At 47.5% G+C, this 57,671-nt stretch carries 46 protein-coding genes (2 of these 46 running past the window's edge); 13 read left to right on the top strand and 33 right to left on the bottom strand.

Features of this window, described 5'->3' with window-relative positions; genetic code table 11:
• Together ACJJIZ_RS04915 and ACJJIZ_RS04920 are read left to right on the top strand one after the other, a co-directional pair.
• On the top strand, nt 1-236 hold the 3' portion of the coding sequence (locus tag ACJJIZ_RS04915) for a TonB-dependent receptor (protein ID WP_444915388.1). Its footprint begins 2,629 nt before the window's first position; 236 of the gene's 2,865 nt are visible here — the last part of the coding sequence; its start codon lies beyond the left edge, outside the window; the stop codon is at nt 234-236.
• A 134-nt stretch (nt 237-370) separates the two neighbouring features.
• The gene (locus ACJJIZ_RS04920; protein WP_444915389.1) at nt 371-1,882 is read left to right on the top strand and encodes a tryptophan halogenase family protein; all 1,512 of its coding nucleotides are present in this window, start codon (nt 371-373) and stop codon (nt 1,880-1,882) included.
• Between the two features lie 90 nt (nt 1,883-1,972).
• Here the strand turns inward: ACJJIZ_RS04920 and ACJJIZ_RS04925 are convergent, their stop codons facing one another.
• The 5 genes from ACJJIZ_RS04925 to ACJJIZ_RS04945 form a co-directional block, all read right to left on the bottom strand.
• Nucleotides 1,973-2,272 (bottom strand): hypothetical protein, encoded by a 300-nt coding sequence (locus ACJJIZ_RS04925; RefSeq protein ID WP_444895935.1) that lies wholly within the window; start codon nt 2,270-2,272, stop codon nt 1,973-1,975.
• A 31-nt stretch (nt 2,273-2,303) separates the two neighbouring features.
• Nucleotides 2,304-4,223 carry a VCBS domain-containing protein gene (locus tag ACJJIZ_RS04930; RefSeq protein WP_444915390.1) on the bottom strand — a complete coding sequence of 640 codons (1,920 nt, stop codon included), beginning with the start codon at nt 4,221-4,223 and terminating at the stop codon, nt 2,304-2,306.
• Between the two features lie 289 nt (nt 4,224-4,512).
• Nucleotides 4,513-6,684 carry a tetratricopeptide repeat protein gene (locus tag ACJJIZ_RS04935; protein ID WP_444915391.1) on the bottom strand — a complete coding sequence of 724 codons (2,172 nt, stop codon included), beginning with the start codon at nt 6,682-6,684 and terminating at the stop codon, nt 4,513-4,515.
• A 3-nt stretch (nt 6,685-6,687) separates the two neighbouring features.
• Complete coding sequence (locus ACJJIZ_RS04940; protein ID WP_444915392.1) at nt 6,688-8,685, bottom strand: DUF3857 domain-containing transglutaminase family protein; 1,998 nt, start codon at nt 8,683-8,685, stop codon at nt 6,688-6,690.
• 398 nt (nt 8,686-9,083) lie between these two features.
• Complete coding sequence (locus ACJJIZ_RS04945) at nt 9,084-9,932, bottom strand: DUF3014 domain-containing protein (RefSeq protein ID WP_444915393.1); 849 nt, start codon at nt 9,930-9,932, stop codon at nt 9,084-9,086.
• A gap of 270 nt (nt 9,933-10,202) precedes the next feature.
• On the opposite strand from ACJJIZ_RS04945, the gene ACJJIZ_RS04950 reads away from it, so the two are divergent.
• Complete coding sequence (locus ACJJIZ_RS04950; RefSeq protein WP_444915394.1) at nt 10,203-11,849, top strand: alpha-amylase family glycosyl hydrolase; 1,647 nt, start codon at nt 10,203-10,205, stop codon at nt 11,847-11,849.
• 67 nt (nt 11,850-11,916) lie between these two features.
• Here ACJJIZ_RS04950 and ACJJIZ_RS04955 read toward each other — a convergent pair whose 3' ends face one another.
• Both ACJJIZ_RS04955 and ACJJIZ_RS04960 read right to left on the bottom strand, forming a co-directional pair.
• Nucleotides 11,917-12,768 carry a universal stress protein gene (locus tag ACJJIZ_RS04955; protein WP_413663505.1) on the bottom strand — a complete coding sequence of 284 codons (852 nt, stop codon included), beginning with the start codon at nt 12,766-12,768 and terminating at the stop codon, nt 11,917-11,919.
• A 470-nt stretch (nt 12,769-13,238) separates the two neighbouring features.
• Nucleotides 13,239-13,778 (bottom strand): hypothetical protein, encoded by a 540-nt coding sequence (locus ACJJIZ_RS04960; protein WP_444892156.1) that lies wholly within the window; start codon nt 13,776-13,778, stop codon nt 13,239-13,241.
• Nucleotides 13,779-14,984: 1,206 nt separating this feature from the next.
• On the opposite strand from ACJJIZ_RS04960, the gene ACJJIZ_RS04965 reads away from it, so the two are divergent.
• Nucleotides 14,985-15,107 carry an ADP-ribosylglycohydrolase family protein gene (locus ACJJIZ_RS04965; RefSeq protein WP_444916192.1) on the top strand — a complete coding sequence of 41 codons (123 nt, stop codon included), beginning with the start codon at nt 14,985-14,987 and terminating at the stop codon, nt 15,105-15,107.
• Nucleotides 15,108-16,002: 895 nt separating this feature from the next.
• Nucleotides 16,003-18,555, top strand: a complete 2,553-nt coding sequence (locus ACJJIZ_RS04970) for an alpha amylase C-terminal domain-containing protein (RefSeq protein WP_444915395.1) — start codon at nt 16,003-16,005, stop codon at nt 18,553-18,555.
• 47 nt (nt 18,556-18,602) lie between these two features.
• Here the strand turns inward: ACJJIZ_RS04970 and ACJJIZ_RS04975 are convergent, their stop codons facing one another.
• The 3 genes from ACJJIZ_RS04975 to ACJJIZ_RS04985 all read right to left on the bottom strand — a co-directional run bounded on the left by ACJJIZ_RS04975 (nt 18,603) and on the right by ACJJIZ_RS04985 (nt 23,863).
• Complete coding sequence (locus ACJJIZ_RS04975) at nt 18,603-19,058, bottom strand: hypothetical protein (RefSeq protein WP_444915396.1); 456 nt, start codon at nt 19,056-19,058, stop codon at nt 18,603-18,605.
• Between the two features lie 398 nt (nt 19,059-19,456).
• Entirely contained in the window at nt 19,457-21,370 is a 1,914-nt protein-coding gene (locus ACJJIZ_RS04980; RefSeq protein ID WP_444915397.1) for an alpha-amylase family glycosyl hydrolase, read from the bottom strand.
• Nucleotides 21,371-21,421: 51 nt separating this feature from the next.
• Complete coding sequence (locus ACJJIZ_RS04985; RefSeq protein WP_444915398.1) at nt 21,422-23,863, bottom strand: glycoside hydrolase family 31 protein; 2,442 nt, start codon at nt 23,861-23,863, stop codon at nt 21,422-21,424.
• 186 nt (nt 23,864-24,049) lie between these two features.
• Here ACJJIZ_RS04985 and ACJJIZ_RS04990 point away from each other — a divergent pair, with 186 nt between their 5' ends.
• Both ACJJIZ_RS04990 and ACJJIZ_RS04995 read left to right on the top strand, forming a co-directional pair.
• Nucleotides 24,050-25,567, top strand: coding sequence for an MFS transporter (locus tag ACJJIZ_RS04990; RefSeq protein ID WP_444915399.1), 1,518 nt, complete (start codon nt 24,050-24,052; stop codon nt 25,565-25,567).
• Nucleotides 25,568-25,744: 177 nt separating this feature from the next.
• Nucleotides 25,745-27,148, top strand: coding sequence for an alanine/glycine:cation symporter family protein (locus tag ACJJIZ_RS04995; protein WP_444915400.1), 1,404 nt, complete (start codon nt 25,745-25,747; stop codon nt 27,146-27,148).
• A 67-nt stretch (nt 27,149-27,215) separates the two neighbouring features.
• Here the strand turns inward: ACJJIZ_RS04995 and ACJJIZ_RS05000 are convergent, their stop codons facing one another.
• Together ACJJIZ_RS05000 and ACJJIZ_RS05005 are read right to left on the bottom strand one after the other, a co-directional pair.
• Entirely contained in the window at nt 27,216-27,662 is a 447-nt protein-coding gene (locus ACJJIZ_RS05000) for a L,D-transpeptidase family protein (protein WP_238152069.1), read from the bottom strand.
• Nucleotides 27,620-27,892: a hypothetical protein gene (locus tag ACJJIZ_RS05005; protein WP_444915401.1), complete on the bottom strand. Its 273-nt coding sequence runs from the start codon at nt 27,890-27,892 to the stop codon at nt 27,620-27,622. The genes ACJJIZ_RS05000 and ACJJIZ_RS05005 overlap by 43 nt, the downstream gene beginning before the upstream one ends.
• 862 nt (nt 27,893-28,754) lie before the next feature.
• On the opposite strand from ACJJIZ_RS05005, the gene ACJJIZ_RS05010 reads away from it, so the two are divergent.
• Together ACJJIZ_RS05010 and ACJJIZ_RS05015 are read left to right on the top strand one after the other, a co-directional pair.
• Complete coding sequence (locus ACJJIZ_RS05010) at nt 28,755-30,224, top strand: aryl-sulfate sulfotransferase (protein ID WP_444915402.1); 1,470 nt, start codon at nt 28,755-28,757, stop codon at nt 30,222-30,224.
• Between the two features lie 121 nt (nt 30,225-30,345).
• A complete protein-coding gene (locus ACJJIZ_RS05015; protein ID WP_444913809.1) occupies nt 30,346-31,380 on the top strand; it encodes an IS481 family transposase in 1,035 nt (344 codons plus the stop codon).
• Between the two features lie 133 nt (nt 31,381-31,513).
• Here the strand turns inward: ACJJIZ_RS05015 and ACJJIZ_RS05020 are convergent, their stop codons facing one another.
• Nucleotides 31,514-32,572, bottom strand: coding sequence for a hypothetical protein (locus ACJJIZ_RS05020; protein ID WP_444915403.1), 1,059 nt, complete (start codon nt 32,570-32,572; stop codon nt 31,514-31,516).
• Between the two features lie 311 nt (nt 32,573-32,883).
• On the opposite strand from ACJJIZ_RS05020, the gene ACJJIZ_RS05025 reads away from it, so the two are divergent.
• Nucleotides 32,884-33,198: a cupin domain-containing protein gene (locus tag ACJJIZ_RS05025; RefSeq protein ID WP_444915404.1), complete on the top strand. Its 315-nt coding sequence runs from the start codon at nt 32,884-32,886 to the stop codon at nt 33,196-33,198.
• 805 nt (nt 33,199-34,003) lie between these two features.
• Here ACJJIZ_RS05025 and ACJJIZ_RS05030 read toward each other — a convergent pair.
• The 11 genes from ACJJIZ_RS05030 to ACJJIZ_RS05080 form a co-directional block, all read right to left on the bottom strand.
• On the bottom strand, nt 34,004-34,834 hold the full coding sequence (locus ACJJIZ_RS05030; RefSeq protein WP_444915405.1) for a polyphosphate kinase 2 family protein: 831 nt from the start codon (nt 34,832-34,834) through the stop codon (nt 34,004-34,006).
• A 39-nt stretch (nt 34,835-34,873) separates the two neighbouring features.
• Nucleotides 34,874-37,399, bottom strand: coding sequence for a plasma-membrane proton-efflux P-type ATPase (locus ACJJIZ_RS05035; RefSeq protein ID WP_444915406.1), 2,526 nt, complete (start codon nt 37,397-37,399; stop codon nt 34,874-34,876).
• A 1,325-nt stretch (nt 37,400-38,724) separates the two neighbouring features.
• Nucleotides 38,725-39,534, bottom strand: coding sequence for an outer membrane beta-barrel protein (locus ACJJIZ_RS05040; protein ID WP_444915407.1), 810 nt, complete (start codon nt 39,532-39,534; stop codon nt 38,725-38,727).
• Nucleotides 39,535-40,021: 487 nt separating this feature from the next.
• Entirely contained in the window at nt 40,022-40,498 is a 477-nt protein-coding gene (locus ACJJIZ_RS05045) for a hypothetical protein (protein WP_444915408.1), read from the bottom strand.
• Nucleotides 40,499-40,642: 144 nt separating this feature from the next.
• Nucleotides 40,643-40,861, bottom strand: coding sequence for a hypothetical protein (locus ACJJIZ_RS05050; protein WP_444915409.1), 219 nt, complete (start codon nt 40,859-40,861; stop codon nt 40,643-40,645).
• 81 nt (nt 40,862-40,942) lie between these two features.
• Complete coding sequence (locus ACJJIZ_RS05055) at nt 40,943-41,179, bottom strand: hypothetical protein (RefSeq protein ID WP_444915410.1); 237 nt, start codon at nt 41,177-41,179, stop codon at nt 40,943-40,945.
• Between the two features lie 86 nt (nt 41,180-41,265).
• Nucleotides 41,266-41,604, bottom strand: a complete 339-nt coding sequence (locus ACJJIZ_RS05060) for a hypothetical protein (RefSeq protein WP_444915411.1) — start codon at nt 41,602-41,604, stop codon at nt 41,266-41,268.
• Between the two features lie 93 nt (nt 41,605-41,697).
• Nucleotides 41,698-41,955 carry a hypothetical protein gene (locus ACJJIZ_RS05065; RefSeq protein WP_444915412.1) on the bottom strand — a complete coding sequence of 86 codons (258 nt, stop codon included), beginning with the start codon at nt 41,953-41,955 and terminating at the stop codon, nt 41,698-41,700.
• Between the two features lie 57 nt (nt 41,956-42,012).
• Nucleotides 42,013-42,321 (bottom strand): hypothetical protein, encoded by a 309-nt coding sequence (locus ACJJIZ_RS05070; RefSeq protein WP_444915413.1) that lies wholly within the window; start codon nt 42,319-42,321, stop codon nt 42,013-42,015.
• 474 nt (nt 42,322-42,795) lie between these two features.
• Nucleotides 42,796-43,934 (bottom strand): IS3 family transposase gene (locus ACJJIZ_RS05075; RefSeq protein WP_444914145.1). Its coding sequence is split into 2 segments (ribosomal slippage): nt 42,796-43,685 and nt 43,685-43,934, totalling 1,140 coding nucleotides; the frame shifts between segments, so codons are not numbered across the junction.
• Between the two features lie 166 nt (nt 43,935-44,100).
• Entirely contained in the window at nt 44,101-44,349 is a 249-nt protein-coding gene (locus ACJJIZ_RS05080) for a hypothetical protein (protein WP_444915414.1), read from the bottom strand.
• 680 nt (nt 44,350-45,029) lie between these two features.
• Here ACJJIZ_RS05080 and ltrA point away from each other — a divergent pair.
• Nucleotides 45,030-46,301, top strand: a complete 1,272-nt coding sequence (ltrA, locus tag ACJJIZ_RS05085; RefSeq protein ID WP_444915415.1) for a group II intron reverse transcriptase/maturase — start codon at nt 45,030-45,032, stop codon at nt 46,299-46,301.
• A gap of 72 nt (nt 46,302-46,373) precedes the next feature.
• Here the strand turns inward: ltrA and ACJJIZ_RS05090 are convergent, their stop codons facing one another.
• The 9 genes from ACJJIZ_RS05090 to malT form a co-directional block, all read right to left on the bottom strand.
• Entirely contained in the window at nt 46,374-46,748 is a 375-nt protein-coding gene (locus ACJJIZ_RS05090; protein WP_444915416.1) for a hypothetical protein, read from the bottom strand.
• 80 nt (nt 46,749-46,828) lie between these two features.
• Complete coding sequence (locus tag ACJJIZ_RS05095) at nt 46,829-47,089, bottom strand: hypothetical protein (protein WP_444915417.1); 261 nt, start codon at nt 47,087-47,089, stop codon at nt 46,829-46,831.
• A gap of 135 nt (nt 47,090-47,224) precedes the next feature.
• Complete coding sequence (locus ACJJIZ_RS05100; RefSeq protein ID WP_444915418.1) at nt 47,225-47,488, bottom strand: hypothetical protein; 264 nt, start codon at nt 47,486-47,488, stop codon at nt 47,225-47,227.
• A gap of 306 nt (nt 47,489-47,794) precedes the next feature.
• The gene (locus tag ACJJIZ_RS05105) at nt 47,795-48,121 is read right to left on the bottom strand and encodes a hypothetical protein (protein WP_444915419.1); all 327 of its coding nucleotides are present in this window, start codon (nt 48,119-48,121) and stop codon (nt 47,795-47,797) included.
• 95 nt (nt 48,122-48,216) lie between these two features.
• Entirely contained in the window at nt 48,217-48,588 is a 372-nt protein-coding gene (locus ACJJIZ_RS05110; protein WP_444915420.1) for a hypothetical protein, read from the bottom strand.
• Nucleotides 48,589-48,627: 39 nt separating this feature from the next.
• A complete protein-coding gene (locus ACJJIZ_RS05115; protein ID WP_282933833.1) occupies nt 48,628-49,473 on the bottom strand; it encodes an IS3 family transposase in 846 nt (281 codons plus the stop codon).
• Nucleotides 49,474-49,481: 8 nt separating this feature from the next.
• Nucleotides 49,482-49,790 (bottom strand): transposase, encoded by a 309-nt coding sequence (locus ACJJIZ_RS05120; protein ID WP_444895975.1) that lies wholly within the window; start codon nt 49,788-49,790, stop codon nt 49,482-49,484.
• 1,452 nt (nt 49,791-51,242) lie between these two features.
• On the bottom strand, nt 51,243-52,886 hold the full coding sequence (locus tag ACJJIZ_RS05125; protein WP_444915421.1) for an alpha-amylase family glycosyl hydrolase: 1,644 nt from the start codon (nt 52,884-52,886) through the stop codon (nt 51,243-51,245).
• Between the two features lie 210 nt (nt 52,887-53,096).
• Nucleotides 53,097-55,811 (bottom strand): HTH-type transcriptional regulator MalT, encoded by a 2,715-nt coding sequence (gene malT / locus ACJJIZ_RS05130; protein ID WP_444915422.1) that lies wholly within the window; start codon nt 55,809-55,811, stop codon nt 53,097-53,099.
• A gap of 434 nt (nt 55,812-56,245) precedes the next feature.
• On the opposite strand from malT, the gene ACJJIZ_RS05135 reads away from it, so the two are divergent.
• Nucleotides 56,246-57,139 carry a hypothetical protein gene (locus ACJJIZ_RS05135; RefSeq protein ID WP_444915423.1) on the top strand — a complete coding sequence of 298 codons (894 nt, stop codon included), beginning with the start codon at nt 56,246-56,248 and terminating at the stop codon, nt 57,137-57,139.
• 50 nt (nt 57,140-57,189) lie between these two features.
• Nucleotides 57,190-57,671: the 5' portion of an MBL fold metallo-hydrolase gene (locus ACJJIZ_RS05140; RefSeq protein WP_444915424.1), read on the top strand. Its footprint extends 169 nt past the window's final position; 482 of the gene's 651 nt are visible here — the first part of the coding sequence; it begins with the start codon at nt 57,190-57,192; its stop codon lies beyond the right edge, outside the window.

Raw genomic sequence — 57,671 nt, forward strand, 5'->3', positions numbered from 1 at the left:
ATGAATTTATCCTGAATATGCCGGTACCAGGTAGCTCCACACCAGTGGAAGCGCAAGCCTATACCACTGTCGATGCACAGATATCCTACGCATTTGATAATGGTATCGATGTGGTTTTCTCAGCGAACAATCTTACGGATGAGGCTGATGTGAAATCATACGGAGTAGATGGCGTCCTCGGTGAATACACTGAGTTTGGACGTCAGTTCTACCTCGGCTTGAACTATAGCTACTAAGTATCGCTGATTCTTTCGGTGTAAACTGAAGATGTGATAAGAGACCGCCCGCTGAGCTACGCTTGCCGGGCGGTTTTTTTTGAAATGTCAAATGGCCCGAAAATAAGTGCGGTGCCGAATTTTTGAGAGTCGCCATGAGCAATCAATGTAAAAAAATAATTATTCTTGGCGGGGGTACCGCTGGCTGGATAACCGCCAATCTGATGGCGACCCATTGGCAGAATAAAGGGTTTGAAATCACCCTGGTGGAATCACCGGATATTGGAATTATCGGTGTGGGGGAGGGATCAACTCCGCCACTAAAGGGTTTTATGGAGACTATAGGAGTTAGCGAATCGGAGTGGATGCCTGCTTGTAACGCTACTTACAAGGTCGGTATTACCTTTAGGGATTGGTCGGTCAAACCGGGCTTTACCGAGTATGTTCATCCCTTTGTCGGCCAGCCGGACCAATTTACTATCCCGGCATTTTTTCATAATAGTTACCTGCGCAGGAAAGGCGTTGACCTGGAGGGACACCCGGACCACTTCTTTCTGGCCACAGAGATGATCCGACAAAAATTATCTCCAGTCGCACCGGAAAACTTCCCTTTTGAAATTGCCTATGGTTACCATTTTGATTCTGGTTTATTGGGCCAGTTCCTGCGGGGTGTTGCCGAAAAAAAAGGCGTTCGCTATAAGGTGGCGACAGTGGCTGGCGCCATGCTCGATGCACAGGGAAATATTGATCACCTGAAAACTACTGATGGTGAGGTTCTCAAAGCGGATCTGTATGTGGACAGTTCCGGCTTCCGTGGAAGTCTTATACAACAATCCTTGAAGGTTCCTTTTATTAGTAGCGCTGAGAGTCTGTTTAACGATTCTGCGGTTGTATTTGCTACGGACCAAGCAAGGGAGTATGCACCGCACACTATTTCTACTGCAATGAAATATGGCTGGGCCTGGAAAATCCCACTGACTAATCGCAATGGCAACGGCTATGTTTATAGCTCTCGCTTTGTCGACGATGACAAGGCAGAAACGGAATTTCGCGCTCACTTGGGCTTGCTAGACAGTGATGTCGAGGCGCGTAGATTAAATTTCAAGGTGGGTCGGGTTGCCCAACACTGGGCCAAGAACTGCCTGGCGGTGGGGCTCTCCCAAGGCTTTATTGAGCCTTTGGAGGCAACGGCGCTGGATATGGTTCAGGAGACTGTTGTGCGCTTTATAGAGGCCTATAACAATGGTGATCATACAGATAAGTATAGGGATGACTTTAATAATCGTATCAGCGCTCGTTTTGATGCGGTGCGGGACTATATCGTCTGTCACTACCGTATTAGTTCGAGAACAGATACGGATTATTGGATTGCCAATGGCACTAATGAAAAGATATCTCCCTCCCTGCGTTCAATCTTGATGTCCTGGATGGCAGGCAAGAATATTACTGATGAACTACTGGATCAAAAACTGGATGTCTATTTCCCGAATGTATCCTGGAATTGCCTGTTGACTGGCAAGGGGATTTACCCGGGGCAGGAACAGTTGCGTCCAGGTAATGAGTTTGCACACAAATATAAATTGGAAGAAATCAAGGATTTTAACCGCCGCTGTGCTCTGAACTTTATGCCGCACATGGATCAGTTAAATCAATTAAGGGTGGGGTAGAAGAAAATCTGGAATAGTGCTCGGGTTATCTCTGAGCACTATTCCACTTTAATCAGATAGGGAGGTAAATCGTTTTAAATTAATAAATGACTATTCGCTATCCTTTACTTCTATTTTCTCTGATTCTTTTATACGTAGTATGTGCTTTTCCCCACGCTCACCACGAATTTTAACCCGATCTCCAGATTTCATACCTTTGAGCTTGGCCTCATCGGCATCCAGGAAAAAGTAGCGGCCAGTCTGCTCATCTTTCAGGGAAAACTTACGCTCGGATTTTCCCGTTTCAAAATCTTCAGAGATAATTTCTTCCAAGGTGCCAGTTACAATCTCCTCTGCTTGCACAAACAGGGAGAAGCTCAATGCAAACGCTATTAGAATGAACTTTTTCATAGTATTTATCCTGCGGTAATGGATTTATAGTCTAATCACTGTAACTGACTAAGATAGTGGCCGACTGTTTGTCTGAGGCCATAGATTGAAACTCAATGGTTAAGCCAATATTTGAGTCGCTAAAACTATCTCCTGGTTCCTTGAGTTCTGCTACATGGTTAAAGAGTCTATTATCGAGATAATGAACGGATACTGAATTTTCCATATGAGACGATGGGTTCAGTATGTCATGGCCTACATGGTAGTTCACGTAGTAGTAGTCTTCGCCATTCTGACTACCCGCACTCTCAACTTTCAGCTGCTGGGGCTGGTTTCCTGAGAGCTCTCCCGCAGTCAGCTCAATAGCCTCAATCTCCACCTCTTCGGTGCTGCCGGCGTTCTGGGTTACCGTTTGGGTATATTCGGGGAATAAATCATACCAGCCCATGTACTCTCGGTGACCACTGCCAAATAAGCGCGAAGTCCAGGCATTCCCCATAAAGCTCCCATCTGTTCCATACTCGCTTTCGCCACTATCGAAGGTATCGCCATCATTGTTGTCATCATTGCCGGCATGGCTGAGTCCAATATTGTGGCCAAGTTCATGGCCCATTATTATCTGGTCTGTATAAGCGGTAACGATGCTCCACTTACCACCAACAGAGGCGACACCAGCCCCAACCAGCCCAGCACTCTTGGCCTTTGGTGGGTAGATGTAAACACGGTGGCGCCAGTCGCTTAGGTTGATAGGGTTGTTATTGTTATCAACTAAATTGGTTTCCGCCCATTCTGTTGCATTGTCACGCCAAGTGTATCCTCCGTCTGTATATTCTCCTCCCTGGCTGGAGCGGGCTGCCGCATCGTCAACACTTAAAGTGCCACCGTCTTGGTTATCCGGAATGTTGTAAATGATACAGTCAATGGAGCTGTCTTCATTGCTACCTTCTCCATAGCAGTAATGCTCCAGGGAGCTGTCGCTGATGCGATGGCGCAGGAATTTTAGTTGTCCCAATGAATTCTTTAGGTAGGTATTGTCGAGAGAGTCTTCATCGTTAAAGACCATATCTGCAATATCAGAGATATTAGTGGTATCTGTAGGTACAGCATCAGAGAAGTTCATGAAAATGAATACGATACTGCTTTCATCAGGCTCTAAAGTGACGACAGAGAAGGTAATCGATTGAGTAGTGCCATCGCTAAGTTGGAATGAAATGGTATCTTCTGTCGTTTCACCATTTTTTAAACTGTCTGCAGAATCATTCAGGCTGTATTCCCAATCTCCGTTGCTGTATAACTTGAAATCGCCGTAGGATCCGTTAAGAGTTTCCTCGACAAACTCCGGAGTATTGCCATCGACATCCTCCAAAAGGAATGTTCCTGAAGAAAATTCCTTACCTTCAACAATCAAAGTGGCCAGTGGGCTGGCGGGATTGAACGAGTAGGCATCGTCGTAACCGGTTATGGAAATGGATATAGTGGCTTCTGAATCACTGGAGCCGATACCAATATTAAATGCGTCGGTCACTAATTCTGAGCCAGCAATTGGATCGGATAGTTCAGTGTCCAAGGTATAGGTCCAGCTGCCATCGCTGGATATTTCAAGCTCTCCGTAAGTCCCTTGAAAATTTCCGGATTCAAAGGTTTGATTGCTGTTTGAGTTATCGACCAGTTGCCCTGAAACCGTTGTCTCGACATCTTCACTGACGCTGCCGCTGTCACCGCTTATGCTAGGGGAGTCATCGCCGTCGTCGTCATCCGAATCTGAACTGTCATCATCATCAGAGCTGGAGCCGTCATCATCAGAGCCAGTATTGCCATCGTCATCATCGCCGTCAGAGTTTGCCCCTGAATCGCTATCGCTACTTACTGGAGTGTCGTCAGATTCGTTGTCATCGGAGCTTCCGCCCCCACCGCAAGCAGTAAGAAATACAGATAAACTGATAGCTGTGAGTAACTTCAGTGAATAGCTCATATCGCCTCGATAGATCCGTTAAACCAAATATAATTGGCGCGGAGTATAAAGAGCTGTCAGTCATAATCTGTGATGGTTGGCTTGCTTTTGAGGCTGATTTTTTACTTGAGCAAAAAATGGTGCTATCAATCGCACCTAGGAATTTTTTGCCAATAAAATTAAAGAAAACAGGCTGAAAAATAGTTGGGGATTTTTAAGTGAGGAAAAAGAGTGGTTTAGGAACTTGTTGGCAAAAGAAGGTTGAACGCGGTCAACTATTCGCTGTGAATAGTCGACCGCATAAATAATCTTATTCTGCAGAGAGTCCACTCAGAAACTGTTTTAAGTGTGAGACATTGCAATCTTTTGTGTTTACGCAGTTTTCCAGGATTTGTTTCAACTGCTGGTCGTCACTTTGTTCAGTAGCCAATTTCAAATAGTAACGTACCTGATCAAGGTTTTTGCCTGGATTTTCGTCTTGACTATAGGCCTCAGCAATTTTCAGTGAAGCTATACCATGCCCTCTCTTTGAGGCTTCCTCGTAGAGTGACATTGCTCGATCTAGATTAGCTTCTACACCAAGCCCCTGTTCATACATACGGGCTTGGTTAAAGTATCCATACTTTGAATTTTGATTCGCTGCCTGCTCGAACCAATGAAGAGCCTCGGGATAGTTATGGAAAGAATCACTACCGGAGTCCAAGTATATGAGCCCAAGCTTATTCATGGCGCTTGCTAATCCCCTCTCCGCTGCTTGAGTGTAATAATAGATTGCCTGTTCCAGGTCCTTTTCTACTCCGTTACCTGCCTCGTAGAGTCCGGCCAACCTGGCACTGGAGTTGGCTGAGCCTTCCGCAGCTGCGAGCCTATAAAGTTGTGCTGCATGGGTCGGGTTTTGTTCCACTCCATAACCATTTTCGGCGGAGTAACCCATATTGGTAATACACTCCAGGTGGCCGGCCCGTCCACACAATAAATACCAGGCATAGGCAATATCGGCGTTGGCATCTGCAATAATATTCTTGGAGTGCAGTATCCCCATTTTTAATTGTGCAGGAAGATGATTACGATATGCCGCTGCTTGATAGTCCCTGATAGATTGATTGATATTAACCGGTTGGCCATGGGCGCCTAGTTGTGTGATACGCCCTCTCTCAAAGAGTGCGGCGGGGTTTCCTGCAATTGCGGCCTCATTGAGAAGTGCCATGCCCCCACTGGTTTCTTTTTTCTCCTCCAGCAGGTAGCTGGCGTAAAAAAACTGGGCTGGTGAAAAGCCACTATCGGAAGCTTTTTGAATAAGCTTTTCAAATTGATAGTAATTATTCTGCTCAAGGTAACCAATAGCCTGGGTAAAGTGGGCTACGGGGTAACCTTTATTAGCGCTGGCTTGCAAGAATTGTGCAGCACCGGATTCGTTAGCTGAGTTAAATTCCTCTGACGCAAAAAGGGAGTAGAGTTCATACTCCGCCTGGCCTTTCTTCAAGTGTTGTTCGGCACTGGAGAGTAGTGAAGTTGCTAATTCTTTATCCGGATCAATTCCCAGGCCCATAAAGGCTATATAGGCTAGGTAAACCTTCGCCTCTTCGAGGCCCAGATCCGCAGCAGCAACAAATAATTGTGCGCACTCGTTAACTGCAAATTTTTCAGTTTTGCCACTGAGACACAGCCGCCCTAAACTGATATTGGCGGAAATGGATCCCATAACAATAGCGTCCAGATAAGCTTGTTCAGCCTGTGGATACTGACCCTCCGCATGAAACACAATGCCTTCGGCGTGTCGAGCAGCATAGTCTGTAGAGGCTAGTACCTGGATCACATCGGTATAGAGCTGATCTGATGTGCCGGCAAATGGATACCGGATCGCGAGCAGTCGGTGTAGAAAGCGGGCATTATCGAAGTAGATTTTCGATACCTGATAACCGCCTACTTCCTTTACGTTATATACGCGGTATATAGCATTGCGACTATTTGCAAATTCAAAATAGCTATCAATAATTTCATAGCCGGATATGGTGAGCAGGTCTTCTGCATCTGCCCAGCTTCCGACCTCAAAGGCACTATAGCTATACTCACCACTGCGTCCGGAAAGGATACCAGTAGCAATAAATTCAAATAGGTTTTTATGGTAGTTGGCGGCTTCTAACTGTCCCACAGACTCATAACATTCTGCAGCGCTGAGATGGGGCATCAGTGACAGGATGTTGTTGTTTGTTACGGCCTTCCAGTCCACGGCTTCACAAGACTTATCCCCAGATTCAATCGCGGATAGCTCCGCCTGGTAGCGCTCTCTGGCCGCGATATTATTCAGGGGTTGCTGAGACTCAAGATAGGCAAGCCAGAAATCCTCATAAGCAACTGTATCTGGAGCGCTAGCAATTTGTTCGGTTAGCAGCCTTATTTCGCTATCGCCGGGTTCGATGGAGGTGTGAGCTGCACAAGAGGCCAGTAAGTAAATAACAGGGGCAAAAAGGAATTTTTTCATTATTTACTTCCTGATCAGTGACTTAACCAGGTTTTTCATTGCCTTACTGGTTTCCTGGGTATTCGAATTATCGCCCTTGGCCCAGAACTGATATTGAAGTGCTTCATCCAGTTTATCGAGTTGCTCCATATACTCGGCAATATCCGTGTTGCGGACATGGTCCGCTTTGGATTTAAAGGCGTAGTTCACCGAGATGTTATTGCCAATATGATCGGAGGTTCTGGAGAAGGTGAACCAGGGATTGTCTATCTGTAGATCCTGGGATTCCTCTCTCCACAAAACCTCTCCAGTAATTTTGGCTACTGCTTTGTGGTTGATATCCACAGGATGTGCCAGCGCTAATGGGCTCTGGCGAATACGCTTCTGGGGGCTGGTAATATAAGAGGCGATACTGGAGCCATACAGTGAGAAAATCTTCCGGGCAGAGTTCAACTCGGCAAAATCACTGATCTCATATAGCTCCGATACCTGAAGTACATTTTCACCCCGATTGTCCTGGTGCTTGATATTGGATGTGATTTCAATACCGGGGTAGTAAGTTGCCATAAAGTTTGCGTAATTACTCTTTATGTATTCAGAGTCTGCTGACTGGAAAAATTGACGCATCTGCTCCGCTTTGAGAGCGCTGTAGGTGGACTCAACAGTTAGCCCTGCGGTATTGGCACCGGCATTGATTTCAAAATTTTCGGTGACATCCAGTTGCAGAGTGCCGTTGGCGGGATAAATCGTGGTTACTTGTTTTAATGCTCGGGTTCCCTTTCGAATGGGGAGTGCCAATTCATAATCAAAGAAGCCTTTGCTCTTGATATTGGAGCCCTGTCCGGAAGCGGTGCCGTCAACCCAATAATCTTGTCCATTGAGCTCAATGACGCTGATTACATGATCAAATGAACTGGGAGAGGGGATATCATTGGCAAGTTCACGTCCGCGTCCTGAAGACACCAAAGCGGGGTAAGAGTTAACCCCCAGGTGAGACAACATGGCGGTTATTAATATGGCTTTGTCTTTACAGTCGCCATAGCGCTTATCCAAAGTCTCTCTCGGCGTTCGCGGTTGGTGTGAGTTGATTCCAAACTCGATCCCAAAGTAGCGAATATCCTCCTGAACGTAGGCAATAGCCTTGCTGACAGCTCCCTCAAGGCCTTCCTCTGCGCGCCATTGATCCAATTGCCGGGTGAGTTCCTGTGGCAGGGAGAGGTCAATATCGTAGAGTGTCATTGCCCAGTCGTTTACTTCAGCCCAGCTGTTATAGCCTGAATATTGGATGTAGTTGAATGGGTCATGCCAGTGAGGATATTCCCCCTCCTGAAGTATCGGAGATACCTGCTTCAGGTCCAGCGTGTACTGGTAAGTGTCGTTATTGCGGGTAACGTTCACCGGTACTTTTTCATTGTTAAAACGGTAGTTGAGCTTGTTGTCACTGGTAATTTTTACATAGCGCCTGTCGATGGCATCCGGCCATGACAAGTAGAAAGTACCAAAATCCCCGCGTTCAAAAATAGGATTGCTTCCCTCGAGTGTATAAGCGTAGGAGATTTTGTCACCGGGTCGGATATCCTCAAGAATGTAAAGCGCATTCCACATTTCAGAGTAGAGTTTGCTGGACAGCTCCTGCTCAGACTGGAATAACTTGAAGTCCTGTTTGTCCAGGCGATCAATCACTTGATCATTGCGGGTGACAGTAATTTCGTGGACGACCAGCTGCTGGAATGCGGGGTAAAAACTAATGTTCAGTTCCGATACCTGTTTAACCCCCTGTTGATTGAGGGGCTCCATCACCAACTGAAAATAGTATTGATGTTGTTCGTTCGTATGGGATATCTGGGAGTTGCTCAGGAGATACCTAACACTGCCTTCGGGTGCAGTGACACTACTCGAGAGGTCGACGGCATCCACCCAAGTGGGTGTTGGGGCTATGTTAATTTCAGGGGTAGCCTGGGCCAGCGACACAGCAAATAAGAGAGTCACAGCCAGAATTTGGCCGAAGGAACGATATTTCAAAATGAGCCTCGATTGTTATCTACAGCCTATACCGGCGGAGACAGAATAGATCTTGGGTGGGGAGTAAGCAGAAGGGGCACGCAGGGCACCCTACGATTGATTCGCTCCTGTTGAACCCTGGATCTTTCCCTATAGGGCAGTGCCTGTTGCCGTTTGGCAGCGGCGCTCCGTTACCGCTTGGTGTTGGGATCGTTTAGTGAACAGCCGGTAATATACCCCAATGGCTATGGGCTGAGTATCGGATGGCTATGACCGCTGGCGTTTTGAATAAGTTTTTCGGCGGTTCAAATTGATGAAGGCAGGGATTGTTGTGTCCAGGCGATAAAACGGTTAAAAAATAACCGAATCTTGAAAGTGGGAGGCCACCCAGCTTGTAAGCTGAGTGACCTGAGATCTGTTTATTGGGTTTGCTCCTGAATGGGCATTTCTTCGAGCTTAGCCTTTATCTCTTTCAGCTTTTCCTTAACCCGGGCTGCATTGTCGGGGCCCATGCGGATCATCAGCTTTTGTATTCCAGGGAGTTTTTCCAGTTTTGGGTCGGCAAATTTGTAATACACCGACGGGCGTATCAATTGAATTGGGCCTTCAACATCTGGCGCTGCCAGTACATTGTCGATTGCTCCAATCACCACCTGGTGGAATGACTTGTTGCGAATCCCCAGCTCGCCATAGGCCTGAGCTAAACGGGGGTACCAGTACTGATACAGCGTAATGATGGCATCAGTGTTAGCCAGTGCGAACAATCGTACTGGTTGGTCGTAACGGCGATAGTTCTCCGGGGATAGCTGGTAGCCTTCAGCGGATGACCCGGTAACGGTGATGGGGCCGCGAATGGTTTTCAGCGGGCGATGCTTGTGAATCAACTCACCACGGGATGCTGCGTTGGCAGCGGCTACCCATTTACGTATTACTTCATCAGGTACCAGCCAGCGGGACAAGGCGCCGTCGGGTGCCAAGGACATTAATTCGTCATATGCGGCCTTATCGCTCTCGTTCAGGGGGGGAGGTGGCTCTCTGCCGGGCTCCTCTTCGATGACCGGCTCCTCGGGCGGTTGGGCTGGTTCCTGGCTCTCAGGTTGTGCCAGGGCTTCTGGCTCGGGAGCAGTTTGGGGTTCTTCGACAACACCGATGGTGGGAATTTCTTTTTTCTTTTCCTCGCCGGTCCAGAGCCAATAGGCTGCTGCAGCGACAACGACCACCACAATAATGCCGATGATCCACCCTTGCCTAGATTGTTGTTCCGACATTCCCTGCCTCCTTTGACTGCTAACAGAATGTGACGCTTGGACCACGACAAAGCGCTGCGGTTTCTCGCGATCTGCTGGTTTTACATTACTCTGCAAAAGCGCCGCTCGCAAAATAGTTTTACTATGGGGTAATTGCACAACCTTATTGCCGGTCTTATACCCTGCACAGCACCTACGCCCCCGTGCGGGAGGATGTTTGATTTACTGGGCCTATTAGAGTGGTCTGGGGAGCTTCTGAATAATTCTGAGCGGCGAATAAAAGAGAGAACAATGGGAAAATTCACCAGCTTATTGATTGGCCTGATGCTGGGTGGTGTACAAGCTGCCGTGGCTGCAGAGCCGGTAGACCCTTTTTGGCGCAATGCGACAGTCTATTTTATGTTGCCGGACCGTTTTAATAACGGCGATCGCAGCAATGACTTCCCCTACGGCCGCAAAGACGATGCGGCATACCTGCGTGGCTTTGAGGGAGGGGATCTGCACGGCGTTATCGAGAAAATTGAAGCGGGGTATTTTAATGATCTCGGAGTCGATGCTATCTGGATGGCCCCGGTGATTGAGAACATCCATGGCTACAATGAGTCCGATAAACGCACCTACGCTTTCCATGGCTACTGGCCTAAGGACTGGACTGCCGTAGATGCCAACTTTGGCACTGAAGCAGACCTGGCGGAATTGATTGAGGTAGCTCACAGCCAGGGGATTCGCGTATTGCTGGATGTAATTCTCAATCACACCGGGCCAGTCACTGAACAGGATTCCAGATGGCCCTCGAGTTGGCTGCGCAATAGCCAGCAATGCGACTGGTCTGACTATGCCGGCAATGTTGAGTGTGCAATTCACGCGAACCTGACGGATATCCTCACGGAGAGCGAGAAAGATGTCGAGTTGCCGCCGCAACTGGTGGCAAAGTGGAAAAAAGAAGGCCGCCTGCAGCAAGAGCAGCGTGAACTGGATGCCTTTTTCGAGCGCACTGGCTATCCCCGCGCCCCCAAATATTACCTGATCAAGTGGTTAACCGACTGGGTGCGTGAATACGGTGTCGATGGTTTTCGTGTGGACACCGTCAAACATGTAGAGCCACAAGCCTGGGCAATACTGAAAAACGAAGCGGATATAGCCCTGGCGGAGTGGAAGGCTGAGAACCCGAAGAAGAAATTGGACGATCGCAATTTCTTTATGGTGGGTGAGGTTTACCATTTCGGCGTTAACAACTTTGGTCCCAGTGTTGGTCGCTCTTACGATTATAGCGATCGGAAAGTAGACTTTTATCAGTACGGTTTTGACAGCCTGATTAACTTTGATTTTGCCCAGGTTGCGGGCAAGCCAGCGGAGGATATTTTCTCCAGCTATTCTTCCGCCTTGAACAGTGGTGAACTAAAAGGGCTCGGTGTCCTAAATTATCTAGGCTCCCACGATGACCATCACTCATTTGACCGCGAGCGCCAGCACACACTGAGTGCCGCAAGTAAACTGATGTTGGCGCCCGGTGCAGTGCAGATATATTACGGTGATGAACTGGCGCGCCCCATGATTGATGATCGCGCATTCGGCGACGCCTCTATGCGCACCAATATGAACTGGGATGACTTGGAAAAGCCGGAAACCCGTGCATTGCTGGCTCATTGGCAGAAGCTGGGGCAGTTTCGTCGATCGCACCCGGCAGTTGGAGCTGGTGTACACCAGAAGCTGGAGGATAAGCCTTATACATTCTCCCGCACCTTATCTGGTGAGCAGCCGGTAGTTGTGGCGATGGAACTGTCCGCGGGTGAGAAGAGCGTATCAGTTAAAGGTGTGTTTGCCGATGGTATCGAACTGACCGATTACTATTCGGGCAAGCGAGCCAAAGTTGAGGATGGCAGGGTGAATTTCGATACCGAGGGAACTCTGCTACTACTATCGGCTAAATCGCAGTAAATCCAAAAAAGAAAGCCCCTGCAGATAGCACTGCTGGGGCTTTCAGCATCCTTGAAAATGGGATGACTTAATCGTTGTTCATTGTTGTTGTGGTGAACTGGTTACATACCATCACATCAACGTCCAACTGGCCAATTACACGCTCGGCAGTATTGCCACGCAGGAATGAACCGGTCTCGCCATACTGATTCATGGTTCCCATCACGACCAAGTCTGCATCGATCTCACGGGCCACCTCCTCAACAACATCACTGGTATAGCCGCGCTTTACGTGAATGCGATGGGTGGGGACACCGGTTTTATCGGCAAGCTTGGCCAAAGCACCGCGATCTGGGTAGAGCATGGAATCCAGGAAGGCGTTTACGAGGTGTAGCTCTGCTCCGTAATGACCTGCGATATAGGTCGCGCGTTCGCTGATCTGGCGATTGAGCTCGCGCTGCTCGAGGGTTTTTGCCTGGTAGTTAACGGTAGCCAATACAACTTTGCGCTCGTCCTTGGCGCCAGGGCGAATCAATACTACTGGGCAGCGCGCTGTTTTCAGGACTCGCCATTTGGATTCGGCGAAGGTAAAGCGACGGCTGCTCTTCGCGTGTACTGGTAGGTAGATCATTTCTGCGTTGCAACGCTTTGATTCCTGCACGATGGCCGCCTGCCAATCACTGGACCAGCAAACAGTGATTTCACAGGAAAGACCAGCTTCTGAGATGGGTTCACGAATTTGTTCACGGAACCACGACTCATCGCGAAATAGGTGGTCGTTAACTGCACGGGTATCCACCGCTTCACCATCAACTGCGACGAATACAGCCAGTCGCGGCTGAGGATTGCGTCCACGTGAAGTGATCAGGGCTCGCTCCAGAGCTACATGCTTCTCATCGTTAGGGTCCACTACAACGAATACGGTGCTTTGCTGCTCCATTTTTTCTCCTCAACTAAGCGTGTTACTGGCCAGTGCGACCTGCAGTTGACCAAGAGGTCTAATCTATCATGATGGGGTGGTCAGCCCGAGTACCTGACTGTCCCATTTGTCGAATTTGGCGCCTATCTCATCGAATAATTTTGTTGCGCATAATGGCGAAGTTGGGGGTGGAGGTATTGAGGTAGATCAAGTTTATAGGTAGCGCGTGCAAGCCCTACTTGAACCAAAATGCGGGTGACCAGAATTCAAAATGTATTCTTGCCTGGTAGCGTTATTGAGAGCTGGTTGGAGTATGTTGGGATTGGAATTACTTAGAGAGTGGGGGCTAACTACAACACCATAAGTAACTATCGGCTACAGGCTCTTTGAGTTAAGCCGTGATCGGTTCTTTTAGTCTTTCCCAAAGAAACTTACCCGGTGAAGAGGGAGCGCGCACTATACGCGCGTCCCTAGTGCTCAATTCGTAAGGTTTAGACTTCCCGATACTGGTCAATGAGCGCTTTGATATTTTTCTTAAGTACAGCGCCAATATCTCCACCTGCACCGCCCACGGACAGATCACTATCGGCATGAGCCTTGTATTTAACATCACCGGTTTCGGAGTCCTTAACAGTCAGGACAGAGTCAACGCCTCCCTTTCCTGCGCCAAAGCCAACAGCCCAGCGCAATGCGCGATTTCCGTATTGAACCTTCACATCAAGATCAACGAGCAAAGTCTTGCCTTCAGCTTCATCTAAGGAATTGACGAGTTGATAATCGCTCTCTCTGGCAAATTCCTCGAGTTCACTGCGGGTATGGAGCTCCCAATTTTTCATTTTTTCCTGTAGGGCACTATTGTTTTTGGCTGCACTTTCATTTGAGTACACCCTTACATCTTGTATTAATATATTTTTATAGTCTTCAAAACTTTGCGCTTGAACGTCTGTTTTTACGTGTGCGACACCACATCCGTATAAAGCTGAAAGTGTCACGGCAAGGCAAAACACCTTTATTCCTTTGAAAAATTTCATCCTTTTCCCCTTAATTTGAATATGAAAACTGAAACTTCACAGTAGGGATCGAGCCCTAGCTGTCTATTTCAGTTACCGGCTGAGCGGTTTTATAGTTAGTGCAGATAAAATGAACTACATGTTCACTGCCCGGTAAGTTTACAAGGAAAATACATTACTTTCTCTACTGATAAGGGGAGATCACACTTGAATGAAGCTATGGTGCAAAGTTGTAGAGCAACTAGCTTAAGATACGCTCTGTTAAAGACTTGAGTCTATTGCCTGAGGAAACAATCTAGAAATTGACTGCCACATAGGCTTACATAACGTAGCAGGCTTTATATAAAAGGTTGCTAAAGCTGCTGTAGGAGGTAGATAGATAAGCTAAGTGATTTGGGTGTTCAAGCGGCAAATTGAAGTTAGGAAGTTTCTATGTTTTACGCCCGCCCCCCTTGCTAGTGATTTATAGAGAGACCAGCTTTCATAGTGCACGATTATGTCGGGATTTATACACTTTGTCCAAGAGCGTAAATTGGAGCATATAGGGACCACAGTAAGAAAGCAATCTCAACAATTGAAATGATAAAATGTATAAATGAAATGCGAAACATTCCATATTTTACTTTTATCAGTAGCTCAGATTGATGCCAGACAACCATTGGCAAAAGCTCATAATCGAAAGTAATAGTAAGTAAGGGTGTAGTTCAATAAGAAATATGGTCTGGAATGGCAATTCTACGCCAAAGTTAGCGTACATTTCAGCAAAATAAGGGGTTAACCAATAACCAAGAAAATAGACGGTCGCTGAGATTACTGAGAAGATAGAACTTAGTACCTTTTTCCAAGTCAAGAGCTGGCATTCATTTGTTTCAATAGAATTAGGGGGGGTATATATATTTTCCATATTCTTATTTTCTAATATCGTGATAACCGAGCGGAGCTAAGGGTGGTAAAGTGAGCGAAGCGAACCATGCTGAAATTTATCAACGGTGGCTGCCTTGATTATCTCACGTCTTCAAACTGAATAGTTGCTTTACAATTCATAATTAACTTAACGTTTATATGTTGGTCATCCCGACTACTATTATCCTGATTTTTATCTGGGGGTGCAATATTGAGCTAAACTCGAATAAATAAGGAATTACTACAGCAAAAATAAAGTTGTGGAAACATTCAATTTATAAGAAAACGCTCACAGCTATCGAATTGGCTGAATAGGCTCATGTTATTTCAGTTTACTGTGCCCTTAAATCTCCAAGCCTCAAAGAAGCGTTGCTGATGGCTGTTAATCACGATGGCGATTTAGATTCTACAGGCTCTATTAGCGGAATCCTGATTGGTGCCAATTAGGGTGTGGGTGCAATTCTTGCAAGCTGGCTGGCTCAACTTGAACTATCTGATGAGATATCAGAAATAGGTCAAGATCTACTGGAGTTTCGAGATTGGCCTGTAAATGAGTTTGATGAGTACTGTGATTATGCTCGTGTAATAACCAAGAAATATCCGGGGTTTAATTTCTACCTATCTAACGTCATTGCTAAGGAGTGCTCACATACCGTCAATTCCAAGTATTTATAGCAAAATTTGTAAGTGTTTCTGTTTCCCCGCCTGCTTAAATTTTGGTCTTAAAAGCCAAATTATGTTCGCTATTTAGACCTGTAGCACAAATATCTACTACGCCCCCTATAGGGAGGATGTGCTCTCAAGCACTGATTATTAGCCTTCCAAATGCCCGAATAGTTGTAATTTTGGGTTTGCAGTAGCACAGGAGGTGCATATTACCGCTGCTGTTCGGTATTTGTTCACACACTACCGGTTTATTGATGCCTTTGGTGGTCTGTGGATATCTCAGGATGAGTGATCAATTGGTCGGGTATTGAAATCCAGCGGTTTAGATACTGCGTAGTTGGGGTTTCCAAATATCCGGCTTGAATTGCAAAAAATAATAAATGGTCACCTGTGATGATAAGCCTGAACTTTTCTTCGCCGCTTGCGGTGCTTCCCACAAATTCTTTTCTTGAGCGAATGCCTATTGGTTGTGTCGCCTGAGGAGAATATTTCTAGCTCCTACTGTGGGGCGAATGCAATCCAAGTATTTGCAAGTGCCTGGGAAAAGGTGTGCTTATAAGTTGACCCTACTTATGTAGAAATGAAGAACCATTAATCATTGGTAGGCAACTGCCTCCGGGGTTCTCCTTATACAAAAAAGATAACGACTAAAGATGAGAGAAAAAGGAAAGCTAAAATGAAAAAACAATTTCCGTTAAAAGGGCTTCTGGGAGGCGCGAGTATCGTACTCGGAGCCATGTCCAGTACCCATGCCAGCGCAGGCACGGCCTTTGTACACCTGTTCGAATGGAGCTGGAATGATATCGCCAGTGAATGTGAGGAGTTCCTGGGGCCGAAAGGTTTTGACGCGGTGCAGATCTCCCCGCCCCATGAACATATCAGCCACTCCACCTGGTGGGCGCGCTACCAGCCGGTTTCCTACACTAACCTGACCAGCCGCAGCGGTACCGAGGCTGAGTTACAGAGTATGATCAGCCGCTGTAATGCGGCGGGTGTAAAAGTCTACGCAGATGTAGTCATCAACCATACGGCGGCCTGGAATGGTGGAGGCACGGGTTGGGGCGGTACCGAGTGGACATTGTTGAATCATCCAGGTGAGTTTTCCTCTTGGGATTATCACTCCGATTGCACTATTGATAACTATAGCGATGCGAACAATGTCTGGAATTGCCGCTTGAGTGGACTTCCAGATTTGGATACTGGTTCCAGTTATGTTCAGCAGACCCTGGCCGATTACCTAAATAAATTACAGGGTATGGGCGTTGATGGTTTCCGTGTAGATGCGGTTAAGCATATGTCTCCCAGCGATATGTACAGCATCATGAGTAAAGCTGGTAATCCCTGGATCTTTTCTGAAGTTATCGGCGCAGCTGGCGAAGCCTCTGAAATCCAGCCATCAAATTATACATTCCTGGGCCGTGTGACTGAGTTTAAGTACGGCACTGATGTAGCGAGTAATTTTAACGGACAAATTAAAAACCTCGCCAGTATTGGCGAGAGTTGGGGACTTTTATCTTCCAGCGATGCAGTTCACTTTATTGACAACCACGATCGTGAACGTGGCCACGGTGGTGGCGGTAACCTGACCTATCACGATGGCTACAAGTATAACCTGGCCAATGTTTTTATGTTGGCACACCCCTATGGCTATCCGAAGGTAATGTCAGGTTATGACTTTACCGATACCGATATTGGTCCCCCCAATACTGGTCCGGAGAGTTGTGAAAACAACGAATGGGTATGTCAGCACCGATGGGGCAATATTGCCAATATGGTGGGTTTCCGTAACTACACCGACGGCACCAGTATGGAAAATTGGTGGGATAACGGAGATAACCAGATTGCCTTTGGACGCGGTGATAAAGGCTATGTCGTTATCAATAACGAGGGTAATTCTTTCAGCCAGACACTGTATACAGGCCTTCCTGCTGGGGACTACTGCAATGTCCTGGCGGGAGATGATGAGTGCAGTGGCGATGTTATTTCCGTAGGCAGCAATGGCTATGCAACTTTCAATGTTGCAGCTTATTCCGCTGCTGCCATTCACGGTGGGCAGCTATCTGGTCCCTGTGGTGATGAATGTTCTGGTACAGGTTTCCCCAGCCTTTATTTCCGTGGCACAGCAAATAATTGGGAAGCAACGGCTTTTGAATTGGTAGCAGATAATACCTGGCAATTGGTGGTCAATTTTGATGGCCAGGCGGACCAACGCTTTAAGTTGGATATCTATGGTGACTGGGCCGAAAATTACGGTGACGATGGTGCTGATGGCACGCTGGATCAAACCGGAGAAGATATCTATACCTCTGTAACCGGTAACTACTTAATTGAAGTAAATGATGAGACTCTGGCCTATTCGATCACCGAGGTCTCTTCCCAGCAAGCACCCACTGCAAGTGTGACTCCAGTATCCAGCACAGTAGAAGTCAATCAGAGTGTCACCCTGGATGCCAGCAGCTCTACTGATAGCGACGGTAGTGTGATTTCCTATAGCTGGAGCAGCGGTGGTAGTTCTTCCTCGACGACTTTGAGCTTCGCCAGTGCGGGCACTTATACCGAGACAGTCACTGTTACTGACAGCGATGGCCTGACCGATAGTGCTACGGCAACCATTACCGTGACTGATCCCAATGCTGGTTATGCTCAAAACTTTACGGCATTAAATTTCCGCGGTACGCCCAATAGCTGGGGCACTCAGGCGATGACCCTGGTTGCAGATAATACCTGGCGTGCCACTGTGGTGTTTGATGGCAGCAGTAACCAGCGCTTTAAGTTTGATGTCAGCAGTGACTGGGCTGAAAACTACGGGGATAACAATGCGGACGGCTCTCTGGAGCAGGGTGGGGATGATATCTACACCGATGTATCAGGGACTTATATTGTTGAGGTTAATGATGAAACCCTGAGCTACAGCCTAACCTGTGCAGACTGTGGTAGTTACGCATCCAACTTTTCCTCACTTTATTTCCGTGGCACACCAAATAGTTGGGGTGCTGACGCTATGGAATTAGTTGCCGACAATACCTGGGAAATCCAGGTAAATTTTGATGGCCAATCCCAGCAGCGTTTCAAGTTCGATGTTAATGCTGACTGGACTGAAAACTACGGCGATAGCGACTCCGATGGTGACTTGGAGCAGGGTGGGTCTGATATCTACACTTCTGTAAGCGGAAGCTACAAGGTGCAGGTGAATGATCAAACCATGATTTATAGTGTGGTTGCACTGTAATTGATAAGAGCCTGCAGGCCAGGAAGTTGGTCTGCAGGCTTCTTTAGTTATTTATTTTCTTTTTCTTTAGCCAGCAGAGCTTGTTGTAGCGCCTGCAATTTTGCAATCTCTTCTTGATTTAACTTTGGGTTCGATTCACAACGAGGATCGGTTTTTTGCAGCAAGGCCAGTATTTCTTTTGTTAATGGTATGGGGTCACAGCCGTGTCCGGTCTCGCAAATTAAATCCCACTGCGGTTTGGCCTGGACATGACAGGCAAAGCAGTTACCTCCAAAACGGTTAACTACATCAACAAAACCTCGGTAACGGATTTTGCTGCCTTCCTCAGAAACATCCAGTTCAAAAAACTCCCAATCTTTAGTGGCGGGGTTAAAGCCTTTTTGATGTTTGACCATCACTTCCCCGGGGACTAACTGGACCACTGATCCAGGAGGATAAACACCTCCAGTGCTGGAGTTTGCGACCTCTAGAGTCCCATCCAGATCTCCCAGTAAATTATCCACATAAAACCCCCGCACCTTGGTCATATCTCGGATGCAGTTAAAAGTCTCGTCTGTTACCTGGATAGGTGCTTCGCTCTGTTCAGCCTTGTTAGTTTCAGCCATTGTAGGAAGTGCTACTGATGCTAAAAGTGCAGCCAAAATTAGGTTTAGTGGTGAAAAATAGCGGCTATGTTGTCGGTTCATAGTGTCCCCTTGCATATCAATTTCGGCTTTTATTTAAGTTGCGCACAATATAATTGCGGGCAATATACATGGAGTAGTGTTTATGTCAAGCGAGTTACCTGATGAGTATGGTTAGGGATTGTCGGGAATATGTTGTGAGAAAGGGGATAAGGTGGGTATAAATTGCTGTGCTTAAGCGTTCTTGGAGGGGAGTAGTCCCCTCCAGGGCTGAGTGGCTATTTCTGGGGAACAGCGGATATTGCAAAGATATGGCTTTCGTAGGGTGCCAACTGGATCTTTGTGGAGGCTTGGTCTTTTTCCAAGATAAGGTTTGCCACCTTATTGGATATCTGGCTTTCAGCCAGGTAGCTGCCCGGTTGTAGTTTCCAGGCCTCTAGAAGTGCTGTAGGCAACTGAAAATTAAACTCCACTGCCCTGTTATCGAAGTTGGCGATTACCAACAATTTTTCATGTTCGCTCCAGCGGGCAAAGGAAAATTGTTTTTCACCATAGCCAGAGTTTTGCTTGCGGTTGTAGCTGTGCAAGTCCAGGTAATCGCCAAGTAAGGCCGGGCTCTGTTTGGAGAAATTAAGCAGGCGCTGGTAGAAGCTGCGCAGCTCTTTTTCTTCTTTTGTCAGCAGTGCAGTGTCAAAAGCGCCCTCATTGTTCCAGCGGCGCACACTGGGTACTGACCAGTAGTCGAAAATGGTGGTGCGGCTGGCTTTGCCGAAGCCGGTATCTTTGTTGGCGGGTTCTCCTAACTCCTGGCCAAAGTAAACCAAGATAGGGGCTGGAGAGAGCGTGGCAGACACCAGTATTGCAGGTTTGCCTGCCTCTGGGTTGCCAGAAAATTGTGCGCTGGCAATACGCTGCTCGTCGTGGTTCTCCATAAAGCGCAACATATGAGAGGAGATATCTACCAGGCTTGCCTGTACCTCTGCAATTTTATCTGCGCTACCCTTGTTCTCCATGACCGCACGAATAGCGTCGTAAGTACCGACTTTATCGTAGAGATAATCCATTTTGCCCAGATGCAGATAATCCCGATAGCGCTCTGGAGTATAGATTTCGGCAAGTAGCAGTGTGTTGGGGTTGCGCATTTTGATGGAGGAATTCAGGTAGCTCCAGAATTCTACCGGCACCATACCGGCCATATCATAGCGGAATCCGTCCACGCCAAAGTCCAGCCAGTAGTGGGCGATATCGCGGAATTTTTTCCAGGTATCCGGGACTTTCTTGTCTGCCCAAAACTGGGCGTGGGCCCGGTAGTCGCGCTCGGTATACTCCTGGGGTAGCTCAGAAAAGTTCTTGCTGTTATCGGGTCGAACGCCAAAATTAATTTTGACGGTTTCATACCAGTCGTGCATGGCAGGTTGTGCACTGCGCGCGCCATTACCGGTCCATTTGGCTGGACTCTCTACAAACTGCCCATCGACAAGATCATTGGCTTCGCCATTGAGTGGCTGATAACTGTCTTCTGCAACGGGCACGCGGAAGTCTTCGCCCACCACATAGTAGAAATTGTTGTTGCGGGCGTAGGTGACCTGGGTGTTGTCGCCAGCTCCAAAATCCTGCACGCCTTGGGGTTTATCGAGAGAATGATAGGCGCGGGCTACATGGTTAGGCACTATATCGATAATTACTTTCAGGCCGGCCGCGTGGCTGCGTTCCACCAGTGCGCGGAATTCCTGTAATCGCTCTGCTGGGTTATTGGCCAGGTCTGGGTTTACGCTGTAGTAATCCTTGATGGCATAGGGAGAGCCGGCGCGGCCTTTGACCACATCTGGATCATCGTTACTGATACCGTATTCCGTATAGTCGCCAACGAGCGCGTGGTGCAGGGCGCCGGTGTACCAGATATGGGTGGCGCCCAGCGCGTGGATTTCATTCAGTGCTTTTGGGGTAAAGTCGGAGAACTTGCCCACACCATTCTCTTCGAGTGTGCCCCAGGGTTTGTTGGTACTGTTAGTGTTGCCAAATAAGCGCGGTAGCACTTGGTAGATAACGGCTTTTTTCTCCGCAACTTTTTCAGCGGGCTGTATTTCTTCCGGGCTGCTCTCCTGGCTGCAGCCGGCAGTGCCGAATAGAGCAGCGCCCAGTAGGGAAGCCGAAAGGAGTTTGGCAATAAACAGGGGATGTAACTTCTTCATTGTTTCCTGATGACTTTAAATTTTTTTGTCAGTGAACAGCGGTTTGCTGAATTATTGATTTTTGAGCACTAAATCCAGCGGTTCTTTGTGCCAGTCAAATTTAACCAGCAGTTGCTGCTTGCGCTTGTTGTACCAGGCCCCACGGGGTGCCTGAGCAAAGACTTTTTCACTGTCGAAAATAGGCAGGGATTCGCCGCTAATATTGAGCTGCACGGGTACTTGTTGCCAGTTGTGGATCTTTAAAGTGACCGTGCGGGATTCCGGCATACCGGTATAACCGTCGCCTTCGCGATTAAAGGCGAAGGCTAAACCTTGCTGTTTGTTTTCAGCTGAGAAATGCAGCTTCTCGTATTTGCCTTTTTCAAAAGCCTGCGCGGTAGCGCCATCATCCTCATAAACATAGCGCTCGGACTTTGTTGCTGAAGGGTGCGCGTAGTAGTCCAGGGTCAGGTTTTTACTGGAGTAATCGCGGCTGCTGTGGACATCGTCAATGGTGGGAATAATGGCGCCGGCCCGCACCAGTACAGGAATCGTTTTCAGGTTCACTTCTACCAGGGCCTGATCGCCAGAATATTGTTCATCAGTCCAGTAATCGAACCAAGTGCCACCGGGCAGTTTTACCGCGACCTCATCCACATCCTCCTCCACGACTGGGGCAACGAGGAAATCCTGACCCCAAAGGTAGGCATCCTTGTAGTCCAGGAGAGATAGGTCACTTTCGTTTTCGAAAAACAGCGGGCGCATCAGCGGCATGCCGGTCTGGCTGTTTTCGAAGGCGAGGGTGTAGTTGTAGGGCAGCAGGCGATAGCGTAGTTTTACATACTCGCGCAGGATATCGCGGGTGCGGCGATCGTGGAAAACCGGTTCGGAAGCAATATGCTCCTGGGCGTGCGGGCGGTAAACCGGTTGGAATACGCCGTACTGTAACCAGCGGATATAGAGTTCGCGGTCAAATTTCTCGCCGCCGGCAAAGCCGCCCAGGTCTGAATGGGTGTAGCCAAAGCCCAGCAAGCCCATACTCAGAGCCAATTCCACCTGGGGCTGTAAGCCACCCCATTCCCGAGCGACGTCGCCGGTCCAGGGGATCATTCCGTAGCGCTGGGAGCCGGCAAAACCGGCGCGCATCATAATAAAGGGGCGACGCTCAGGGTGCTTTGCCGTTTGGCGTTCGTGCAGTAATTGCGCCCAGGCGTGGCCGAAGGCGTTGTGGATTTCATCGGCCATACCGATTGCGTGAACGGTATCGGAGGGATGAACTTCCGGTTCACCCAGGTCGCCCCACCAACCGGCTACGCCCTGTTCCAATAACCCGTCGTAAATATTCCAGAACCAGTCGCGGCCATCTTCGGAGAAGACATCGATCAGGCCGGTATTGCCGAAGTAGAAATCAAAACGCTTGGGCTCTCCGGCCAGGTTTTTGGCCAGGGCATTATTCGCCACGGCTTCCTGCCAGCGTTCGGAGGTGGAGAGGACAAAAGGTTCGGTCACCAGGATGGTATTGATGCCGCGTTTTTTAAGGTCGGCCATCATCTTTTCTGGTTCGGGAAAGGCTTCCTTGTCCCAGGCAAGATTGCCCATATGGCCTTTGATATCTGGGCCAAACCAGTAGAGGTCCAACACCAGGGCGTCCAGGGGGAAATCTTCTTCGGCAAACTTATCCACGGTTGCGCGGACTTCAGCTTCGCTGTGATAGCCAAAGCGCGAGGCGAAGTTACCCAGGGCCCAACGGGGTGGCAGGGGCTGTTTGCCGGTGGTGGATACATAATTTTCCAGCAACTGTGGATAAGTCTCACCGGCTACCACGATGTAAGCGGTGCGTCCGGCTACGGCTTCAAATTGCAGGATATCTTCTTCGTTTGCGCCCAGATCCAGGGTGCCGGTGGCAGAGTTGTCGAACAGCAGAATGTATTTGTTGCTGGACAGTACTGCTGGCAGGGAAAAATACATCTGGTTGGATTCGGTGGTGTATCCGTAATGGGCACGGTTATATAGGGGCAGGCGTTGACCGCGGCGGTCCATCCCCATAACCCGCTCTCCGCCACCCAGCAGTTTTTCCTCTGGCGACAGTGCGAAACGGAATCCGCGCATCGTCTCGGTGGCAAAGAAACCACTCTCTTCACTCAGGATTTGTTCGCTACCGCGCAAGTACTCGATTCGGAAGGGAGACTTTTGGATGACTGCAGTAAGCGAGCCAGTGCGGTAAACGAGCTTGTCCCCTTTTTGCTTCAGCGTAGCCTCGGGTCGGCCGGCAGAATCGCTGGCCAACGCAAATGAGGGCAACTGCTTCAGGCCTTCGCTGCGATAATGCACCGATAGCGCTGACGGACCAACCGGAGTGAGGGTGACCTCGCCCTCACTCGTCTGTACAGTTAGTGAGTCTTCGCTCATGGTGTGATCGCGGTAGTTGCGCTGTTCAGCGGCCAGGGATTGAGCGCTCAGGCAGAGTGTAGCTGCGAGACACACCAGGCGCAGGAGTGGGAGTCTTAGGATCATCGCGCGGGACTTCAGTTGCTTGATTAGGATTCACAGTTTCGTGTTGGCCCGGCGTATACGCATGGGCCTGAGTTTATCCTAAAGCGAAGGATCTGGCCCGCATCCTCCCCTATGGGGGAGGATGGATGCTCCGGGAGTGCGTGTGAGAATGGCAGAATAAGCATAACTAGTGATGCGGTGACCTCTATGACCCAATCAGCAAGCAGCGCCGTTGCGCCGCAAGCCCAGCAACCGCGCTTGCCCTTTTGGCAGGTGTGGAATGTCAGTCTCGGTTTTCTCGGGGTGCAATTTGGCTTTTCTCTGCAAAATGCCAATGCCAGTAGAATCTTGTCTGATCTGGGGGCGGACCTTCACTCCCTGTCTCTATTCTGGATAGTGGCGCCGCTAATGGGACTGATCGTACAGCCGATCGTGGGTTCAGCTTCGGACCGGACCTGGAGTCGCTTCGGTCGCCGCAACCCCTTTATCCTTTTTGGTGCCATCGCCGCAGCCCTGGGGATGGCGTTTATGCCCAATGCCGGGATTGTGGTGGCGATAGTGGCCCCAATTATTTTCGGCGGCGTTATGTTGGCCCTGATGGATGCGGCCTTTAACGTGACCATGCAGCCTTTTCGCGCCCTGGTGTCCGATATGGTGCCATCAGAGCAGCGCACCCTGGGTTACTCGATTCAGTCTTTACTGATTAACATTGGCGCCATCTTCGGCTCCATGTTGCCATTCATTCTGACTAATGTGATTGGTCTGGAAAATACTGCCCGTGCGGGAGAGGTGGCGCCCTCCGTTATATGGGCTTTCTATATCGGCGCCACAGTGCTGCTGGGCAGTGTGTTGTGGACTGTGCTGCGCACCAAGGAGTATCCGCCGGAGCAGTACAATGCCTATAAAGGTCTCGACTCCGCGCAACTTGAGCGGGAGGGACAGCAAAAAAAACCACTGGCAAAGCGCTTGATCGGTTTTTTCCAGCTGCTAATTAAAATGCCGCGCACTATGCGCCAGCTGGCCCTGGTGCAATTCTTCTCCTGGTTTGCCCTGTTTATTATGTGGGTTTACACCACGCCTGCGATCACTCAGCACGTTTGGGGAGTGGAAGCCAAGTGGTTTGATCCCGCCTATCTGGAAAGCGTCAAAGAAATTCCCGCACATATCGCTGCTGCTAAGGGTGCTGCCGGTGACTGGGTAGGAATTATTTTTGCTGCTTACTCCCTGTTTGCAGCGATCTTCTCTATTGTCCTGGCCCGTTTGTCTCAGGTGCTGGGGCGTAAGCTCACTTATTCCCTATCGCTGGCACTGGGCGGTTTGGGATACATCAGCTTCCTGTTCTTCCAGGGGGGCGAGCCTACGCAAGTAAATCTGTTGATTACCGAAGTTTCCGTACCCAGTGGCGCCCTGGGATTATTGTTACCAATGGTGGGTGTGGGCATTGCCTGGGCCGCTATTCTGGCGATGCCCTATGCGATCCTCTCCGACTCGCTGCCGGCGGATAAGACCGGTGTTTATATGGGGATTTTTAATTTCACTATCGCCGCACCGCAGATTGTCTCCGCCTTGGTAGCTGGCTTGATATTGAAAACAGTTTTCGAAAACCAGGCAATTTACATCATTGTTTTGGCGGGGGTGTGTATGTTGCTTGGAGCTATATCGGTAGCGCTGGTGAGGGAGAGTTCAGAACCCGAGCCCGCATTAAAGGCAACTACTACAGCTTGATAAAAAGTTGTAAAAGATCGTTAGAAAAGCCCCTATTTGGGGCTTTTTTATTGCCGGGATTCCAGGTTTTCCCAAAGTTTTCGCATTTATGGGGCTGCGGAGTTTTATGGCGGCATTTTGACAGTCTGGTGTGAGCGTACCTAGACTGGGCGGATCTCACCGGAAATGAATTAAATTATGTCGATATTCCCTGCAATTGATCAGGCATTAGAGGCTTTTGCCAGTTTTGTCTGGGGTCCCCCCTTATTAGTGCTACTCGTTGGTGGCGGCCTCGCGCTATTAATCTATTCTCGTGGCCGTCCCTACCGCCATATTGGGCACAGTATTGGGCTTTTAAGTGGCCGATACGATGACCCCAATGACCCTGGACAAGTGAATCACAGCCAAGCGCTATCCACAGCGCTGTCGGGAACCCTAGGGTTGGGCAATATTTCCGGGGTTGCCATCGCAATTACGATTGGTGGACCTGGGGCGATTTTCTGGATGTGGGTAACTGCCCTGGTTGGGGTGGCTACCAAGTTCTATACAGCGACGCTGGCGGTGATGTTTCGCGGTCGCGATGCCTCCGGGGAACTGCAAGGTGGCCCCATGTATGTTATTCGCGAGGGGTTGGGCCGACGCTGGATGCCGCTCGCAGTACTGTTTGCCGTGGCGGGACTCTGCGGTATGTTGCCGGTGTTTCAGTCCAATCAAACCACGCAGCTACTGCGCGAGTCTTTTGCCGAGCCCTTGGGTTGGGTAGCGCCCGGAGGTTCACTCACTTTTGATTTTGTTATTGGCTTATTAATTGCTGTTGCATCGGCCTACGTTATTGCCGGTCGTATCCAGCGTATCGGTAAATTCTCCGCAAGAGTAGTGCCGGGCATGGTGCTCTTTTATCTGGGCATGACCCTTGTGGTAATTGCCAGCTTCTGGGAGCAGGTACCGGCAGCATTTGCGCTGATCTTCTCGGATGCTTTCAGCGGTCAAGCTATTGCTGGAGGTACTCTGGGTTCGGTCATCACAGTAGGGGTAAGCCGGGGCGCATTTTCCAATGAGGCGGGTATAGGCACAGAGTCTTTGGCCCATGGTGCAGCTAAAACCCGCGAGCCAGTTCGAGAAGGCGTGGTTGCCATGCTGGGCCCCATTGTAGATACACTGGTTATCTGCACTTGCACTGCCCTGGTGATACTACTGACTGGCGCTTGGCAGCAGGAAGGGGATATTGCCGGCGTTACCCTGACTGCACAGGCATTTTCTCAGGTGTTTGGGCAGTTCGGCCCAATTTTACTACTGCTAATGGTCCTTCCGCTGGCTTTCAGCACTATCGTTACCTGCTGGTATTACGGCATGAAATGCTATGTTTTTCTTTTCGGTGGCCGCTGGCAGGGTCTTTATACCGGACTCTACATGGTGCTGATTATATTGGGTGCGGTGGCTTCTTTAAGTGCCGTAAACAGCATCATCATCGGGATGTATGCAGTAATGGCGATTCCAACAATGGTGTCTACTTTATTACTGGCGAGGCATGTTAATCGAGCGGCTCACGATTATTTTACCCGTATGGATTTAACAAAGAGAAAAGAGGCCGAGGCTTCCTAATTAAAAAAGGCGGACTAAATAGTCCGCCTTTTTTATGCGTGGTAAAAATTTACCTGTTACTTCCAATTCAAGGCACCACGGACACTTTGGTACCAACCTTGGCGTGGGCATAAAAAATCTTAGCCATATGCCATGGGATACGAATACAGCCATGAGAGGCGGGATATCCCGGGACATGGCCGGCATGCATGGTAACGGGGCCATTGATACGCATCATGTAATCCATAGATGCCCCGCGGAATCGAGAACCCGCAGGTTTGCGGTGGCGGCGCACATCCACATTGCTGCGCATTACATAGCCCCGTGGGCTGATGTAGTGACCGTACAGATTTGATCGATGGCTGTATTTCTTCTGTGAAATACGGAAGTTACCGGTAGGTGTGCGGTGTCCGGGTTTGCCAGTAGATACTGGGGACATACCGGCCAGACGCCCGCCCTTATAGAAGTATGCCATTTGATCACTGAGGTCGATCACAATACGCGGTGTTCCCTGAATATTGGATTTAAACCACATATGGCGGCTATGCCGTGGATTCGCCGCGTATCTGGAATGAGTTCCGTATCTGGAGTGAGCCCGATAATTCCTGTTGTATCGGGAATGCGCCCTGTAATTTCTGTTGTATCGGGGGTGTGCTCTGTAGTCCCGGTTGTGCCTTGAGTGCGATCTGTAATTCCTGCTATGCCGTGAATTTGCTCGGTAGTCCCTGCTATACCTGGAGTGTGCTCCGTAGTTTCCATGTCCATGTTGAGCGCTGTATCTCGAGTTATAGCGGGAATTGGAATAATCCACGGCATAGGTCAGTGGGGCAAGAATTGCAGATCCCACAATCACTACGGCAGCGGCGAATGATGATTTTTTGCGTAGAGATCCCTTCTGTTTCGTGGAAATGGATTGATGATTTTGCAGCGAAGATCGGCTATGCATTACACACCTCTCTACTACCAGTGGGCCGTGTAAACAACCGTGGATTTTGAATCCAGCTACAGTTTGTCTTAGGGCAAGTACTTCTGCCCTTCTACAGGGACAAGTCCATAGCTGGTGATTTCCCCAAAGCAGATAACCGTATACTCGGCCTCGGCTGCGGGTTGGTACTGCGGCGGTATGAACCACTACAAGTCCAAGGGATGGTAAGGTGGGTCTTAAGGGCTGGTGACAACAAAAAGGAATATACTGAGGTTCTCTTAGAGGATGCTCTTCTAGTTGTTAGTGATTTTGAGGAATTTTGTCTTAGTTGTTAAGGTTTTATGAGTTATCTACCGTAACTTGCGAGTCAATTTCCAGCGTTCTTGAATCACACCAGAATAATAGAAATAGCTTTCAAAAAGTTATTGTTATTTATTTCATCTTAGTAAGTGTCGCAACTATACCGTTATCCACATTTATCCCATTTCTCATATTTGTTGTGAAGGCCTTTGCGCATTAGAAAATTTAATAAAGAAATTTTCTTTTCGGGATCGCTCAAAATATTTCTTTCTGGTTTGAAAACCAAGTAAACGAATCCACCCTTTTTGCGTTATGTGATAGCTGATTATTGGAAGCTCCCCTGAAAATGAAATGCCAGGGTAGGGATGATTACTTTTAATATTTATTAAATAGGATTTGGCTATGACTGGAAGATCGACGTTACCCATATTTTTTCTAGTATTTATTGTAATGCTTTACAGCAATCCGGGCGTGAGTGTTGAGGTAGAGCAAGCGAATGAAACTCTGCTTATTTTGGATGACGAAGTAGAATTAACCCTTTCGATGCATCCACTAAATAGTTTAATGGTTAATGCACAAGTATCGACTAGCAGTGAGTCGCGAGTGGCGATCAGGATCAACTCGGCGGTAACCGACCGTCGGCGAACAAATTATACCGACTGGGGCACAGAGCATGATATGACCCTAGTAGGTTTAAGGGCCGATACCACTTACCGTTTTACTGCACTGGCAATGCTGGAAAGTGGAGACGTTGTGCAGAGTTCGACTATTTCTTTCAAGACTGGTTCGTTACCTGAAGGCGCTCCCCCAGTTGAGGTAACTACATTTACAGAGCAAAGCGAAGGAGGTGTAACTATTTTTGCACCTTCAGGTGACAGGGATAATACCTTTTGGGGATTCGATGAGGAGGGTGAGGTTGTCTGGTACCTTCACGGAGATGTTCCTCTAACCGGAGCTCCGGTAGTGCGCAATTTACAGGATGGCAATTTAATGTTGCTGTTGGATCAGGAAGCAAGGATTATCTCCTTTGCCGGTGAAACGCTCCAATCATTTGAGCTGCCAGCCTATCACCACGATGCAATTCTTCTTGAAAATGGAAATCTACTGGTATTAACAAACGCCTATGAAACAATTGATGGTCAATTGATAAAAGGAGATGCGATTCTTGAAGTGGATGGGCAGGGCAATACTGTATGGGAATGGTCTGCATTCGATCATCTCGATACTCAGCGTTTCCCCGGTGAGTTAGCCAATCGAGAAGCGAGCAATGGTGCGCTGGATTGGACTCACTCTAACTCGTTACACTATATTTCTGCCGATAATTCGATTTTACTGTCAAGTCGCTCTCAAAGCTGGGTGGTCAATATTGATCATAATAGTGGCGAAGTAAACTGGATTATGGGTAGGGATTTGGATGCTTCCGAGGGATTTCTTGAGAAATTATTTTCATTGCAAGATGGCACCTGGATGGCTTCTCAGCATGCAGCTATGCTTGCGTCAGACGGAGACATTCTGATTTACGATAATAGGAATGAGTCCGAATACAGTGGTGAGGTCTATAATAGCCGCGCAGTGAAATTCTCTTTAAACACAGAGGAAATGGTGGCAGTGCAAACTTGGGAGTACGTTGCACCAAAGTACACCAATTCTTTAGGGGATGTAGATGAACTTCCCGGTGGGAATATTCTACTTTGCGCGGGCGGCCCATCCAGTGCTAGTACCGGCAACAATAGAGATGCATATATTGTTGAAATCGCCGGCGATCAGACTGCAGAGACGGTTTGGGAGATGATAGTCAATGATACGAGTGTATATCGTGCTGAGCGTTTTACTTGGAATGATATATCAGTGGTAAGTGATTTATCGCTTTAGATCCTCTAAATAGTTAGGTGTATTAGTTCAGACCAAATCTGACACATCCTCTTGAAAAAGAGGGGTTTACCGGTTTTGATGAAGGTGCCTAAACCTAAAAACAAAACCAAGGATAAACCCCATGATCCATACTAATGATCGTATCATCAAACACAAGACCGGATTGCTCAATCTTGCAGAAGAGCTTGGCAACATCTCAAAAGCTTGCAAGATGCTTGGTGTTTCGAGAGACACTTTCTATCGGTACAAGGAAGCTGCTTCAAGTGGCGGTGTGGACGCCCTTCTTGAAAAGAGTCGACGGGTGCCTAACCACAAGAACCGTGTTGACACAGCAATTGAAGAGGCCGTGTTGACTTATGCCCTCCAAGAGCCTGCCCATGGACAGGTTCGAGTCTCCAATGAGCTACGTAAACGTGGCGTATTCGTGTCCCCTAGTGGTGTTCGGAGTATCTGGTTACGGAACGACCTGGCTAACTTCAAGTTACGATTAAAAGCACTTGAAGCCAAGGTGGCTAAGGAGGGGCTAATCCTCACGGAGTCGCAGGTTCAGGCCTTGGAAAGAAAGCGACATGATGATGAAGCCTGCGGGGAAATTGATACTCAACACCCCGGCTATCTAGGTTCTCAGGACACCTTCTATGTAGGAACATTTAAGGGGGTTGGGCGTGTTTACCAACAAACCTATGTCGACACCTATGCAAAGGTAGCCCATTGCAAGTTGTACACCACTAAGACGCCAATCACAGCAGCAGATCTTCTGAATGATCGTGTATTACCGTTTTACGCCATGCATGATCTGCCGGTGTTGCGTATTTTGACTGACCGCGGTACTGAATATTGCGGCAAGCTGGAGCAGCATGATTATCAGTTGTACTTGAATATCAACGAGATAGAACATACCAAGACAAAAGCCAGGCACCCACAAACAAATGGTATCTGTGAGCGCTTCCATAAAACTATATTACAAGAGTTCTACCAGCCATCGTTACGACGAAAGATCTATGGATCAATAGAAGAGCTACAAAAGGATCTGGACGAATGGCTCGTATATTACAATAATGATCGAACTCATCAGGGTAAAAAGTGTTGTGGTCGCACACCGATGGTAACCCTTGAAGAGGGTAAAAGTATCTGGAAGGAGAAACTCGTAAACTGAATTTGACCTGACAGAGTACCTTCTGAAAAACCGGTAACTGTCAGATCAAGCCTGAACTACTACAAGTTAGGCGCCAGTAACATACTTTGTTGCTGGCGATTCTTATTAAAGGACTTCTAACCAGATTTGGCAATCAGTGCTCTATAGCATTGATTATGTTTCTAAAGCGGTATTCCCCCAGTAACTGTTGAATATCACTAGATAGGGCTTGAAGTGTTTTAATTAAATATGGCTTTAGCGTGATAATGTTAGGCTTTTTTTTGGGAAGTGTATGATTTGATGGAAACAGTTCTTCACCTCCTTCGAGGAACTCATCATTTATTTTTTTATTTTCCTGTGAATATCGATCTAAAAAATTAGCTCTATCTTCATCAGAGTTCCATAGGTGTGGTGATCTTGGTAGTGTTCGCTTGATTATATTTTGTGTATTGCTAGATTTTATCCATTTCAATAGTTTTGCATTTTCAGATTTTGAGTGTATTTGCTGGTTTAATATCTGTTTTAAAGCGGCCTCTTCATTTGATAGGCTCTCTCTTATGATTTTGTTAGAGTTTGGTAGGCCGGAAATCCCTAGAGCACGAAAGAAATTAACTGGTAGGTCGCCATTACATAGCTGCTCGTAAATGAGTATTTGTATATTGGGAAAGAACTTTTTGAATGCTGCTATATTTTTATAAAAGTTCAGATTTCTACCTTCTATCTTTGATAGGAACTCCTTGAATGACAGTTTCGCTAGTGGAGATACTCCTTTCATAATATGTTCTTTGTAGAGAGACTGGGCAAAATTATCTTGTCTGCGCAAGGTTAAGATGATTTTAGTTTGCTCTGGGGGTAATGTGTTGGAGAGCTGTTCTAAATAATGGTGCCGAGCCTCAATCCAGGAGCAATCTTTTGTTTTATAAGTATGTCGACAAATAGGCTCTGCACTAATTAATAGATCAAGGTTGTTTTTCTGCGACTTTGACTTCCAATCATATGCTAGCAACTTTCCTCTGGAGATAGGTGGACTTTCAGGGTGATCGGAAAATGAGTGTGCAAAAAGATGGTGACCCTTATCTATGCTAATTAAATTTCGATGAATAATGGGATATAAAATACCTTTACTTCTTAACAGCCTTCTATATTTATAGGCGTAACATTGTATTGCTGTGGTGCCGGTTTTATGTAGCCCTGAATGTAAATATATAGTCATTATATGTTCTTTGTGTTTTATGGATCGTGATCTGGTATCTGCTGCTGTTTAATAGGTGCTCATATCTATTTCGAATGATCTATTTTATATTTTATATTTTATATTTTATGTGAGTGTTGTGTTTTGGGGGCGTCAAAGAGCCAATATTGAAGGTTTAGTAAAAGATATTCTATTTTTTGGTCTCGGGCTCATTTTGATTTCGGTTGGCGTATGTTTTTCTATATTAATCCCGATCGTGGAGCCCATTAGTTCTAGTATAGTTGTATTTTTGTAAATTTTCGTTCATGCCGATTTAATGTTAGGGGAGACTTATGGGTAATTTTTTCACTCAACTACCAGGTGATCACTCTAGGGAGCATTTTGAGAGTTTGCTAGAGGGGAAAAGCTGCAGGGTTGAGCGGATTATATCTTACGGGCAGTCCTCGCCGGAAAAAGGGTGGTATGATCAAGATGAGCATGAGTGGGTGTTAGTACTTTCCGGTTATGGTGTTATTGAAATGGAAAATGGTGAGAGGCACCACCTGGGGAAGGGGGATAACTTCTTGATTGGGGCAAATCAAAGGCACCGGGTGGTGGAGACAGCTGAAGATGAAGCCACTATATGGTTGGCAGTTTTCTTTCAGTGAAGCAGTTATCTTTTAAGATATAAATCTTATGAGCTCCTATCAAGAGTTCTATACCTACCAATGTAAATCGGATCTAAAGTCCTCTGACGAGTTAGTATTGTTAGCTTTAAGACAGGTGTGTCTACTGACTAGCAGGTCAGCCTGTGCATATCTCCATATACCGAAGAGGCCTGTTAAAATTTTCGGGGCTTTGCTTAAATTGGATAGCTTTAATTTGGTCTGATCGTTTGATACCAAGTCAAATCCTTTTCTGCCAGGTAGTTTATACTACCTGGTTTTTTATTTTAGTCTTACGTCAAGCAGTGATATCTGCATAGATTTTATAAAATTTTATTTTTGGTTATCTATAATCAGATCGACGGCTGGAGTATCTAGCGGTTATACCCTATGTATGTCTATTCGAGAGGTCTTTTTTATGGGCTAGGCCTTGGGGTGAATTTTTTATAGAAAACTATGCTGCAGTATATTTAGTACTAGGACGAAAAGCTTCAATAGTTATGGGTGGATAAATTCTGCGATAGAAGATAATTTCATTATCCCTGATTATGAATTTGGGTGAACGATATACAGTTATTTGCTACTGATAACAATTGAATACTTATTTGGGGTCAGTGGCCAGAGGAAAATGATACTGCAGCTGATTTCGTATTGAGGCAGAGTGACTTTGTATAATTTATTGAGAATGACGGCGAGCTGCCCAGCGCATCCACTTTAATTCCTCTGATAGAAATCTATGATTAAAAGATAACTTGTTTATTAAAGGTTTAAGGAATAATAGAACCTTAATTTTTTAGCTTTTAATTTGTTAAGAATTCTTAAGTTGATGATACTTGGTTTTTATCTCTTCCAGGTTGACAGTGGGGGCAGGGAACTGTGGATTTAATTTTTTTAATGCTTCAGAAATAATCGAGGCTACGGCCAAGTCCCGGAACCATTTGTGGTTTGCGGGGATAACAAACCAGGGCGCGTATTCGGTGCTGCATTGATTTAGCATATCTTCAAAAGCACATATATACTCATCCCAATATTTTGCCTCAGTATAATCACTTTCGCTGATTTTCCACTGTTTGGCGGGATCATCAATACGTTGCTTGAATCTATCCAACTGCTCATCCTGGCTGATATAAAGGAAAAATTTCAGTATTATTGTGTTGCTTTCAGAGAGTAATTTTTCAAAGTTGTTAATTTGTTCATAGCGTTCGCTCCAAATGTCCATCGGAACCAGACTATGCACTCGCTCAATCAGTACGCCCTCATACTGAGAGCGGTTAAAGATTGATATATGCCCCCGGGCAGGGGTTACTTTGTGATATCGCCATAAGAAATCATGCTCGCTCTCTTCTTTTGAAGGTTCCTTAAAGGAAGTCGCTCTACACATTTGTGGATTTGTTGCGCCTAATACATGCTTGATGGTGCCATCTTTCCCCGAGGCATCGATTCCCTGCAAGCAGATAAGTAGAGATGTTTTACGCTCAGCGTAAAGCTTGTAAGTGAATGAACGTATCTGCTCATCTATACGCTGGGTGTCTGGGAGTGCCTCTTCACGACTTTCGTAACAATGTTTGAAGCCCGGATCTATTTCGGAGAGCTTTATCTTGCTGCCAGGCTTTACCCTGAAATCTTCGAAACAATTCATAGTTCGACTGCCTACCTTTTTTAGGCTTTTGTAGATGGCTCAGATATCACTTAATCTTCGATAAAGAAGTTTCTTGACCAGGTCCAGGAAAAACATCCAGATAATCATGTATAGCCATACCAGACCGATTATAGTCCAGGGTATTGCCGGCACCAGCCAGCCGAATCCACACATCAGCACGGTAAATGCTTGGGTGCCAACAATTGCGATAAACAGAGGGAAAGCGGGTAGTGGTTTGGAAAAGAAAGCTGTACGAGAGCGCACAACGAATAACAGTAGATGTCCTCCCGCTACGATCTGTAAAAATACGATGGTTTGAATTTGCTCTTTATTTAATGCGATCCAGGATTGCCAGTTGGTATTATTGAGCCATTCCATTCCAATAAAGAGAATACCCATTGTTTGAGCAATAGAAAAAAGGCCGATAATGCTGGAGCCCAGTAATAAGTCTCGCATTTGCCAATGCACAGGTTCCTTGGGAAGCAGAGTATTATCGTAAGCAATGGTCATAATGGGAATGTCATCAAGAAGAGCCACTAGTACGATCATAACCGGGGTTAGGGGCGAGAAGCCGAACATTATGGTAGCAAAGACAACCACGACCATAATATCCAGGGTCATGGATACCCGGAAAAGTACGTAGTTAATAATGCGTTCAAATATTTTTCGGGCTTCATCGATGGCATCGACGATGGTTGATAGTCCGGGAGAGGTCAGGATAATGGCTGCAGCCGCGCGTGCGGCGTCGGTTGCTCCGCTAACGGCGATACCGCAGTCAGCTTGCTTAAGGGCCGGCGCATCGTTCACACCATCGCCAGTCATGGCAACCTGGTGACCTCTGCCTTGCAATGCTTTCACAATGGCATATTTATGTTCGGGAAAAACCCGGCCAAACCCATCTGCACGTTCAACGGTGTCGACGATAGTAGATGGCAGGTGGTCCATATCCTGGGACTTTGTAAACACACTACTGGCAGCGAAAATATTTGTTCCAATACCGACTTGGGTGGCGATTTCCTTGCCGATAGCCACATCGTCACCCGTAATCATTTTTACTTGAAGCCCGTGTTCCCGTGCGCGCTGAATAGTGTCTTTGGAGTCATCCCGAGGTGGGTCTTCAAGAGACAGAATACCCAGGAATTGCCACGGTGAGCCGTTTGCCTTCTGCGCAACGCCCAGGGAGCGCAGTCCCCTGGAGGCCTGTTGTTGCACACAAGCAGCGGCTTTGTCGGCCTTCGCACCACTCAAGTTACATAAGTCGACAATAGCCTGGGGGGCCCCTTTGCTGAAATATAGGGTTTGCCCATCCTGATTCTGAACCTTGACTTCAGTGCGTTTGCTCACCGGATCAAAGGGAGTGAATTCCTCAACCTTATATTTCTTCAGTTCTTCCTTATTTTTCAGGCCGGCAAAAACTGCTTGATCAATTGGATCACTGGCGCCTGCTTCAGATGCGATAGCGGCGGCAAGAATTAACTGGTCGTTGTTTTCCGCGCTGAATAAGGTAGGTTCTTCGAGGCACAATTGGTTCTTGGTGAGGGTGCCGGTTTTGTCTGAGCAGAGGATATCAACACCAGCCAACTCTTCGATGGACTCCAGCCGCGAGACGATCGCTTTTTTACGGGATAGCGCCAGGGCACCGAGAGCATTGGTCACAGTGATGACCGAAGGCATGGCAACGGGAATCGATGCGATCAGCAACACCAGTACAGTGCGGAGAATATTGATGATATCTGACCAGTGCCATGTTTCGGCGACCACGATATCGCGGTATAACTCTGTGCCCACCAGAATAACGGCCAGCACCAAACACAGCACGATGAGGAAGTCACCGATATGGGTGACGGCTTTCTGCGAATGTGAGGCACTTTGCCCTGCGCCGGCAACAAGTTGGGCGGTGCGCCCAAAGAATGTATTGTGCCCGGTACCAATGACAACAGCGGTCATCTCCCCGCGTTTGGCGATACTGCTGGAATAGCCAATATCACCGATGTTCTTACTGACGGGTAGAGATTCCCCGGTAAGGGCAGCCTGATCAATACTGATGGATTTCCCTTCGGTAAAGCGCACATCAGCAGGCACGACTTGCCCTAGCTTGATTCGCACTATATCGCCTGGGACCACCATCGCCGCATCGATAGATTGATACTCCCCATCCCTTAATACATTGGCTTTGGGGGCCATGCTGGCCTTCAGTGCTGCCAGCGCATTGGCAGCTTTGTGTTCCTGCCAAAACCCGGCAATCGCGTTGTACAACAGCAGGGCCATAATGATGGCGAAATCGGGCCAGTGGCCAATTAATGCAGAGAGCAATGCGGCCGCTTCAATCATCCAGGGAATGGGGCCCCAGAAAAATCGCAAAAACTTAGCGAGTGCGCTTTGCTCCTTCTCCTGAATGGCATTGGGACCATATTTTTGCAGGCGGGCGCTGGCTTCATTTTTGGTGAGGCCGGCGGGTGATGTGTTTAGTTCAGTATAAACTGCATCAATATCAGCGTTCTGCAAATCCAGCGATTGCTGGTCGCTGTTGTTTTGATTATTTGGCGATGATTCTTGACCTTGCACTTTGGTTTTCCCAATGACAAAGGTTTACCTGTGGAGTATTTTCCAGCACTAGATAACTCAATCTAGCAGTTTGCGCCATTCGCTATGTGGACATTGGTGACGGTGGTAAGAGAAATTTGAAGGTGTAGAGTTAAAGATAAAATAGCCGGCATTAAGCTGGCGTGAAAAACCATTATTCCTGCGGGCTATTGAAAGGGATATATCCGTGACAACTGATTAAGCCGCAGGGGCAACCTATCTTGATAACGTCGCGGTTTTTCTACGGGGTTTCGAATAGCAATCCATGCTGTAGCCCTTGGCCAACAGGCCTCAGGTATAGACTACATGAGGGTGCTTTCCGGATATTCCTTAGTTCTCGTCAGCTTATAGTGGATTTTATAACTATATAGGGTACCTACTAAACGTGGATAGGTCGTGGGTATAACGCCCGCGGTATGGACTAAATTGAAGCGCAACGGACATTTAGTCCTGCGTACCTGCGTTTGTTAAAAAGATCCATCGAGATATGACTGAAACCAGAAATGGGACAACAAGTATAGCTATCATGGTAGATATTTGATTTAGCGCAAGAATCCAAACCTTCACGATAGGTAGATAATAAAAAGTTACTCCGAAGACAATAGCGAGCGAATAAATAAGAGATAGACACCAGTTCCTCATATTCATTTTGCAGTTAAGTGTATATGTCAACAATGAAGCAATTAAAACGCAACTTAAAAAGGCAGTTAAGTCAAGAATCTTGCTCCATTCTGAGAAATTTAAACCCATAGGGAATTGATGATTCATTAAGATCTCTAGGTGCCTGGGAACACGTGGATCATACAACTTTCCATCGATTATTAACGAATTAAATAAGTCGATGTAGGAAGAGAGTCCAAGAAGTAATGAAAGAATCGCTGGGTAAATAAATCCGACCCCTATAGAGAATATAAGTTGGGAATGAAAGTCTTTGAATTTACCGATTTTCATGATTAATAATATTTTTTATGACCTGATCTGCGAAGTAGTGACGGCCCGATGAAACCCTAGTGCTGAGATGAATAGCATTAATTTGCTAAATACCTACCTCTTAAGAGAAACATTAAACCAATGATACCACGCACCAATCTCTGCTGCTTGAGCTACTGGCCGTTAAGTGAGGACTCATAGCGATGACGGTGAACACTTAGATTGTCACGTAGCGCCTAATTTTTCTAGAGTTGTTATCATACCACTTGGTCTATCCGTGAGAATTGATCTAGATAGAGATGTATCAAGGGTCTGATACTATTTTAATAACAGCGCGGCCCTCCATGAGGCCGCCTTTGAATCTGCAAACCGATGATTCAGAAATTGTAGCTAAGAGCTAATGCAGCGAAAGAAGGGGTTTCGTTATCCATCTTATAGATTGTGTGTTCCAGGCTTATTGCCCAACTCTGATAATTCCAACCTGCTGATATCCCATAGTACCAATCGTAACCATCGTTACGCCATTTGCTTGATTCTGAGTATTCAACAGGTCCCCCACTACCTAGAGCACCAATAACAGTTGGGGCCGCAAGGTACTCCAAATACTCCCCTTTGAATTTACATTTAACATCCCAGCGCTGATATCCAAATCGAAGCCCTGTATATAATGCTTTTTTCGTATCAGTAGAAATAGATAAGCCTAGTGTTTTTAACTTAATCTCTGAACTGAGGTTTTCTGTAATGCTAAAGTTAGTATCTGTGCTTGGAAAGTGGTACATTCCACTAGATTCCCCTAAATCGCTAAATCCACCTTCTAAAGCGAGATATCTATTGATCCGGTAACCGGCTGAAAAGCTCCAGCCTTCTGAATCTGACAGTGAAAAATCATAACTATCTATAACTTTTTGGGCTTCAATATCTGTGTCAACGCTGCCATAAGATATTCTTAAGTAATAATTATCTTCCTGAGCGATGGTATTGCTTGTGACAAATATACTGAATAAAAATAAGATTGTTTTTTTCAAGAGTTCCTCCGTAAGTAACGCTTCGCAAAAAGACAGCCAAATAATCGTAGCGTTTTGACTGCTTTTGAGATCAAAGAGAGCGATTGCTGCGACTTGTATGGTTGTTCTTGATCGATTCTGATTTTGAAAATCCTTTTCGCTAATGGGTAAATTGAGATCCACCTTCGGCGGCCACCGAAGGCCTTGTTTGTCACAGTTCGTTACTGCGCCGGTTTATAAAGACTGTTAGCAAGTAGGAACGTGACAGACACTCACTGGGCATAACTCGAATAGTCATGTGGGCCTCGAGCCCGGATAGCAAGGCGGAGATAGCTTATCTTATGGAACCTCAAGAGATCAATATTGGTATCGATACCCCTAGCAAACAACTGAATATTTGTGTGAGATCTACTGATTAATTCTTTAGTTTTACCAGCGATAAAAATGGCATTAAGGATACCATTAAACAACTACAAACTCTTCGCCATACAATATGATCCCATACTAAAGCCGATGTATAAGCGATTAGTCGACTCTGGCAAACCTAAAAAGGTGGCTCTGATTTTCTGCATGAGAAAGCAGATTACGACCCTGAATATGATGGTAAAAAATAACACCTATTGGAATGAAAGTATGGCTTAAAAGCTTGATGAGCGACCATAGTCACTTATTATGAGCTACTGTACTCTCGGCTAAAATTTATACCTCCGCGTAATTTGTAATTCAAAGCTTTCCTACTCTGTAAAATTGGTGCTTTACGAACGTACATTTTGAAACCAGTGGCGCTTATTTTAAATTCCCCTTCCTGGCAGTCAAAACGAAAATCGTGCTCATCGAAGCGACCATTCTTTGTTTTTCTCTCATTCACCATATGCAAGTCGGCGACTTCTAGCTCACCTTGCCTGGATTCAATGTCAAGTAAAATATCGTAAGCATTTTCAAATACCATCGTAACGGGAGCAACCCAGAACTTAAAATATGTTTCCCCTTTTCTTGGATGAATCCATTGAAAAATGTAATCGAGATCTATCATAAACTCGAAATTCTCCGTATCAGCCAGGAAACCCCATATTTTGGAATCGTGCCACCCCATTATGGAGAAGTCATTCTCAGACCAAATCTTCTTTTTAAGTTCGTAGGTATGCATTCATAAGCCTCATACTCCCCGCAATATGCAGGGCTTTAAAATGAAGACGAAGCCGAAATGAAAAAGTCGTCGCGTTGCCTGTGATTGTTATGTGGCTGCCTCCCTATCAGCTTGTAACCTTGGTAAGATTTGGAGTTGTCATCACTAACTATTGTCTGAACTTTTCGATTTATCATAAATCAGCCCCAAATAAGCTACCGGCCAAACGAGGGGGCCAACAATGTATCCTTTCAAAATGAGCGAGTAGTTGGTTTTTTCCTTTATCCAATCACCAAATAGGGCAAAGAGCATCGCAATTGTTATAACACTTAAAAAATAAATCAGGAAGGCTTTTACTACTGGATGTACCAATTTAATTTGCATCGAAAGCCCTTAGATAGTTAACATTCACCAAATGGCGGAGGTCCAGCAAATATGTGGTATTTGCAATTCTACCTACGCTTATCATACTTGATTATGATTAGCTTTATTCATGACAAAATGAATAAAGCTACGTGCAAATACTACGATAGCAAAGGCCAAAATTGAAATACCTAAAGTAGTACTATCGCCAACTATACCTACATCATAAATTGGGTTACTTTCACGCTCAGTTTGTAAGAAAAAGATAAGCCACAACAAAAACCATAGGACAGTACAATAAATCAGTAGTTTTTGACCCCAAGGCAATAATACTGTCACCGAAAGAATACCTAACATGAAAAGTGTCATAAAATCCTTTTACACAATACGTCTGTATAAACTGTGCCGAAGCGATAGTGTAGGCATCAATTTGATACATTTGCTCTGTGTTGATCTAGTTCGCAATAATAATTATAAGCTGGACCAGGATTAATTGGATTCCAGCCTTCGTTTATTGCACTCTTAATACATGACTCAATTAACTTTGGCGTCACAGAGTTTGGATAGCTAGTTATTGTAACATCTGGACGCAGCCACTTGAATTCAACCGATAACGTAGAACCTTTTTGGCTATCTAATTCAATAGTAGCAAGCATTTTCCCACCTTGACAAGCTTGTGTGTAAGTCGGCCGGTCTCGTACGATCCAACGGTACGAATTTCCTTCTACTACAATTTTTCTACTTCCCTTTTTAGGTATACTCACGATAACTCCTTTGACACAGAACGCCTTTAGCATGCGAGCACTATTTGTGTAGCGGAAAGGCGGAACGAAAAGTGGGTCGCGTGCCTGAGGTGGTTAAATACTCTTACCATAACGTTTTTTTATATAGTAAAACACTTTAGATAATAGCCAAATCAGTATAAGTTGAATAAGTATTTCACAATAGGTTAAGTCATACGAGGCCTCACCATCCACGCTGATAAACCAATGTAAGAAAGGAATGGGGCCAACGAAGCCTTGGTAAAACCAAAGCCTCCACCAAACGATAGAAGCAACAAACAAGCCCAATAAGATCAGTAATTGTATTCCTGTATTCTTAATTCCTTTCTTCATTTAACGCCATCCATAGCGGCGCAGCCGCATTGATTTGTCCAGACAGCGACGCTGGATTTACCACTGGGTTTTGTTATATTTCTGTGAAAGTGCCGCATGGAGTGCGCAATATACCAAAAACAAAATGCAACCAGCCACCACGCTTAGCCCCATTATTAGTAGAATCCCGATACCAATCCAATCCCAGTCACCAGCCAAGTGCTCCGTACTCATAATACCGGCATAGAAGTCATACACAGATAGAGCGACTCCGACTAGGAAGAGCATACAGCAAAGGGTGTATCCTCCAACCTTGCTAAACAATCGAATAATAAGAAGAACGATGAGCGCCATAGCTGCCGGTGAAGCCAATATCATCCATGTCACCGCATCAATCTCCTAAAACATAACGCCTGGCGCAACGGCGAAGCATATAGTGCTGAGTCCAGCAGCCGACGGCTGCGTATTGCCGCCGCTGGTTAGGCTGGTTAGAACATTTCACTGTAATTATATTTAGCAGCCTCCGAAACATAATTCACAGGGTCATCAAATAGCGTTATTAGCTCTCCTCTCAAACTTTCAATATGTTCATCCCCGATTATATCGCAGACATGTTCTCTAATACGTGGATTTTCATTGTTAATATTAGACTTGAGGAGGATGCCCCTATCTTCTGGATACTTGTGAACTCTATAAGCGAAAACCCACCCCGAAACCCTATCATCGTTGAACTTAAGCGCAATTTCAGTATTATCAAGAAAAAATCACGCTGAGAAATAGCTGCGAATAAGGCTTCCATCACCTCATTTTTATTTTCGCTAAAAACCGCTCTGTTGTGGTCAACTCCAGCCGGACACTTCTTTAAGCACATTCCTCAAATTCGATAGGGGCTAGATCTCCCAGTGTTGTATGTATTCTGCGTGAGTTGTAATAAGCAATATAGGCTCTTACATCTGCTACCGCATCCTCCCTTGTCGGATAGAGGTTTCCCGTTAACCACTCCCGCTTCAGGCTGCTGAAGAAACGTTCAGTCGGTGCGTTGTCCCAACAATTTCCCTTACGGCTCATTGAACACACCATCCCCTGCTGACTCAATAACATTTGGTAGGTATGGCTGGCATACTGACTGCCACGATCAGAGTGATGCAGGAGACCTTTTGGGGGCGTACGCAAATTGACAGCCATCATCAACGCACGAGTTATCAGGGCCGTTTCCATCTTGCGATCTAGATGCCAACCAACAATCCGGCGCGAATAGAGATCAATCACTACCGCCAAGTACAGCCAGCCCTGCGAAGTCCAAATATATGTAATATCAGTCGTCCAAACTTGATTTTTAGCACTCGGTGAGAACTCCCTATTCAGAAGGTTCTCTGCGACAGGCAGGTGATGTTTACTGTCTGTCGTCAGTGTAAATCGCTTCTTGCGCTTTACTGCCAAGCCTAGCTTTTTCATGAGCTTGCGGACTCGATAGCGCCCGACTTCAAAGCCTTCTTTACGTAACAGCTTCATTAACCGACGACTTCCGAGACTCTGTCTAGATTCTGCAAATAGGGCCTTCAAACGATGGCATAGTTGCCATGTTTGAGCATCTATTGAGCTATTACCACGGCAACACCAATCGTAATAACTAGTCTTACTTACCTGCATTACCCGGCAGAGCACCCTAACAGGAAAGCTGCCTTGCTGTTTTTCAATAAAGCTGTACTTTATTTCATTTCTTTCGCAAAGAAGGCGCTGGCCTTTTTTAGGATTTCTTTCTCCATCCGCAACTGCTTATTTTCACGTCGTAATCGCTCTAATTCTGCGCGCTCGCCTACATCCAACCTCACACCGTCTTCTTCCTGCTTCTGTTCCTTTATCCAGCGTCGCAGGTTATTGGCTGTTGTTCCTACAGCCTCTGCTGCTTTAGAAATTGAATACCCTTGCTCAGAGACTAGCGCTACGGCGTCTTTCTTAAATTCCGGCTTGAAATGCCGACGTGTACCTTTTGTTGTCATACTTCACCTCGCTTGGTAGTTTTACCATCTTAGCGAAGTGTCCGGAAGGATTAGACCACTACACTCTGCGATAATCATTCATAATGAGTCCTAACGCCCTAAGCAACGGACCGAAAAACCGTAGGCTTTGAGTATCCGATGCCTTAGCTGGTTATGCGAACTAATACTAGCCATTATTTTCTACCATATTTTTTAGATGCCGAATAAGTATGTCATCTTCTAGGTTGAAAAGGTCATAGCCTGTACGCTCAAAACCATCTTGCTCTTCACTAATAACTTTACCTAAATCATCATTGTTGTAAGAAATACTGCTTTGAATATTGTATATAAGCTGCATGAACCTAAGATCAGGATCTTTTTCCCAGAGCTTTTCTATGAGCTCTTGAATTTCTTGTATTCTCTTAGGATCTCTCACGTCTTTCTCTTCACTATATTTTACGCATAACGTTCTAATAACCGGCAGCCGGAGCGCAGCGTAGGCTGTCCGGCGCGTGCCTTTTGCGCGCGAAGTTCATTAGCTTGGTACGCCCAGCATGGGCGTAAACTAATGGGGTGAAAGTCCCGTGTAGGAAGATCACCGTTTAATGGACTTCATTAAATGCTAACTACTAGCGAATGGCAACTGCAACACCGTGAGGTTTTGTGGGGAGGAAGCCGCTAGCAAAACTACGAGCTGACGAACAGAAACATCATATAAGGCTTAGCCTGGAGGCGAGGTAGCCAAGGATACCAAAGCCATGTGGTCTAACGGGTAGAGTAAATGATGCAGTTGTGTAGTGAAAGTTCACGTTCTTATCTGGGGAGATCTGTTCAACCTGCTGCTGTAAAGCTGTCAGTGTGGCCGCTGACTCATAAGTAGGGCCAGCCCGCTAGCCACTATCGCGGGGGTAAACAAAATTGGTGGAACACAGCGGCGCCTTGGTCAGTAATGATCAAGGTGATTAAACAGAAGTCAGCCGACGGCATAGTAGCCTAATACCAAGATTAATACCTTGGATACGGTGAAGGCCTGAACCCAAAATCCATGAGTTAAAAGACAGGGCTAGCCTACTGATATGTTGCCAGCCGGATATAAAATTGACGTAGCGCACTGCCATGACACTCAACTCAAATGAAAATCTGCTTGAAGCCATCCTCAGCAAAGAAAATCTTAATGCTGCATGGAAACATGTGCGAAGCAACAAAGGTGCCGCAGGCATTGACGGGATTACTGTCGATAATTTTGTGCAGCACTTTAAGGCAGTTGGCGACGAACTCATCGAGACCATTCGACAGGGTCATTACCGGCCGCTTCCCGTCAGGCGCGTCTACATTCACAAGCCAGATGGTGGCCAGCGTGGTCTCGGGATACCTGCGATCTTTGATCGTGTTATTCAGCAGGCTATCGCCCAAATCATCGGTCCCAGTTTCGATAAAATCTTTTCGGAGTTCAGCTATGGGTTCCGCCCAAAGCGATCGCAGCATCATGCGGTAAAAAAGCTGCGAAAGTATATCGAGGGAGGGAAACGAATAGCAGTGGATGTCGATTTATCTAAATTCTTCGATCGGGTAAATCATGATTTCCTCATGAGTTTACTTGGCCAAAGAATCAGCGATAAGCGCTTACTCAAACTGATCGCAAGCTACTTGCGTGCAGGAAGAGTAGAAGATGGATGCTGGATAGCCTGTCATGAGGGGGTACCACAAGGTGGCCCTTTATCGCCGCTGCTCTCCAACATTGTACTCGACTTGCTCGACAAAGAGCTGGAAAAACGCCGACACAATTTCGTCCGTTATGCGGACGATTTTGTGATTGTGGTTTCCTCTAAACGCGCGGGTGAGCGGGTTATGGTGAGTATTAAACGCTTTGTTGAGCGCAAGCTTAAGCTCAAAGTTAACGATGCTAAAAGCCAAGTAGTCCCCGTTAGTCGTTGTAAGTTTCTGGATTTTTCTTTCCGTGGAGCAAAGCTTGTCTGGCATGATAAGTCACTGCGCCAATTTAAATACCACGTCTGTCAGATTACAGGACGATCCCGTGGCATTTCGATGGAAAAGAAACTGAAAGAACTTACCGTATACCTCCGTGGCTGGATCAACTATTTTGGAGTAGCGCAAGGCTATCAAAAATGTATTGATCTAGACTGCTGGATACGGCGGCGATTAAGAATGAGCTATTGGAAGAATTGGCGCAGAGTGAGAACGAATATTCGAAATTTACTGCGTATGGGTGTGAGTGAATCGCTGGCAGTTACCTGCGGCTCGTCCGCTAAAAGTTACTGGGGAAGCGCAAAAACTGAGGGTATTCATATTGCGCTTAATAATGAGTTCTTCGAAGAGATGGGTTTGATCTCATTGCGAGATCGTTGGGTAGAGATTCATTACGGATAGGGAACCGCCCATTGCGGACCCGCACGATGGGTGGTGTGGGGGCCGGTAGCTAGAAACTACCGGCTACCCGATTTATGCTTGGGTGCCCCAGCCAAATATTAAAATTAGGTTAATTGAACTTAGACATAAGCCTACAGCTATGAATATACCTACCCACAACCAAAACTCAAATGGCGCAGTTTCTTTACTGACAATAGAAAACTTACTCACAATTACACCTGTTTTGAACGCATTAGCCAAATTTGCTATTGGGTAAGCCGACAAGATAGACCAAGCCAAAATTACGATGACACTCTTGCTGCTCAGATCGTTTGCATATTCAGAAAATGCAAAAAGCAATATGCCCATAAGAATTGAGCAAAATCCTACTAAAGTGAATAGTGGCTTTAAAGCAGCCCTGTTTCTGTCGTTGCTAATAATTGTATTGCTCATGATACTAGGAGGCATAACGTTGCCAACAAGGGCGGCCGAAGCATAGCGTAGGCCGTCCAGCCCAGCTATTAGCTGGGCGAGCCTGCTTGGCCTGGTTATGTGCTTGGGGGTATATCAGAATGCTCGCCATTTTTAATTACCGCACGCATGAAATCAACTAAGTGCACCAATACCAAAGCTATTAAAACGCCTATGAATTCAGCACCAAGAGGTATTATCTCATCTTTCCCAAGTAAGAAGCGAATCAACCCTACAAGAACTATTGATGCACACAATGTAAAAATAAGCTTAAGTAAGTGTCTGATAAAAATTTTACCGCAACCACCTGCTTTAAACCCATCAATGACATCAATCATATTTCCTACTCATTGATACATAACGCCCGGCTCAACTGCCGGAGGCTACTGGCGCCTTTTTTGCGGTTCTTTGCAAAAAAGGTGACAGTAGCCGGAGGTCAGATTGCAGCCGCTTGTTAAGGCTTGCCTGATATTTTAACCGTGTTGAATCCATTGTAACGCTTTGAAATCTAATTGATACGTTTCAAAAGGAATCCATGTTACACGATAAAATAACATTGGTTTTCCTTCATTTATTGAATAGTAAAGACCAATTTTCTTGTGGCTATCAATCTCTAACGTTGTAACTGAAAGGCTATCTGGATATTTATCATTCTGGTTGTAGAATTGAACAACTTCATTCTTTGCTCGATCAGCTATGGCTCTCGCATCATTATGTAGGTAAACATGGTGGGCCAATATAAGAAACACCGATGCGAACCATATAGACATTCTCGCACATCGAAGCTTTATGCTCTTCGGATCTTTATAGATGTAAAATATATTTTGTAAAGCTAAGGGAATAATGAAAAAGAAGGCAATTACTAAGACGACTGCTCCGTGCCGAGGCAACCCAATTATTAGGAGGATTGCACACGCGATCATGGTCTCCTTGTAATCTTTGAGTAAATGCACGATATCCATCCTATACCTTAACGCCTGGCTCATCGGCGAGCGTAGCGAGTCCGGTGGAGGCCGCAGGCCGGAGCGAAATGCAGCCGCTTGTTATGAGTGAAAACTCTCAAGATACACTACTATGTTTTTTGCTGATTTATAAGCTTTTGCACATTCAATGGCACTTGATGAATCACCAAATTTAAAGAATATATCCGCACCGTTGTTTAGTAAGAGTTCGACGAATTCTAGCTCCTCATCTCCTGGACCACCTCCAGACTGAATACAGCTATCTATAGCGCTATCGACAGCTACAGATAATATTGACCCGCCATCAGGGTGTGGGCAATTAACATCCGCTCCCATCTCAATCGCAGACCTCATAGCTACAAGATCTAAATTTTCAAACGCTTCGATTAAATCGCGATCTCTATTCATAAGCTACTCATAACGCCGCAATAAAAGGCGAGCGTTAGCGAGTCCAGTCCACGTTTTTTGTGGGCGATTTTTAATTGCCTTGTTAGCACTTTTCACTAGAACTCCTTGCTAAACTCTGGAAGGCCCAATTCAGTTTTCAGTTGCAAAAACCTGGCCTCTGAGAATGGCCCTTGAGTAATTTCATCCCAATTTAAGTATTTATCATCTTTTGCTCGGTCTATGTAGAAATATGAAATAGAGCCACCGCCAATTGGTTTTTGTTTTGCTACTACATACTTCTCGTTACTTCCGACAGCTATAACTTCAGCTTCAACTCGACCGATTGAGGCATTTTCACTTATCTCGTGATTAAGCGTTCGATTGTCACCCGTATCAATCCATATAACCTCATACGGCCTATCTTTCCATTCCACGCCTGAATCACAGGAACAAAGGAATGAAGTAATAATAAGTAATGCTCGTTTCATATTGAGTGTGGTCTTGCCCACAAAAAGTAGACACTCTAACTATGCGTATTTTCGTTCATACTCTGCTGGACTTACATAGCCCAATGCAGAGTGCCTACGAACCCTATTGTAGAAAATCTCAATGTATTCAAACACCTCAGATTTTGCTTGCTCTTCGCTTTCGAATGTTCCGGCATAGACCAGCTCGACTTTTAGCCTGCTAAAGAATGATTCCATTGCCGCATTATCCCAACAGTTAGCCTGGCGACTCATACTCGGTTTGCACTTGCTTTCGGACAAGAGATCCTGGTATTTCTGCGATCGATATTGCACACCCCTGTCAGAGTGAACTAGCAGTCCAGGCTTTATTGGTCGTCGCTCTAGGGCCATTTTCAATGCTCGACGTGTCAATTCATCGGTCATCTGCGAGTCGAATGCCCAACCTACAATACGTCGAGAGTACAGATCCATAACTACCGCGAGGTATAGCCACCTATCCAGAACCCAGATATACGTAATGTCACTGGTCCAGCGGCAATTTGGTCGATCCACATCAAAGCAACGCTTAAGTAAGTTGGCGGAGACGTTAATGCTCCCCTCTACGGGCTGACTATATCGAAAGCCTTTGCCGTTTCTCGCTTTAATATGTTCCTGCTGCATAAGCTTAGCGACGTAGTTCCGCGAGCATGGCTCACCTAACTCTTGAAGCTCGCAAGCAATTCTAGGCGCGCCATAACGACCTTTAAACTCAACAAACGTCTCTCGGATTTTCTCGATTGTTCGTATCTCTCTAATCGTGCGAGCAGATGGCAGTCGCCCCCGCCATCGATAATAACCCGATCTTGAGACTTCTAAACACCGACACATCAAGCTAACCGGGAATGACCCTACATGCTCTTGTATCAATGCGTACTTTACTCTTGGTGGTTCGCAAAGTACGCAGCTGCCTTTTTTAGAAACTCAACCTCCTGACGAGCTTCATGCAGCTCCTTCTTGAGTTTGCGAACTTCAGCGCTTTCCTGTTTGGAATAGTCGACACCGTCTAAACTATTGAACTGCTTATCAGACAGTCGATTAAATTGACGACGCCAGTTGTAGATCTGCTGTGCGCTGACGCCTAGCTCTCGCGCCACAGAAGCCGTTGTTGCTCCAGGCTTTTCCGCTCTCTTAACTGCTTCTCTGCGGAACTCCTCCGTATACGCCTGAGTTCTTTTCTTACCCATAATACACCTCCGTGTTAGGCCTAAACCTAACTATACAGGGTGTCTACTAAACGTGGGTAAGTCTTAGTGCTAACGCCGCCAACACGGGCCGAAATGGAGCAGCGAAGCTGCGGAATGTAGGTCCAGCCAGCTTTGCTGGCGATCGTGCTTGACTTTGTTAAGAGTTCGCATTTCCGAAGTGCCCAATAGAAGCAATACTAATTATAAGGAATACAAAAATTACTATGAGCCAAACATATGGTCTGAACCAAAACCAATAGTCCATGCGCTTTCCAGCCAAATGAAGATACTTAAAGCCAAAAATATAAACAAGAGTGACGGCTGTTGCTAAGATTAAACTGGCCGGCAGAAATAGTACAGCAGCACCACTCCCACCTTTTGAGTTAAAGAAACCCAGAATAAATAGCCCAAAATTCAGATAACCTAAGACCTTTTCCACATGTAGAAATAACTCTTTATTAGTACTCATTGAATATCTATGTTTTGACTCTTAACAGTTAATTCAAAAGAAGCGTCTTTATATCACCCTTCTATATAATTCTGGTGCAGTCATCCAAGATTACCCAAAAAACATAGCAATATCAGTAGGTTAGAGGTTTTGGCGCAATCCTCAACAGGTAGATATATAACAGCGGCTATATATCTACCTGCTTTTCTTGCTCGTGACAATAGTGTCACCTCCTTTAAAGTCAATGACTTAGCTCGCTCTCTCCAGAAATAGGAGAAGCTTCTCTTGAATTCTGATATTGAAAGTAGAGCAAGATATGAAATGCTGTATATAAGACAGTTTGAATAGCAATGTTATGGAAGATATTCGCGGTTAAGTACCAAGTAAGACTGAATGCTTCACGGGAGTCTCCTGGTAGCATATTTGAAATTAAGTACGGTTGTTTTAGAAAGAAGAGGTAAACTTATACTCACTGGGAGAAGCAATTCATATATTTTGTTAAGGAAACCAGTCTCACTGATAGGGTGGGAAGGTTGCGAGAAACCTCTCTCACCTTGTACTTCAAGGAAGGGCTGTCCCATTTCGAAGTAGCTAAAACATAAGTCCTATTATCGGTTTTATATAAACGTTTTGAATTTTTCAATTTTTAATTTGAAAAATCATATGACGTGACTCTCCAGTGGTAGTGCTTTAAATTGAGATTGAAGGATTCTTAACTCGATGAGTTGGTATTTTTCATTAGTTGATGATTTTGGCCTTGCATTTGGTTATTTCCAATAGCGAAGACTTACCTTGAGAGGGGAGCCACACCGGATATCTTTATCTGGTTTTTTTATTTTGCAGGCTATAGATGATGAAGTGCTGGAGTTAAACAGAAAAAAGCCGGCATTGTGCCGGCGGGAAAGCAGACGTCGAAAGGAAGAGACGTTGCAGAGAGACTGTAATTCTTACTCGATGCCCTGGCTCGAATATGAGCTGGGCATCTTTTAAATATTGCTAATCAATCAGGCCTTTTTACGCAGCAGCACACAGGCATCTGCGGCAGCGAGCTCTAAGCTATTTCCTTCCGCATTGCCAGTAAACAGTGCCGGGGTAATATTGTGCGCACCAGAGAACTCGGCAGGTAGTTCCAGGGTGCTACTGGTTTGCCCAAGGTTGAGAACAACCAGCATTTCTTCGCTGTCGCTGCGCCTTACAAAAGCAAATAATTCACTTCCGGTGTCGATCACTTCCTGCTCCGCCGTTGCCAGCGATTGGGGGAGCTCCCGGTGCCATTCGATCAGTGCGCGGAAGCGGTTGAGCATGGAGCGCTGGGCGTCCTGCTGAACCTCTACCGCCCGTTGTTGGTGCTCCCCTGAGATGGGTAGCCAGGGTTTTGCTGTGGAAAAGCCGGCGTTGTCGTCGCTGGTATTGGTCCAGGGCATCGGTGTGCGGCAGCCGTCGCGACCTTTGAATTCCGGCCACAAATTAATGCCGTAGGGGTCTACCAGATCTTCATAGGCAATTTCCGCTTCCGGCAGGCCCAGTTCTTCCCCTTGATAGAGGCAGACACTGCCGCGCAGTGCCAATTGCATCAGCAGGAACAGCGGGGCTCTGGCATCGGCTTGATCGTCGTTAAAGCCTTTGTTCCAGCGGGTTATTGAGCGGGGTACATCGTGATTGCTGATCGACCAGCAGGGCCAGCCCTTGTCGATTACGTCGCGGTTTTTTTCCAGGGTTTCGCGCAGGAAGCCCGCACTGCAATCCTCGGTCAATAGATCGAAGGAATAAGCCATGTGCAGGCGTTTTTCCGTGGTGTACTCAGCCATGATCTTGTGGGTGTTGTCGTCGCCCACTTCACCCACGGTTACAGTGCCGGGATATTGATCCATTAACTGTCGTACCCGCTGGAGAAACACCAGGTTTTCCGGCTGGGATTTATCATTCTGGTGCCACTGGTAATCGTAGTGATTGACTGGTGGCAGGCCTTTCTCATCGAGCTTGAGCGGGCGCGCCGGGTTATTGCCCAGGGCCTGCTGATGGAAAATAAAGTTGACCGCATCCAGTCGGAAACCATCTACACCCCGATCGAGCCAGAACTTCATATCGGCGAGCAGCTGCTCCTGGACTTCCGGGTTGTGCACATTCAGGTCCGGCTGCTCTTTGAGGAAGTTGGCCAAATAGTATTGGCGGCGGCGGGTACACCAGCGCCAGGAGCCTCCTCCGAATACGGAAACCCAATTGTTGGGAGGGGTGCCATCTTCTTGGGGATCAACCCAGACATACCAGTCCGCTTTGGGGTTGTCGCGGTTGGCGCGGCTCTCCTGGAACCAGGGGTGCTGGTCTGAGGTGTGGCTGAGGATTTGGTCGATAATCACTTTCAGGCCGCGCTCGTGGGCCGCTTCGATCATCCGGTCGAAATCTTCCAGGTTGCCAAAAATAGGGTCTACATCGCGGTAGTCGGCAACGTCATAGCCAAAATCCACCATCGGCGATTTAAAAAAGGGTGAGATCCAGATGGCGTCTACGCCGAGGGATTTTACATAATCCAGTTTTTGCGTAATTCCGGGAATATCACCGATGCCATCTCCGTTGGCGTCGCAGAAGCTGCGTGGGTAAATCTGATAAATAACGCTATTGCGCCACCACTCATAGCTGTTGCCGCTCATGGATTACTGCCTTGTTTCATTATTTGAAATGTGGAGATAGTCCACCTTTAAAGGATGAGGTGAGTATGGAGCAGTCATTGGCGGGCTTCCTCCTCCCCGGCGAGGGGGGAGAGGGGGGTAAAGGGTGACCGGCCTGGGGTGGCTTGGTATTGGCGGGCGGGGGATGAGGAGCATAGTGGGCACGTCCCTGTGCCGCTGGAGCAGGACTGTTTAAGGCTTGTCCTGGACCGAGCGAAGCATTTGCTCGGCCAGGGCGATGGCCTCCTGGCGATCCTTGACGTCCAGCTTTTGGTAGAGGCTGCGAATATGGGTCTTGATGGTGCTCGGTGCCACCTTAAAGTGACGGGCGATTTTCTCGTTCGACAGCCCCGAGTGAATCGCATTCAGTACCTGCCATTCCCTTGGGGTGAGTGGGGAGTGGCGCAGGAAGTCCGGCACGGCATCGCTGGCCAGTATCTCGCGGATAATGGTGTCATCCAGTTCGATGCGAATACCACCGTCCAACTCTGGCTGCTGTTGTGCCGCTTTGATCAGTAATTGAGCTTTGCTGGACTCCGCATCTCCCAGGCCATTTTCCAGGGCGGCTTTCAGGATAACGATTAAAGGTTTGCCGATCTGCAGGAAGCTGGCGCGAAAATCCCGTTCGTGGGAGAGAAGCAGGGCTTCGCTAATAGCCTCCACAGATTGGGGGTATTGCTCGCGCAGCCACAACAGGTGAGATTCCAGCACCCGGTTACGCAGGCGATCTGTTTCCAGGCCGCACTCGTTGGCGACTTGTTTCAGGCGGCTCAATAGGCGGTTGGCATCGGACCAGTGGTGCAGCTCAATCATCGCGCGCACATGATTGCGCCCGTGGCACTGCTCAAAGTGATTGCTGGGCCTGTCGGCGACAGGGGTGGCCTGTTCCAACCAGCTGGCGATGGCTTGCTGATTACCCAGGGCGCGCCAGGTGCGGATGCGGGTGGCATCGGCGTTGGCGATCCAGTCCCGGTGGTAGCGCCCGTCTGTGAGCAGCCGCTCGATACGCTCTAGCCACTCCAGGGACTCCTCTTTCTCCCCCCGAGCTTGGGCGATTTTTAACAGCAGGGTGTACTCCGGCAGCAGCCAGTGCTCGCCGACCCGGCGGTTGATTTGCATACCTCGGCGAGCGGATTGCTCGGCACCTTCCAGATCGCCGGACTCCCATTGCAGCTGGCCGCGCAGCCGGCACACAAATTCCGAGATGGGCAGTGTGGACAGGTGATTTTTCTGCACCAGGGTCTGCACCTTTTCCTGCAGCGTGGACGCTTTCTTCAGCAGGCCCTGGGCAAAGGCGATCTCTGTCTGTTGGCAAATGGCCCAGGCGGCACTGGGAATATCCCGCTCGGCGATCGCCAGGGCTTCAACTTCCTGCATATAGCGGTTGGCCTCTTGCAGGGCACCCAGGCAGAAGCTGGTCTCACCGGTGACCAGCAGAGCGGAGATTCTCTCGCCCAGCTGGTCTGCGCGGAGTAGGGCCAGGGCCTCCTCGGCATACTCCTTGGCTTGCAGTGTCTGCCCTCGGGCAATGGCCACCTGGGCGCGCATGGTGGCAAAGGCGCCTTCAAAGTCGCGCCACTGTGCCGGGTCCTCCCGCTGCAGCCAGCTTTCCGAGGCCGCCAGGTTTTTCTCGCACAGGTCGTATTCAAAATTCTCCCGCGCCATTTTGGCGGACAGGAGAGTAAAGCGGGCGCTGTGTTGCAGGGCTTCGTCACCGAGCCAGTCGAGGCAGTCCCGCAGCAGGCGCGACTGCCCCGCGCGCAGAAGCTGTTCCCCCCGATCGTTGAGCAGCTGCTTTAACCGCTCGCGGTCGCCCCCGGCCAGAGCGTGGCGCAGGGCCTCCACTGGCTGGTCTAATTCTTGCCAGGTATCACAGGCAGTGCTGTGCAGTTGCAGCAAGTGTTCGCGGTCATTGATTTGCCGTTGCAGGAAGCGGGCGAAGACCGGGTGGAAGCGGAACCACTGGCGACTTGAATCCTGCGCCTGCAGGAATAACCCGCGGCGCGCGGCTTCTTCCAGCAACTGCTGCCCGTCCTGCCGACCGGTAAGGCGCTCCGCCAGTTGGGCGTTCACCCGGGTGAGGATCGATGTGCAGGAAAGGAGCTGGCGCAGTTGGGGTTCCAGCCGTTCCAGCACTTCCTCAGCCAGGTAATCGAGAATATGACTGTGGCCCTGCTCCAGCTCTGCCAGATAGCGATCCACTTCGTTGCTGTCGCGCACCGATAAAGTGAATAGCTGTACGGCGGGGGGCCAGCCCTCACTGAGGTGATGCAGTTGGGCTGCGCGGTCGCCGTCGAGATTAAACGGCAGGCGCTGCTTGAGCAGGGTGGCGATTTCCTCAATGTTGAGGGCCAGCTCATTACTGCCCAATTCCAGTAATCGCCCTTGAACCCGCAGGGTGGCCAGGCCCAAAGGCGGTTGGCTGCGACTGGTGAGAACAATACCGACACCGGCGGGGGCGTGGCGCAACAAAAAGCGGGTAGTGTCGTGCACCTGCTGGTTGTCGATCTGGTGGTAGTCGTCCAGCACGATGCGCAGTTCGCTGGGCAGGCCTCGCAGTTCCGACAGCAGGTGGCTCACCAGAGTCGAGGGGTCCGGGCGCTGGGGCGCGGACAATAACTGGTGAGTCTGGGGGACACCATTGCCGGTCGCCCTGTGCACGCTTTCCACCAGGTAGCGGCAGAACTGGCTCGGTTCATTATCGCTGGCATCCAGCGTATACCAGGCGACCGGGTTGTCCTGCTGTGAGGCCCAGGAGGTAACCAGCGTGGTCTTGCCGTATCCCGCAGGAGCCGTCACCAACAGCAGTTGATCGCTGTGGCATTGGTTCAAAACCGACAGCAGGCGCGGGCGCGATAGGGCGTGCTCGGGGCAATCCGGCAGGCTGTATTTGGAAGTTAAAAGCATCGCTGCGGGAGGGATTGTTATAAATGTTTGATTTTTGTACAGCCACTATTATGCACCAGGACCCGGGTATTGTTACAGCACTGTAATAGGCCAGCTTTCTGGTGATTCTGCCTCTTGGGTGGCAAATTGGAGTGGCGCCGGTTTAGCTTTGGGCAGTATATTACTATTCGGGTTAAATCGGTCATCTCAACCCGTCGCAATGCAGTTTCTGCGGCTCACTAGTGGGTACGTTAGTTCATATTTACTTTGATGTATCCACACCGGCTCGTAAAGGGATGCGTTATTGTGCAGCTTCCCCTCGCGCCACTTTCAGTATTTTTTCGATTTTTCTTTGGCAGTGAGAATGCCCGTTGTGCGGGTTTTCATCAATGTTCATTCATTTAAAAAAGCCGAGCGCTGCGAAGGCGCCGATAGAATAATAAGAAGAGGAAGCCATGGCGGATATCGTAATCCTTGCTGCTGCGGGTATGGGGGCTGTGGATAACACGTTTGCAAAGCCACTGTTTTCGGCATTGGAAACCGAGCTTGGGGAGGAGTGGTCGCGTCTCTACTGCGCTGAATTACCCGGCCTGGAGCACTTCCAGAGCAACATCGAGCGCACCTTTGAGAGTATGCAGAAGCGCGAGCTGGACTTCCTGCGTGCACGAAAATATTTACTCCTGGGAATGTCGCAGACGGCGGCGCAGTCCGGCAATGTGGATCGCCGGGATAGCAACTACGAAAAGACCCAGCGCGAGATCTATGCGGCGCTGGCCAAGGCTGCTGATGAGGTTGATGAGCGGGCCCCGGTGATATTGGTCAGCCACTCGGTGGGTTGTATTAACCTATCTAATTACCTATGGGATGCCCAGCGCCCCAATGTCAGTTGCGGTGTTTGGCGTGACGGTGGTCCGGCGGGGGTTCACAAAGGGTCGGCGCGTGAGAGGTTTTTGCGCCTCAAGACCCTGAGCCATTGGTACACCCTGGGGTCGACCATGCCCCTGTGGTGTTCCGATCGACCCAGGGAGCAAATTCAGGCGGTCACCTCCAATACCCGAGGATACAATTTTCGCTGGAAGAATTTTTATCACCCCAATGACCTGTTTGGCTGGCCCCTTAAACCCCTGAGCCCCTCCTATAACCAGGCGGTGTGCCGTGACTATGAGACTTGTTCGCTGAGCGATCACGGCGCTTTGGGTTCAGTGACTTTTCCCTCGCCCCCTGAGGATTACTGGCGGAACCCGATAGTTGTTGAGCAGCTGATAGAGGATGTGCGCTCCCTGCTCAAGACGGTGAATAAGCCCGCTCATCGGCATCCACAACCCTCTCAGCAGGCTCTCGCGGTATAATCCCCAATTACCTCAACAGTCTCCTGTAAAAGATGAAGGGCCGCTTTCTTATGTCGCTGCAATATCACCTGGTTCCGGTTACTCCTTTCCAGCAAAACTGCTCGCTGCTGTGGTGTGAAGACAGTAAGCGCGCGGCTGTTGTCGACCCCGGTGGCGATCTCGATAAGATTCTGGCGGCGGTGGAGGAGCGCGGTCTCAAGCTGGAGAAAATCTTGCTGACCCACGGCCACCTGGACCATGTAGGCGGCACTGCGGCGTTGTCCAAGCAGCTCCAGCTGCCGATAGAAGGGCCGCATAAAGGCGATGATTTCTGGATTCAGCAGTTGCCCATGCAGGCGCAGATGTTTGGTTTCCCCGCTGTCGAAGTATTTACTCCAGACCGCTGGTTGGAGCAGGGAGATACGGTTACTGTAGGGGATCAGGAACTGGAGGTGTACCACTGCCCGGGCCATACCCCCGGCCATGTGATTTTCTTCCACCGCCCGAGCCAGTTGGCTCTGGTGGGAGATGTTTTGTTTGCCGGTTCGATCGG

Source organism: Microbulbifer maximicatervae (SeqCode) (assembly GCF_052467225.1).

Bases quoted from the DNA above. Each gene is read 5' to 3' on its own strand.
- ACJJIZ_RS04920 (WP_444915389.1), top strand. From the start codon at position 371: ATGAGCAATCAATGTAAAAAAATAATTATTCTTGGCGGGGGTACCGCT.
- ACJJIZ_RS04925 (WP_444895935.1), bottom strand. From the start codon at position 2,272: ATGAAAAAGTTCATTCTAATAGCGTTTGCATTGAGCTTCTCCCTGTTT.
- ACJJIZ_RS04930 (WP_444915390.1), bottom strand. From the start codon at position 4,223: ATGAGCTATTCACTGAAGTTACTCACAGCTATCAGTTTATCTGTATTT.
- ACJJIZ_RS04935 (WP_444915391.1), bottom strand. From the start codon at position 6,684: ATGAAAAAATTCCTTTTTGCCCCTGTTATTTACTTACTGGCCTCTTGT.
- ACJJIZ_RS04945 (WP_444915393.1), bottom strand. From the start codon at position 9,932: ATGTCGGAACAACAATCTAGGCAAGGGTGGATCATCGGCATTATTGTG.
- ACJJIZ_RS04950 (WP_444915394.1), top strand. From the start codon at position 10,203: ATGGGAAAATTCACCAGCTTATTGATTGGCCTGATGCTGGGTGGTGTA.
- ACJJIZ_RS04955 (WP_413663505.1), bottom strand. From the start codon at position 12,768: ATGGAGCAGCAAAGCACCGTATTCGTTGTAGTGGACCCTAACGATGAG.
- ACJJIZ_RS04960 (WP_444892156.1), bottom strand. From the start codon at position 13,778: ATGAAATTTTTCAAAGGAATAAAGGTGTTTTGCCTTGCCGTGACACTT.
- ACJJIZ_RS04970 (WP_444915395.1), top strand. From the start codon at position 16,003: ATGAAAAAACAATTTCCGTTAAAAGGGCTTCTGGGAGGCGCGAGTATC.
- ACJJIZ_RS04980 (WP_444915397.1), bottom strand. From the start codon at position 21,370: ATGAAGAAGTTACATCCCCTGTTTATTGCCAAACTCCTTTCGGCTTCC.
- ACJJIZ_RS04985 (WP_444915398.1), bottom strand. From the start codon at position 23,863: ATGATCCTAAGACTCCCACTCCTGCGCCTGGTGTGTCTCGCAGCTACA.
- ACJJIZ_RS04990 (WP_444915399.1), top strand. From the start codon at position 24,050: ATGACCCAATCAGCAAGCAGCGCCGTTGCGCCGCAAGCCCAGCAACCG.
- ACJJIZ_RS04995 (WP_444915400.1), top strand. From the start codon at position 25,745: ATGTCGATATTCCCTGCAATTGATCAGGCATTAGAGGCTTTTGCCAGT.
- ACJJIZ_RS05000 (WP_238152069.1), bottom strand. From the start codon at position 27,662: ATGTGGTTTAAATCCAATATTCAGGGAACACCGCGTATTGTGATCGAC.
- ACJJIZ_RS05005 (WP_444915401.1), bottom strand. From the start codon at position 27,892: ATGGACATGGAAACTACGGAGCACACTCCAGGTATAGCAGGGACTACC.
- ACJJIZ_RS05010 (WP_444915402.1), top strand. From the start codon at position 28,755: ATGACTGGAAGATCGACGTTACCCATATTTTTTCTAGTATTTATTGTA.
- ACJJIZ_RS05015 (WP_444913809.1), top strand. From the start codon at position 30,346: ATGATCCATACTAATGATCGTATCATCAAACACAAGACCGGATTGCTC.
- ACJJIZ_RS05020 (WP_444915403.1), bottom strand. From the start codon at position 32,572: ATGACTATATATTTACATTCAGGGCTACATAAAACCGGCACCACAGCA.
- ACJJIZ_RS05025 (WP_444915404.1), top strand. From the start codon at position 32,884: ATGGGTAATTTTTTCACTCAACTACCAGGTGATCACTCTAGGGAGCAT.
- ACJJIZ_RS05030 (WP_444915405.1), bottom strand. From the start codon at position 34,834: ATGAATTGTTTCGAAGATTTCAGGGTAAAGCCTGGCAGCAAGATAAAG.
- ACJJIZ_RS05045 (WP_444915408.1), bottom strand. From the start codon at position 40,498: ATGCATACCTACGAACTTAAAAAGAAGATTTGGTCTGAGAATGACTTC.
- ACJJIZ_RS05050 (WP_444915409.1), bottom strand. From the start codon at position 40,861: ATGCAAATTAAATTGGTACATCCAGTAGTAAAAGCCTTCCTGATTTAT.
- ACJJIZ_RS05065 (WP_444915412.1), bottom strand. From the start codon at position 41,955: ATGAAGAAAGGAATTAAGAATACAGGAATACAATTACTGATCTTATTG.
- ltrA (WP_444915415.1), top strand. From the start codon at position 45,030: ATGACACTCAACTCAAATGAAAATCTGCTTGAAGCCATCCTCAGCAAA.
- ACJJIZ_RS05090 (WP_444915416.1), bottom strand. From the start codon at position 46,748: ATGCCTCCTAGTATCATGAGCAATACAATTATTAGCAACGACAGAAAC.
- ACJJIZ_RS05095 (WP_444915417.1), bottom strand. From the start codon at position 47,089: ATGATTGATGTCATTGATGGGTTTAAAGCAGGTGGTTGCGGTAAAATT.
- ACJJIZ_RS05105 (WP_444915419.1), bottom strand. From the start codon at position 48,121: ATGAATAGAGATCGCGATTTAATCGAAGCGTTTGAAAATTTAGATCTT.
- ACJJIZ_RS05110 (WP_444915420.1), bottom strand. From the start codon at position 48,588: ATGAAACGAGCATTACTTATTATTACTTCATTCCTTTGTTCCTGTGAT.
- ACJJIZ_RS05120 (WP_444895975.1), bottom strand. From the start codon at position 49,790: ATGGGTAAGAAAAGAACTCAGGCGTATACGGAGGAGTTCCGCAGAGAA.
- ACJJIZ_RS05125 (WP_444915421.1), bottom strand. From the start codon at position 52,886: ATGAGCGGCAACAGCTATGAGTGGTGGCGCAATAGCGTTATTTATCAG.
- malT (WP_444915422.1), bottom strand. From the start codon at position 55,811: ATGCTTTTAACTTCCAAATACAGCCTGCCGGATTGCCCCGAGCACGCC.
- ACJJIZ_RS05135 (WP_444915423.1), top strand. From the start codon at position 56,246: ATGGCGGATATCGTAATCCTTGCTGCTGCGGGTATGGGGGCTGTGGAT.